Annotated in this window: 58 protein-coding genes (1 of these 58 running past the window's edge); 31 read left to right on the plus strand and 27 right to left on the minus strand. The window is 59.7% G+C overall.

The genetic code is table 11. The features are described from left to right. The first annotated feature begins 216 nt into the window (after window positions 1-216). Genes ACPF7Z_RS10210 through ACPF7Z_RS10220 form a run of 3 tightly spaced genes read left to right on the plus strand, consistent with a single transcriptional unit; the run spans window position 217 to window position 1,781 of the window. Window positions 217-384, plus strand: a complete 168-nt coding sequence (locus ACPF7Z_RS10210; RefSeq protein ID WP_425193138.1) for a DUF1127 domain-containing protein — start codon at window positions 217-219, stop codon at window positions 382-384. Between the two features lie 30 nt (window positions 385-414). Next, on the plus strand, window positions 415-1,290 hold the full coding sequence (locus ACPF7Z_RS10215; protein WP_425193139.1) for a PhzF family phenazine biosynthesis protein: 876 nt from the start codon (window positions 415-417) through the stop codon (window positions 1,288-1,290). Window positions 1,291-1,343: 53 nt separating this feature from the next. Continuing rightward, window positions 1,344-1,781, plus strand: a complete 438-nt coding sequence (locus ACPF7Z_RS10220; protein WP_425193140.1) for a hypothetical protein — start codon at window positions 1,344-1,346, stop codon at window positions 1,779-1,781. A 19-nt stretch (window positions 1,782-1,800) separates the two neighbouring features. On the opposite strand, the gene ACPF7Z_RS10225 is transcribed toward ACPF7Z_RS10220, so the two are convergent. After that, the gene (locus tag ACPF7Z_RS10225; protein WP_425193141.1) at window positions 1,801-1,956 is read right to left on the minus strand and encodes a hypothetical protein; all 156 of its coding nucleotides are present in this window, start codon (window positions 1,954-1,956) and stop codon (window positions 1,801-1,803) included. Window positions 1,957-2,021: 65 nt separating this feature from the next. After that, a complete protein-coding gene (locus tag ACPF7Z_RS10230) occupies window positions 2,022-3,656 on the minus strand; it encodes a BCCT family transporter (RefSeq protein ID WP_425193142.1) in 1,635 nt (544 codons plus the stop codon). 114 nt (window positions 3,657-3,770) lie between these two features. On the opposite strand from ACPF7Z_RS10230, the gene ACPF7Z_RS10235 reads away from it, so the two are divergent. Further along, window positions 3,771-4,379 (plus strand): YqaA family protein, encoded by a 609-nt coding sequence (locus tag ACPF7Z_RS10235; RefSeq protein ID WP_425193143.1) that lies wholly within the window; start codon window positions 3,771-3,773, stop codon window positions 4,377-4,379. 91 nt (window positions 4,380-4,470) lie between these two features. Further along, window positions 4,471-5,466 (plus strand): LLM class flavin-dependent oxidoreductase, encoded by a 996-nt coding sequence (locus tag ACPF7Z_RS10240; RefSeq protein WP_425193144.1) that lies wholly within the window; start codon window positions 4,471-4,473, stop codon window positions 5,464-5,466. Window positions 5,467-5,479: 13 nt separating this feature from the next. Here the strand turns inward: ACPF7Z_RS10240 and tal are convergent, their stop codons facing one another. The 4 genes from tal to ACPF7Z_RS10260 all read right to left on the minus strand — a co-directional run bounded on the left by tal (window position 5,480) and on the right by ACPF7Z_RS10260 (window position 8,957). Beyond that, window positions 5,480-6,433, minus strand: coding sequence for a transaldolase (tal, locus tag ACPF7Z_RS10245; protein WP_425193145.1), 954 nt, complete (start codon window positions 6,431-6,433; stop codon window positions 5,480-5,482). 70 nt (window positions 6,434-6,503) lie between these two features. Next, the gene (locus ACPF7Z_RS10250) at window positions 6,504-7,922 is read right to left on the minus strand and encodes a sensor histidine kinase (RefSeq protein WP_425193146.1); all 1,419 of its coding nucleotides are present in this window, start codon (window positions 7,920-7,922) and stop codon (window positions 6,504-6,506) included. Then, a complete protein-coding gene (locus ACPF7Z_RS10255) occupies window positions 7,919-8,590 on the minus strand; it encodes a winged helix-turn-helix domain-containing protein (RefSeq protein WP_425193147.1) in 672 nt (223 codons plus the stop codon). The genes ACPF7Z_RS10250 and ACPF7Z_RS10255 overlap by 4 nt, the downstream gene beginning before the upstream one ends. 34 nt (window positions 8,591-8,624) lie before the next feature. Then, window positions 8,625-8,957, minus strand: coding sequence for a PepSY domain-containing protein (locus ACPF7Z_RS10260; RefSeq protein WP_425193148.1), 333 nt, complete (start codon window positions 8,955-8,957; stop codon window positions 8,625-8,627). Between the two features lie 138 nt (window positions 8,958-9,095). On the opposite strand from ACPF7Z_RS10260, the gene ACPF7Z_RS10265 reads away from it, so the two are divergent. Beyond that, window positions 9,096-9,566 (plus strand): PepSY domain-containing protein, encoded by a 471-nt coding sequence (locus ACPF7Z_RS10265; RefSeq protein ID WP_425193149.1) that lies wholly within the window; start codon window positions 9,096-9,098, stop codon window positions 9,564-9,566. Next, the gene (locus tag ACPF7Z_RS10270) at window positions 9,559-9,906 is read left to right on the plus strand and encodes a hypothetical protein (RefSeq protein WP_425193150.1); all 348 of its coding nucleotides are present in this window, start codon (window positions 9,559-9,561) and stop codon (window positions 9,904-9,906) included. Before ACPF7Z_RS10265 ends, ACPF7Z_RS10270 begins: the two co-directional genes overlap by 8 nt. A 22-nt stretch (window positions 9,907-9,928) precedes the next feature. Here ACPF7Z_RS10270 and ACPF7Z_RS10275 read toward each other — a convergent pair whose 3' ends face one another. Next, window positions 9,929-10,750: an ion transporter gene (locus tag ACPF7Z_RS10275; protein WP_425193151.1), complete on the minus strand. Its 822-nt coding sequence runs from the start codon at window positions 10,748-10,750 to the stop codon at window positions 9,929-9,931. Window positions 10,751-10,916: 166 nt separating this feature from the next. On the opposite strand from ACPF7Z_RS10275, the gene ACPF7Z_RS10280 reads away from it, so the two are divergent. Further along, a complete protein-coding gene (locus ACPF7Z_RS10280) occupies window positions 10,917-11,315 on the plus strand; it encodes a hypothetical protein (protein WP_425193152.1) in 399 nt (132 codons plus the stop codon). A 6-nt stretch (window positions 11,316-11,321) separates the two neighbouring features. Here ACPF7Z_RS10280 and ACPF7Z_RS10285 read toward each other — a convergent pair whose 3' ends face one another. The 8 genes from ACPF7Z_RS10285 to ACPF7Z_RS10320 form a co-directional block, all read right to left on the minus strand. Continuing rightward, entirely contained in the window at window positions 11,322-12,134 is an 813-nt protein-coding gene (locus ACPF7Z_RS10285; RefSeq protein ID WP_425193153.1) for an ABC transporter permease, read from the minus strand. After that, window positions 12,131-12,898 carry an ABC transporter ATP-binding protein gene (locus ACPF7Z_RS10290; protein ID WP_425193154.1) on the minus strand — a complete coding sequence of 256 codons (768 nt, stop codon included), beginning with the start codon at window positions 12,896-12,898 and terminating at the stop codon, window positions 12,131-12,133. The genes ACPF7Z_RS10285 and ACPF7Z_RS10290 overlap by 4 nt, the downstream gene beginning before the upstream one ends. Then, window positions 12,895-13,881, minus strand: a complete 987-nt coding sequence (locus ACPF7Z_RS10295) for a PQQ-dependent catabolism-associated beta-propeller protein (RefSeq protein WP_425193155.1) — start codon at window positions 13,879-13,881, stop codon at window positions 12,895-12,897. The genes ACPF7Z_RS10290 and ACPF7Z_RS10295 overlap by 4 nt, the downstream gene beginning before the upstream one ends. Further along, window positions 13,878-15,050, minus strand: coding sequence for an ABC transporter substrate-binding protein (locus ACPF7Z_RS10300; protein ID WP_425193156.1), 1,173 nt, complete (start codon window positions 15,048-15,050; stop codon window positions 13,878-13,880). Before ACPF7Z_RS10300 ends, ACPF7Z_RS10295 begins: the two co-directional genes overlap by 4 nt. A 105-nt stretch (window positions 15,051-15,155) precedes the next feature. Then, window positions 15,156-15,806, minus strand: coding sequence for a hypothetical protein (locus tag ACPF7Z_RS10305; RefSeq protein ID WP_425193157.1), 651 nt, complete (start codon window positions 15,804-15,806; stop codon window positions 15,156-15,158). Then, on the minus strand, window positions 15,799-16,650 hold the full coding sequence (locus tag ACPF7Z_RS10310; protein WP_425193158.1) for a quinoprotein dehydrogenase-associated putative ABC transporter substrate-binding protein: 852 nt from the start codon (window positions 16,648-16,650) through the stop codon (window positions 15,799-15,801). The genes ACPF7Z_RS10305 and ACPF7Z_RS10310 overlap by 8 nt, the downstream gene beginning before the upstream one ends. A 45-nt stretch (window positions 16,651-16,695) precedes the next feature. Continuing rightward, the gene (locus tag ACPF7Z_RS10315; RefSeq protein WP_425193159.1) at window positions 16,696-17,178 is read right to left on the minus strand and encodes a c-type cytochrome; all 483 of its coding nucleotides are present in this window, start codon (window positions 17,176-17,178) and stop codon (window positions 16,696-16,698) included. Window positions 17,179-17,295: 117 nt separating this feature from the next. Continuing rightward, complete coding sequence (locus tag ACPF7Z_RS10320; RefSeq protein WP_425193160.1) at window positions 17,296-19,131, minus strand: PQQ-dependent dehydrogenase, methanol/ethanol family; 1,836 nt, start codon at window positions 19,129-19,131, stop codon at window positions 17,296-17,298. A 375-nt stretch (window positions 19,132-19,506) separates the two neighbouring features. Between ACPF7Z_RS10320 and pqqA the strand changes: the two genes are divergently transcribed. The 7 genes from pqqA (at window position 19,507) to gfa (ending at window position 26,189) form a co-directional block, all read left to right on the plus strand. After that, window positions 19,507-19,578 carry a pyrroloquinoline quinone precursor peptide PqqA gene (pqqA, locus tag ACPF7Z_RS10325; protein WP_082140259.1) on the plus strand — a complete coding sequence of 24 codons (72 nt, stop codon included), beginning with the start codon at window positions 19,507-19,509 and terminating at the stop codon, window positions 19,576-19,578. Between the two features lie 79 nt (window positions 19,579-19,657). Continuing rightward, entirely contained in the window at window positions 19,658-20,587 is a 930-nt protein-coding gene (pqqB, locus tag ACPF7Z_RS10330; protein ID WP_425193161.1) for a pyrroloquinoline quinone biosynthesis protein PqqB, read from the plus strand. Window positions 20,588-20,629: 42 nt separating this feature from the next. Then, window positions 20,630-21,430: a pyrroloquinoline-quinone synthase PqqC gene (gene pqqC / locus ACPF7Z_RS10335; RefSeq protein WP_425193162.1), complete on the plus strand. Its 801-nt coding sequence runs from the start codon at window positions 20,630-20,632 to the stop codon at window positions 21,428-21,430. Further along, window positions 21,427-21,702, plus strand: a complete 276-nt coding sequence (gene pqqD / locus ACPF7Z_RS10340) for a pyrroloquinoline quinone biosynthesis peptide chaperone PqqD (RefSeq protein ID WP_425193163.1) — start codon at window positions 21,427-21,429, stop codon at window positions 21,700-21,702. The genes pqqC and pqqD overlap by 4 nt, the downstream gene beginning before the upstream one ends. Further along, on the plus strand, window positions 21,695-22,843 hold the full coding sequence (gene pqqE, locus ACPF7Z_RS10345) for a pyrroloquinoline quinone biosynthesis protein PqqE (protein WP_425193164.1): 1,149 nt from the start codon (window positions 21,695-21,697) through the stop codon (window positions 22,841-22,843). The genes pqqD and pqqE overlap by 8 nt, the downstream gene beginning before the upstream one ends. 11 nt (window positions 22,844-22,854) lie before the next feature. Then, window positions 22,855-25,395 carry an insulinase family protein gene (locus ACPF7Z_RS10350; RefSeq protein WP_425193165.1) on the plus strand — a complete coding sequence of 847 codons (2,541 nt, stop codon included), beginning with the start codon at window positions 22,855-22,857 and terminating at the stop codon, window positions 25,393-25,395. 224 nt (window positions 25,396-25,619) lie between these two features. Continuing rightward, window positions 25,620-26,189: an S-(hydroxymethyl)glutathione synthase gene (gene gfa / locus ACPF7Z_RS10355; protein WP_425193166.1), complete on the plus strand. Its 570-nt coding sequence runs from the start codon at window positions 25,620-25,622 to the stop codon at window positions 26,187-26,189. A 65-nt stretch (window positions 26,190-26,254) separates the two neighbouring features. Here gfa and ACPF7Z_RS10360 read toward each other — a convergent pair whose 3' ends face one another. The 4 genes from ACPF7Z_RS10360 to ACPF7Z_RS10375 all read right to left on the minus strand — a co-directional run bounded on the left by ACPF7Z_RS10360 (window position 26,255) and on the right by ACPF7Z_RS10375 (window position 32,465). After that, window positions 26,255-27,037: a hypothetical protein gene (locus ACPF7Z_RS10360; RefSeq protein WP_425193167.1), complete on the minus strand. Its 783-nt coding sequence runs from the start codon at window positions 27,035-27,037 to the stop codon at window positions 26,255-26,257. Window positions 27,038-27,940: 903 nt separating this feature from the next. Then, on the minus strand, window positions 27,941-28,864 hold the full coding sequence (locus ACPF7Z_RS10365) for a branched-chain amino acid transaminase (protein WP_425193168.1): 924 nt from the start codon (window positions 28,862-28,864) through the stop codon (window positions 27,941-27,943). 82 nt (window positions 28,865-28,946) lie between these two features. Next, window positions 28,947-31,973 (minus strand): bifunctional [glutamate--ammonia ligase]-adenylyl-L-tyrosine phosphorylase/[glutamate--ammonia-ligase] adenylyltransferase, encoded by a 3,027-nt coding sequence (gene glnE, locus ACPF7Z_RS10370; RefSeq protein ID WP_425193169.1) that lies wholly within the window; start codon window positions 31,971-31,973, stop codon window positions 28,947-28,949. A gap of 120 nt (window positions 31,974-32,093) precedes the next feature. Next, a complete protein-coding gene (locus ACPF7Z_RS10375) occupies window positions 32,094-32,465 on the minus strand; it encodes a diacylglycerol kinase (protein WP_425193170.1) in 372 nt (123 codons plus the stop codon). Window positions 32,466-32,610: 145 nt separating this feature from the next. Here ACPF7Z_RS10375 and ACPF7Z_RS10380 point away from each other — a divergent pair, with 145 nt between their 5' ends. From ACPF7Z_RS10380 to ACPF7Z_RS10390, 3 genes are all read left to right on the plus strand, one after another. Beyond that, window positions 32,611-33,588, plus strand: coding sequence for an MDR family oxidoreductase (locus tag ACPF7Z_RS10380; protein ID WP_425193171.1), 978 nt, complete (start codon window positions 32,611-32,613; stop codon window positions 33,586-33,588). Window positions 33,589-33,666: 78 nt separating this feature from the next. Then, complete coding sequence (locus tag ACPF7Z_RS10385; RefSeq protein ID WP_425193172.1) at window positions 33,667-34,686, plus strand: type I glyceraldehyde-3-phosphate dehydrogenase; 1,020 nt, start codon at window positions 33,667-33,669, stop codon at window positions 34,684-34,686. Between the two features lie 64 nt (window positions 34,687-34,750). Continuing rightward, entirely contained in the window at window positions 34,751-35,917 is a 1,167-nt protein-coding gene (locus tag ACPF7Z_RS10390; protein ID WP_425193173.1) for a phosphoglycerate kinase, read from the plus strand. Window positions 35,918-36,023: 106 nt separating this feature from the next. Here the strand turns inward: ACPF7Z_RS10390 and ACPF7Z_RS10395 are convergent, their stop codons facing one another. The 3 genes from ACPF7Z_RS10395 to ACPF7Z_RS10405 form a co-directional block, all read right to left on the minus strand. Further along, entirely contained in the window at window positions 36,024-36,407 is a 384-nt protein-coding gene (locus ACPF7Z_RS10395) for a type II toxin-antitoxin system VapC family toxin (protein WP_425193174.1), read from the minus strand. 414 nt (window positions 36,408-36,821) lie between these two features. Further along, window positions 36,822-37,244 carry a YkvA family protein gene (locus tag ACPF7Z_RS10400; protein ID WP_425193175.1) on the minus strand — a complete coding sequence of 141 codons (423 nt, stop codon included), beginning with the start codon at window positions 37,242-37,244 and terminating at the stop codon, window positions 36,822-36,824. Between the two features lie 166 nt (window positions 37,245-37,410). Continuing rightward, window positions 37,411-37,689, minus strand: a complete 279-nt coding sequence (locus ACPF7Z_RS10405) for a DUF4235 domain-containing protein (RefSeq protein WP_425193176.1) — start codon at window positions 37,687-37,689, stop codon at window positions 37,411-37,413. Window positions 37,690-37,999: 310 nt separating this feature from the next. Between ACPF7Z_RS10405 and ACPF7Z_RS10410 the strand changes: the two genes are divergently transcribed. From ACPF7Z_RS10410 to ACPF7Z_RS10430, 5 genes are all read left to right on the plus strand, one after another. Beyond that, entirely contained in the window at window positions 38,000-38,353 is a 354-nt protein-coding gene (locus tag ACPF7Z_RS10410) for a hypothetical protein (protein WP_425193177.1), read from the plus strand. A 288-nt stretch (window positions 38,354-38,641) separates the two neighbouring features. After that, window positions 38,642-39,319 carry an HAD family hydrolase gene (locus tag ACPF7Z_RS10415; RefSeq protein ID WP_425193178.1) on the plus strand — a complete coding sequence of 226 codons (678 nt, stop codon included), beginning with the start codon at window positions 38,642-38,644 and terminating at the stop codon, window positions 39,317-39,319. 79 nt (window positions 39,320-39,398) lie between these two features. Further along, window positions 39,399-39,773, plus strand: a complete 375-nt coding sequence (locus tag ACPF7Z_RS10420) for a translation initiation factor Sui1 (protein WP_425193179.1) — start codon at window positions 39,399-39,401, stop codon at window positions 39,771-39,773. A gap of 32 nt (window positions 39,774-39,805) precedes the next feature. After that, window positions 39,806-40,216, plus strand: coding sequence for a YbaY family lipoprotein (locus tag ACPF7Z_RS10425; protein ID WP_425193180.1), 411 nt, complete (start codon window positions 39,806-39,808; stop codon window positions 40,214-40,216). Window positions 40,217-40,311: 95 nt separating this feature from the next. Beyond that, entirely contained in the window at window positions 40,312-41,307 is a 996-nt protein-coding gene (locus ACPF7Z_RS10430) for an aldo/keto reductase (RefSeq protein ID WP_425193181.1), read from the plus strand. Window positions 41,308-41,393: 86 nt separating this feature from the next. Here ACPF7Z_RS10430 and ACPF7Z_RS10435 read toward each other — a convergent pair whose 3' ends face one another. Together ACPF7Z_RS10435 and ACPF7Z_RS10440 are read right to left on the minus strand one after the other, a co-directional pair. Then, window positions 41,394-42,062, minus strand: coding sequence for a hypothetical protein (locus ACPF7Z_RS10435; protein ID WP_425193182.1), 669 nt, complete (start codon window positions 42,060-42,062; stop codon window positions 41,394-41,396). Between the two features lie 143 nt (window positions 42,063-42,205). Further along, entirely contained in the window at window positions 42,206-43,090 is an 885-nt protein-coding gene (locus ACPF7Z_RS10440; protein WP_425193183.1) for an NAD-dependent protein deacetylase, read from the minus strand. A gap of 202 nt (window positions 43,091-43,292) precedes the next feature. On the opposite strand from ACPF7Z_RS10440, the gene ACPF7Z_RS10445 reads away from it, so the two are divergent. Continuing rightward, window positions 43,293-44,204: a nuclease-related domain-containing protein gene (locus ACPF7Z_RS10445; RefSeq protein ID WP_425193184.1), complete on the plus strand. Its 912-nt coding sequence runs from the start codon at window positions 43,293-43,295 to the stop codon at window positions 44,202-44,204. A 1-nt stretch (window position 44,205) separates the two neighbouring features. On the opposite strand, the gene ACPF7Z_RS10450 is transcribed toward ACPF7Z_RS10445, so the two are convergent. Then, entirely contained in the window at window positions 44,206-44,985 is a 780-nt protein-coding gene (locus ACPF7Z_RS10450; protein ID WP_425193185.1) for a ribonuclease T2 family protein, read from the minus strand. Between the two features lie 503 nt (window positions 44,986-45,488). Here ACPF7Z_RS10450 and ACPF7Z_RS10455 point away from each other — a divergent pair. From ACPF7Z_RS10455 to ACPF7Z_RS10480, 6 genes are read left to right on the plus strand one after another with little or no spacing between them, the layout of a single operon-like run. Then, entirely contained in the window at window positions 45,489-46,463 is a 975-nt protein-coding gene (locus tag ACPF7Z_RS10455) for a DctP family TRAP transporter solute-binding subunit (RefSeq protein ID WP_425193186.1), read from the plus strand. A 5-nt stretch (window positions 46,464-46,468) separates the two neighbouring features. Next, window positions 46,469-46,942: a TRAP transporter small permease gene (locus ACPF7Z_RS10460; protein ID WP_425193187.1), complete on the plus strand. Its 474-nt coding sequence runs from the start codon at window positions 46,469-46,471 to the stop codon at window positions 46,940-46,942. Continuing rightward, the gene (locus ACPF7Z_RS10465) at window positions 46,939-48,225 is read left to right on the plus strand and encodes a TRAP transporter large permease (protein ID WP_425193188.1); all 1,287 of its coding nucleotides are present in this window, start codon (window positions 46,939-46,941) and stop codon (window positions 48,223-48,225) included. The genes ACPF7Z_RS10460 and ACPF7Z_RS10465 overlap by 4 nt, the downstream gene beginning before the upstream one ends. Before the next feature lie 3 nt (window positions 48,226-48,228). Beyond that, the gene (locus ACPF7Z_RS10470; RefSeq protein WP_425193189.1) at window positions 48,229-48,966 is read left to right on the plus strand and encodes an HpcH/HpaI aldolase/citrate lyase family protein; all 738 of its coding nucleotides are present in this window, start codon (window positions 48,229-48,231) and stop codon (window positions 48,964-48,966) included. 27 nt (window positions 48,967-48,993) lie between these two features. Continuing rightward, the gene (locus tag ACPF7Z_RS10475; RefSeq protein ID WP_425193190.1) at window positions 48,994-50,721 is read left to right on the plus strand and encodes a thiamine pyrophosphate-binding protein; all 1,728 of its coding nucleotides are present in this window, start codon (window positions 48,994-48,996) and stop codon (window positions 50,719-50,721) included. Further along, window positions 50,718-51,974, plus strand: coding sequence for a Zn-dependent hydrolase (locus tag ACPF7Z_RS10480; RefSeq protein ID WP_425193191.1), 1,257 nt, complete (start codon window positions 50,718-50,720; stop codon window positions 51,972-51,974). Before ACPF7Z_RS10475 ends, ACPF7Z_RS10480 begins: the two co-directional genes overlap by 4 nt. A 28-nt stretch (window positions 51,975-52,002) precedes the next feature. Here ACPF7Z_RS10480 and ACPF7Z_RS10485 read toward each other — a convergent pair whose 3' ends face one another. Next, on the minus strand, window positions 52,003-52,974 hold the full coding sequence (locus ACPF7Z_RS10485; protein ID WP_425193192.1) for a LysR family transcriptional regulator: 972 nt from the start codon (window positions 52,972-52,974) through the stop codon (window positions 52,003-52,005). Between the two features lie 110 nt (window positions 52,975-53,084). On the opposite strand from ACPF7Z_RS10485, the gene ACPF7Z_RS10490 reads away from it, so the two are divergent. Then, the gene (locus ACPF7Z_RS10490) at window positions 53,085-54,509 is read left to right on the plus strand and encodes a sodium:solute symporter family protein (RefSeq protein WP_425193193.1); all 1,425 of its coding nucleotides are present in this window, start codon (window positions 53,085-53,087) and stop codon (window positions 54,507-54,509) included. Between the two features lie 56 nt (window positions 54,510-54,565). On the opposite strand, the gene ACPF7Z_RS10495 is transcribed toward ACPF7Z_RS10490, so the two are convergent. Next, a protein-coding gene (locus tag ACPF7Z_RS10495; protein WP_425193194.1) for an ArgE/DapE family deacylase crosses the window boundary here: on the minus strand, window positions 54,566-55,031 show its final stretch. Its footprint extends 809 nt past the window's final position; only the last 466 of its 1,275 coding nucleotides appear in the window; the start codon falls outside the window, past its right edge — the gene reads right to left on this strand; the stop codon is at window positions 54,566-54,568.

The raw sequence follows: 55,031 nt of genomic DNA on the forward strand, positions 1-55,031 counted from the left end.
AGCGTCGCCATGGTTGGTCCTCCCCGGTATGCGTTCAGCGGGTGAGACGGAATCGGCGGTCAGAAAATGCTCGCTGGCGGTGATAGGGGAAGTGTCGACGCCGGCATCACGGATTCAGGTTCAACTGTACCCTTGTTATTTAATATTTCTGAATCTGTATTGCAAACGATACCAGACGTAGCCTGTGAGTGGACATACACCAGCAGGAGAAACCCCATGATGCTCATTCGCCTCAACCGGCTATTCGCCAGGCTCCGCGACCACCAGCAGAATCACTGCTCGCGGCAACGGCTACTCGAACTCGATACCCATCAGCTCAAGGACATCGGTCTGTCTCGGGCCGATGCCGTTCGTGAGGGGTGCAAACCCTTCTGGAAAGCGTGATTTATTCTCCAAACCCAGGACAGGAACATAATGGATAACGCCGACTACTATCTGCTGGACGTGTTTACCGATTACGCCTTCGCGGGCAACCCGCTGGCGGTCTTCCCCTATGCGGATGATCTGAGTGCCGAGCGTATGCAGGCTATCGCCAACGAATTGAATCTGTCCGAGATGGTGTTCGTCGGCGCGACAATGGACCCCCATCGCTATCCGGTTCGCATCTTTACGCCGACGATGGAACTGCCCTTCGCCGGGCATCCTACCGTGGGTACGGCGCATCTGCTGGCGGAGCTTGGATGGGTTAAGCGTGATCGGGGATTGATTCTGGAAGCCGGTGTGGGTCCGCTGGGGGTATGTTTCAATGAAGGACTGGCATACTTCACTACGGCGCAGCCCCTCGAGATCGGTGGCAGCGCGCTCGATCGAGCCGCTGCTGCTTCGCTGCTTGGCCTGAACGAGACCCAGATCGTCGGCGAACCGATACTTGCTTCCTGTGGCGTGCCCTACCATCTGATCGAACTCGATTCAGTCGAGGCGCTGGACAGCGTGATTCCCGCGCCAGCCCATTGGGCACGCTGGGTAGCACCCAGCGGCCATGACGCCATTTATCTTTATGTGAAGGGCCCGCCAGGCGAGCAGGCGAATCATCTACGCTGCCGGATGTTCACCATGGGCGCTAGTCTCTATGAAGACCCGGCGACCGGCAGCGCGGCCGCAGCCTTGGTGGGCACGTTGGCCATGGCTGAAAAAGGCTCAGGTCGCTGGCAGTGGCAGATCGATCAAGGAATAGAGATGGGTCGCCCCAGCCGGATAATCGCGGAGGTGGAGCAAGACGGCGACGTCATGACGATTCACATCGGCGGTCAGGCGGTGATTGTCGGCCACGGCACCATGCAGATTCGTTGATCTTGCCCCATACTGAGGCTCCGAACCCACGACATCCTATTTACGGAGTTTTTATGGCGCGCTTCGTCATCCTTGCCTTCATCGCCGGTTTTCTTGCAGTGATCTGCTTCCATCAGGCTGCTGCCGGACTGCTGCACGCCTTTGGCATCATTCCTTCGGCGCCTTACAACGCCTCCCCGACGGCGCCTTTTGGTGTGCCTGCCTGGTTCTCGGCGAGTTTCTGGGGCGGGCTCTGGGGCATTCTCATGCTGTGGCTGTTTAACCACTTCAACATTACCCAAGGCCAATGGTGGAAGGCGCTGCTGTTCGGCGGCATCGCTTTGACCCTGGTCGCCATGGTGATTGTCTTTCCGCTCAAGGGCCGGGGTTTCAGCCTCGCGGTCTTTCCGATCGGCTTCATCGTCAATGCCGCCTGGGGGGTAGGCACCCTGGTATTCGCCCGGGTGTTTCATTTGAGCCTTGGAAAGACCGGCAAGCCCACCACCGTGTAGTCAGCACAGATGACGCTGACTAGAGCTGGCTGATCAATAGTGCCGCACTCCCGACAACCAATGCAGACGCCACCGCAATGTCGAGCAGACGATTGAGCCAGCGATCGCGAGAAGGCGCGGAGCGTCGAGTCGCCCCGCGGCGGGAAGATGTCGAGGATCTCCTGGATGAAGACATGGCAATGTTCGAATTGGCCCTGGTTACGTTAGCTTGATCTTAGCACTATCGCTTGACCATCGCTCTTACCGGTTTCCTCGCGGGTTGATCCGCCGATTGACCACATCCGGCGCCCGCCGATAACGATCCTCTTCCGCGATGAGTTCCGCCTCGAAGGCGTCGGCGCCCACCGGCGTCTCACCGTGTCGACGATAGAGCGCCGTGAGCATGGCCCTGCGATCGGCACGCAGCTCCTTGATCAACACGAAGATCATGCCATAGATGATGAAGGTGAATGGCAACGCCGAAAGAACCGCTGCCGACTGCAAGCCTTTCAAGCCACCGGCGATGATCAAGGTCAAACAGATGGCAGCGATGAGCACACCCCAGGCAACACGCTTATAGAGCGGCGGATTGATCGAGCCGCCATCGGTCATCTGCGCCACGATATAGGTGGCGGAGTCCGCGGAGGTCACCAGGAAGATGAAGATCAACAATAGGGCAACGATCGACAACACCTCGGTGAAGGGCATCAACTCGAACATCTGAAACAATGCCACGGTGATGTTCTCGTCGGTGGCCGCCGCCAGGCCTACGTCGCCGGACATTTCCAGGTTGATCGCTGCGCCACCGAAGATACCGATCCACAGGCAGGCCAGCAGCGGCGGGACGATCAACACGCCAAACACGTACTCCTTGATCGTGCGTCCACGGGAGACCCGCGCCACGAAGGTGCCGACGAAGGGTGACCAGGCAATGACCCAGGCCCAATAGAAAATCGTCCACTCATTGGCCCAGGTCTCGCCACTGAACGGCGTGGTACGCAGGCTCATGACCACGAAATTCTGCAGATAATCGCCGATACCCAAGGTAATGGTCTCGAGAATGGCCAGGGTGGGGCCGGTGAACAACACGTAGAACATGAGGATGAAGCACAGGGTCAGGTTGAGATTGGAAAGGCGCTTGATGCCTTTATCCAACCCCGACCAGGTCGAGATCATGTAGCAGACGAACATCGCGCCCATGATGATGAACTTCCACAATGCGCTCTCCTCGACACCGAAGACGGCGCTCAGTCCGCCATTGATCTGCAACACCGCCAGGCCGATCGAAGTGGCGACCCCCATGACCGTCGCCACTACCGCAAATATATCCAGCGCTGGTGCCAACTTACGCGCCTTGGGGCGCTTGGCCGTGACGGACGAGAGCACCGAGGAGACGAGCCCTGCCTGCCCTTTACGAAACTGGAAATAGGCAATGATCAACCCGACGATGGAGAACGCTGCCCACTGATGAATGCCCCAGTTGAAGAAGCTGTATTGGATGGCGTAGCGTGCCGATGCTGCGGTTTCTGGCGCTACATCATCATAGGGCGGATGCAGATAGTGAGTCATGGGCTCGGCCATGCCATAAAATACCAGCCCCACGCCGAACCCGGCGGCCAGCAACATACTGACCCAGGAAAAGAAACTATAGGTGGGGGTACTGTCCTGGGGGCCCAGGCGAATCTTGCCGTACTTGCTGAAGGCAAGCGCGAACAGGAACAGCACAAAGCCGAACACCGAGAACAGATAGAACCAGCCGAAATAGCGCCCGATGACCCCTAGCGCCGAATTGGCAATATTGCCGAACTGGCCGGGAAAAGCAGCACCGATCGCAACAAGGGCGATGATGATCAAAGCGGAAATGGTAAAGACGCGTTGCCGTCCAGAATTGGCCATGTTTCTTCCTTGTGCAAAATATCGCGTAGACTACTATTGCGTCAGCTTATAATTCACGGCCTCCTAATTCACCCGGCCGAAAACCTTTAAATCATATACTTACACAGTCCGCGCATGCCTTTACCTTCCTTTACCTCCCTTGCCTCGTCCACCGCCTGGCTCAACCGGCTGGCCGAGTCGAATCATGCGTACTGGCTGCTGTTTCTGGCCTCGGTGCTCGAGACCCTGCTGATCCCCATTCCCATCGAGATCATCATCATCCCCTGGATGCTGTCGCATCCGGACAGGAAGTGGCGTATCGCCGCGGTTGCACTGGCAGGCAATCTGACCGCGGCCACGGTGGGTTTCTGGCTGGGTAGCCTGGCAATGGAGCAGTGGGGAGATACGCTGATCTCCTTCTTTGGTGGACAGCAAGCCTACGACAGTTTCCAGGCGCGCTTCGATAGTCAGGGGTTCATGGCCATTCTGGCCATCGGCATCACGCCGGTGCCCTTCCAGATCGCCATGCTGGTCGCCGGGGCCAGCAACTACCCCTTCCTGCTGTTTCTGGCGGCGGCCTGTATGGCGCGCGGTATACGCTACTTCGGCCTGGCACTGCTGGTACGGATATTCGGCGACGCTGCCACGCGAATCTGGCAGCGACACTCGCGCAAGGTGGGAGTACTTCTGCTAGTGATTCTTGTGGCATGGCTCGGCTGGCAGTTGAAGGGCTACTTCACCTGAGTCAACGCCTTGCAATTCAGCGTCGGAGGCCCCAAAAAAGACACTAATAAGGGCGCTAACAAACCGGCGTCCCCGTCTTCAAGGAGGCTACATGAGCCGACTCTCCGATACCCCGCTCTCCGTTCTCGATCTGGCGCCCATTCGCCAAGGGGGCAGCGTCGCCGAAACCTTCGCCAATAGCGTTGATCTCTCTCGGCAGGTCGAAGCGCTTGGGTTCAACCGCTATTGGCTGGCCGAGCACCACAATATAGACGGCATCGCCAGTGCCGCCACCTCAGTACTGATCGGTCATATCGCCGGTTCCACCCAACACATCCGGGTGGGTGCAGGTGGCATCATGCTGCCTAACCACCCGCCGCTGGTGATCGCGGAGCAGTTCGGCACTCTGGAAACGCTCTATCCCGGGCGCATCGATCTAGGCCTGGGGCGCGCACCCGGCTCCGACGGTGTGACCATGGCAGCCATGCGCCGCGATCCGCGTTCCGGCGTGAACGACTTCCCCGATCAGCTCGATGAGTTGCGGCGCTATCTGGGCGATGCCCTGCCCGACCAGCGCGTACGCGCCATGCCCGGTCAGAGCACTCATGTGCCGATCTGGCTACTGGGTTCGAGCGGCTACAGCGCTCAGTTGGCTGCGCGCCTCGGCCTGCCCTTTGCCTTTGCCGCCCAGTTCGCGCCGGGTTATCTGTTCGAGGCACTACGCCTGTACCGCGAGCAGTTCCGGCCCTCTACCGTGCTCGATGAGCCCTATGCCATGGTGGGCATGCCGGTGATCGCGGCGGAAAGCGACGAGCAGGCCGCCTTTCTGGCGACTACCGCCCAGCAGAAATTCCTCAACCTGATTCGAGGGCGCAGTACCCGCTCTCTACCGCCTCAAGAGCAACTCGATTGGTCGCCCCAGGAACAGGCCATGGTGGGTCAGAATCTGGGGGCTGCGGTGATTGGTGGGCCAAAGACCGCACGCGAAGGATTGGAGCGCTTCCTGGAAGAGACCCAGGCCGACGAGTTGATGATCGCCACGGATGTCTATCATCAAGAAGACCGGAAACGCTCCTTCGAGATCCTTGCCGAGGTGTGGAAAAGCTAGGGGTCGAGAATTTTTAACCCATGCGGGCCTTGAGCCGCTGTTCGAGTTCATTCTGATCCGCGGCAAAACGGCGGATGCCTTCGGCCAGCTTGTCGTTGGCCATGGCATCCTGATTGTGACCCCAACGGAATTCGGCTTCGCCCAGGGGTGCCAGACGCTCGGAGCCCTCGCCGACATCGCTTATCTTGCGCTGGACATCCCCATCGCTACCGGCCAACTCTTCGAGCAGCGCTGGTGAAATGGTCAAGCGATTGCAACCCGCCAAGGCCAGAATCTGGCCGGTGGTACGGAAACTCGCCCCCATCACCACGGTGTCGTAGCGGTAGTCGCTGGCAACCCGGCAGACATTGCGCACGAATTGCACACCGGGATCGTCCTCTGGGGCGTACTCCTTACCCGTTTCTTTCTTGTACCAGTCGGTGACCCGACCGACGAAGGGCGAGATCAAATGCACACCGGCATCGAAGCAGGCGCGCGCCTGAGCATCGCTGAACAACAGGGTCAGGTTGCACTGGATGCCTTCACGCTCCAGCGTTTCGGCGGCACGGATGCCCTCCCAGGTAGAGGCTAGCTTGATCAACACCCGTTCGCGGCCGATGCCGCGCCGGTCGTAAAGATCGATCAATTGATGTGCCTTGGCGATGCTGGCTTCGCGATCGAAGGAGAGCTTGGCGGCCACCTCGGTGGAGACACGCCCCGGAATCACCCCGGCGATTTCACTGCCAATAGCCACGGATAAGCGGTCCACGGCCTGGTCGATACGTGCCTGGGAATCGCTTGTCTCGTTTGCGACCTCGGCTAGAGTCTCGTCGATCAATGCCTGGTGGCCAGGCAGATCGAAGGCCTTGAGAATCAACGAAGGGTTGGTCGTAGCATCGTGCGGTTCATAACGACGCATGGCGTCCAGGTCACCGGTGTCGGCAACCACCATCGAATATTGCTTGAGGGCGTCCAATTGGCTGGGCATGTCGATCTCCTCTAAAATCGTGTCTGAAGATATTTCGAGCGCATGGTAACGCAAGTTGAGCCTGCCCGGGTCATGTCGATGTAAGAGCGGGCAGCCAGACACGAGCACACAGCCCACCAAGCACAGAATCTTCCAGTTGCAGCTGGCCCCCGTAGAGCGTCATTAGATCTTCGACGATGGCGAGCCCTAGACCCGAACCAGAATCCGGGCTCGGGTCTAAGCCAGTGTCGAAGCCAGGACCAGAACCGGGATTGAAGTCAGAGCTTTTTTCATCGAGACGAGCGCCCCGCTTCAAAGCCCTCTCGCGCTGCTCCTCGTTCATGCCCGGCCCATCGTCATCGATGCTTAGCCACAGGCCGCTATCTACAACGACAGCACTTAGCCCCACCCGTGCTTTGGCCCAGCGCAGGGCGTTGTCCAACAGATTGCCAACCAATTCCTGCAGGTCCTGAGGGTCCATGCGCACATTGAGTGCCTCGTCGAGATGATACTCGAAAAGGATGCCGCGACGCTCGGCCAGGCGCGCAAGCCCTTCGACCACAGGCATGATAGTTCCCTTCAGCGACACTCGTCCGCTCAACGATGCACTTCCCGCGGCGGAAGCGCGCGCCAGATGATGACGTACGGCCGTATCGATGCGGGTGACTTCTTCGCGTATCTGATGACAGGGCTGCTCGGGAAGACGATCCGCCAGGGTCTTGAGCACGCTGACCGGGGTTTTCAATGCATGGGCCAGGTTGCCCGCCGCATCGCGGCTCCGCGTGATCATGCGCTCGTCGCGCTCGATCACCTCGTTCATGGCCTGGGCCAGTTCCCGAAGCTCACCGGGTAGATGCGTATCCAGCCGTTTTTGCTCGCCGCTCTCGATGGCACGCAGATTGGTGTGCAACCGGCGCAGCGGGGCCAGTCCCCAGTGAATCTGCAGAGCCAGTCCCGTGAGTAACACTACACCCAGGGTCAGCAGCGACAGCCCCAACAACCACTCGAACCGGGCGACCTCCGCATCGAGCCCTTCTCGGGACGCCGCGACACTTACATGCAGTGAGTGTGGTTGACCGGGCAGACGAATATCGCGTTCGGCGATACGTAACGGTTCACCACGGGGACCGGTGGCATTACGCAGCGTTTCACCTCCGGACTGGACCACCGGCAGGCGTTGATCCCACAACGAGCGGGAAACAAGTGTCGTGTCACGGGTGTCGGTCACCTGCCAGTACCAGCCGGAGAATACTCGGGAAAAACGTGGATCCCCCAGAGAAAGCGTGGCGTCGAGCCGGCGGCTGACGGGATCCTGCTCGAGCCGGGCCAGTATCACTCGCAAGAGCGACGTCAACCGCTGATCGAAGGAGGTCGTCACCGCCTCGCGAAAATTATAGGCCAGCCCCACTCCCGCCAAAGGCAGCACCAGCAGCACCAGCACTAGCGCCGCCGCCAAGAGACGTTTCCCCAGCGTCCAGTGCGCTACAGAACCGAGTCTGGCTCCCTTCATGCCGGAGTCTCGACGGCCACCACGCGATAGCCCTGACCTCGCAGGGTTTCGATGCGATCACTACCGAGCTTGCGGCGCAAGCGGCTGATCTGTACGTCGATGACATTGGAATCGGGCTCGTGGTCACGATCGTAGACGTGCTCCACGAGTTCGCTGCGGCTGACGATACGCGGCGCGGCGTGCATCAGATAGGCCAGTAGCCTTACCTCCTGGGCGGTCAGGCTGATGGGTCGTCCAGCCAGGGTGACGCTACCGCTATGGGTATCGAAAGTCAGCGCGCCGCTATTCAGTATCGGATGAGCGTGGCCATGGCTGCGACGCACCAGCGCACGCAGGCGAAACAACACCTCACCGGTCTCGAAGGGTTTGGTGACATAGTCATCCGCGCCAGCGGAGAAGCCCGCCGCCTTGTCCGACCAGCGCTCTCGGGCAGTCAGAATGAGCACCGGCAGATCGAGGCCGTCCTCGCGCCACTGGGCCAGCCAGCGGGTACCATCACCGTCCGGCAATCCCAGATCGAGCACTACCGCATCATAGCGCTCGGTGCGCACCAGAAAGTCACCCTCGCTGCCATTCGGCGCCATTTCGACAATCAAACCGGCATCGCGAAGGGCGTCGCCAAGCGCCTGGGCCAGGGCATGGTCATCTTCCACCAGCAATATCTTCATGACTGCACCTTCGTAGCTGCTTCATGGCCGCACTTTATGGTCGCTGCATGGCGTCGATATTGACCCCTTCGATGCCGATCAGCTCGCCATTGGTGGCATCAAACTCAAACTCCACTAATTGTCCCTGGGGGCCGATCATTTCCACTTCGTAAAGGGTCTTGCCATCGTCTCGTTCCAACTCGACCTCCACCACCTCGCCGATATAGTGCGCCTCCAGCCAGTCGAGCACCGGGGATAACGCAACCAAACGTCCACTCTGCACTTCGTCGTGCAGCCCACGCCAGTCGTCATCGGCCCATATCAGTGACGTTCCGCCAAACAAGATCAGCGCCACTGAAAGAGTCATCATGAAGTATAGGGTTCGCATGTGGTAAGCCTGCCAAAGTCAACATGAATGAAAGATGAATCATCCCGTCAGCCCCCTGCAAGGTGGGTCGTCCTAGAGTGGGCTCATCCGGGACACGCCCGGTGGACGATCAAGATCGAATGACATGGAGAATACGATATGAAGACGTTACCGCTACTTATGATCCCCGTCGCCCTGGTGGGTTTTATCTCGCCGGTATGGGCCGACGACGGCCAGTTGGAACGCGCGCAGCTCGAGTCGCTGCTCGATAAAGCGGATGAGTATGGCTTCACTCATTACGAAGAGATTTCCATGGACGATGGCGATCGACTCGAACTCGAAGGCTGGGGCAAGGATGGCTGGCAACTCGAGGTGGAGATGGCCGTGAACGATGGCAGCCTGATCGAGGAAAAGCGCCACAAGGATCAGGTGCCGAAATGGGCGCTGAGCGGTGAGGAGGTTCGCCAGGCATTGAACAATGCTTTTGATTCGGATTTGCAACGATTCGAAAAGATCGAGGTCGATAGGAATGGCAGTATCGAGATCGAGGGTTACGACACACAGAACCAGGAAATCGAATTACACTTAGATGGTAACGATTTCTCTGTCACCGGAGTAGAGAATGACTGAATCAAGCAACAACCGTTCAAACAATGCTGCATGGCAGGCAGCACGTCAGTGGCAGAACCGGGCGCGCCAGGCGCGCCCCTCTTCTCAAGCCAGTGGCCTCAAGCTGGCGATTACCTGGTTGCTGTTCGGGGTGATGATGATCGTCGGCACCCTGCTTGGCCTATTCTTCCTTCTGGTAGGCTGGCTCATGCTGCCCCTGGTGCGTCATCGCATGAAAAAGCGCTTGGAGCAGATGCGTGCCAACCAGGCTCAGGATGTGGGGTCGGGTCATGCTCAGCCGCGGCATTCTCGACAAGGCAGTCGGCATGTCCTGGAAGGCGATTATCAGGTCAAGCAATGAAGCAGAACCGGTCCGGTAAAAGCTAGGCGTCGGTGTCTCTTGAAGGCGCCGACGCTTTAGCGGATTGACCGGCATCATGAACCGAGTTCACGCCACGCAATGCCCTGATCTCCTCACGCAGCGCAATCATCTCCACGTGAAGCTCACCTATTTCCTTATACATATGACGCATCATGCGTCGGCTGGCCTCATGCTGACGCTCATCTTCATCGCTCTGATCGTCGATGAACAGCGATCCTATATAGGCCGCGAAACTGCCAAACAGCCCCACCCCACAGATCATCAGCAGCACCGCGACGATACGTCCTAGAGTCGTGATGGGATAATAGTCACCATAACCCACCGTCGTGACGGTCACGAAAGCCCACCAAAGCGCCTCTTCCGCCGTGTCGATAGGACTCTCCGGGTTGGGGCTTTCAACCAACAGGATGGTCATGGAACCGAAGGCCACCAATAGCAGTGTGGCGGTTGCAGCGGAGGCAAAAATCCCCTTGGCGCGATTACGAAACATTATTCGCCACAGCATGCGTACCGATCTGAGTGCCCGCAGCAAGCGCAGGATCTGAATGACGCGCACCAGGCGCCCCGCCATGAACAATCCTGCCGGAATACTCGCCAGCAGGTCGATCCAGCCCCACCGCATGAAACGCCACTTGTTCGGCGCCGCGTGAAAGCGAATGCTGAAATCGAGAAAGAAGAACACGCAGACAACGATATCAAGATAGTTGAAAAGCTGTGACATCTCCGGGGTCAGGGTGAAAAACAGATCAGCGATCAGCGCACCCAGCACATAGAAAGAGAGCACCAGAATCACGAGCTGGAAGGGTGTAATATGATCTTTCATGAAAACGGCGGGCTTTATTGGATGCCAGCCAAGACCTTACGTCATGACCACGAGCAAGAAAAGGCACATATTTCCTTCTTGGACCGTGGAAAACCCCGAGAAAGTGCCATAACTTGGAATTGATGAATAAGGTTTTGTCTTACGTCGACAACCACCGAGGTGGCGTATGCACAATCACAGGACCAGCGCTTTTCTTCAAAACCCCCGACTCTTTTCAAGCCTGATTCTATTGGGTTTGTGCAACTCTACTGCGCTACTGACCCACGCCGCCGAAGCCACGAGCAGTCATCTCGAGGAATACCCCACCGAGGAGCGAGTCGATTATGTGCTCGGCTGCATGGCCGCCAACGGCCAGGACTACCTGACCATGCAGAAATGCTCCTGCAGCATCGACACCATCGCTGACTTGATCCCCTACGTCGACTACGAGGCCGTCAAGACCGTACTCAGCATGCAGGATCAGCGTGGGGAAATCGGCGTGCTGTTTCGCACCGAGCGAAGCATGAAGGATCGGGTGCAGGCTTTTCGAAGTGCGCAGGTGGAAGCCGATCTGCGCTGTTTCTAAAAAACCTCAATCACCACCCGGTCCGCCCTTGCGCGCCATCATGCCCTTGGCCGGGTTATAGGCCAGAATCGCCAACGCCAGCAGTATCGCGGTGGTCGCCAGCACGATCAGCGTCGCCTGCGTATTGAATTGCTCGTACAACGCGAAGCGGATCATCTCCACGGCATGGGTGAAAGGATTGAGCGCCGCGATCTGATAGACCAGTTGGCTGCCTTCGCGCAAGCGCCATAGCGGATAGAGCGCCGAGGAGAGGAAGAACATCGGGAAGATCACGAAATTCATGATGCCGGCGAAGTTCTCCAACTGGCGCACGAAGCTCGACAGCAGCATGCCCAATGCCCCGACCAGAACGCCGGTGACAATCAACGCCGGCAGTATCAGCAGATAGCCCATTGCCGGCGCCTGCACCCCGTACAGGTAGGCAATCGTCAGGAATACGTAGACCTGCACGATAGACACCAGGGTACCGGCCAGCAGCTTGCAGATCAGCAGGTACCAGCGCGGAAAAGGGCTGACCAACAGCACACGCATGCTGCCCATTTCCCGGTCATAGACCATGGACAGTGAACTCTGCATGCCATTGAAAAGCTGGATCATGCCCATCAGCCCCGGGACGATATAGACCTCATAGAGAATGTAGGTCTGGTAAGGCTCGGTCATGGCCACCCCCAGCGCCATGCGAAAGCCCGCAGCGAACACGAACAACCACACCAAGGGTCTGACCAGCGCCGCCACGAAGCGGCTGCGCTGATGCACGAAGCGCAGCAATTCGCGGCCGACGACGCCGCGCAGGCAATGGCCATAGGCCGCCAGGCTCATGACGTCGGTCCTGGCGTGAGTCGATCGAAGGCCGCATCGAGGGTCGTGGTGTCGGTCTGCACCAGCAGCTCACTGATGCCACCTTGGACGCGTACCCGGCCGCGATGCAGCACGATCACCCTGTCCTCGGGATACACCTCGTCGATCAGATGGGTGGCCCACAGCACCGCCACGCCCTGTTCTCGACACAGCCGATGAACGTGCTCGACCAGGGCACGGCGCGAGGCGATATCGAGCCCCACCGTGGGCTCATCCAGCAACAATAGGCGCGGTTCGTGGAGCAGCCCGCGGGCGATCTCTACCCGCCGCCGCTGGCCCCCGGATAGATGGCGTACCCGCAGCCCGAGGCTATCCTGCATGCCGAGTCGAGCGAGCTGCCGCGCGGCACGCTGACGCGCCATACCGGGCGTCATGCCGTGCAGGGCGCCGTGGTAGGCCAGGTTCTGCCGGACCGTGAGATCCAGGTCCAGGGTGGGTTGCTGAAACACAACGCCCATCTGCGCGTGAGCCTGAACCGAATGGCGATGCAGATCGAAATTCCCAACCCGAATTGCCCCCTGGCGATGGTCGTAGAGTCGCGTGATCAAGGAAAAAAGGGTCGTCTTGCCGGCGCCATTGGGGCCCAGCAGCACCACGAACTCCCCTGCCTTCAATGCAAAGGAAACATCGTCGAGGACTGGCTTGCCGCTATAGCTGAAACTCAGATCTCGCACGTCCAGGGCCACCGATTCCGAGGCTCCCCTGCCATCATCAACATGATTCACGGTTCGACAACTACTCCCCAGGGGAAGCGGCCCACGGGAATCGAGCGAATCGCCTCGAAGTCATCGACCTCACCCTCGACCTGAATGACAGTCACATCGCCACTGACCCCATTGGTGGTGAACAGGCGACTCTCGTCGCCATTGAGGGCCAGGTGCCAGACTCGCTGTCCTACCAGAAGGTAATCGAGTACCTCATAGCTTTGTTGATCCACCACCGCGACTCGATTGGAAGGCCCCAGGGCGACAAAGGCGTAGCGCCCATCCGAGGTCAATACCATGCCCACCGCCTGCACGGTCTCGCGGGGTACCCCGGGCACCTCGAAATCGATGGTGTGAATGACCTCGAAGGTCTCTTGCATGTCGATGATCGCCACCGTCCCGGCAATTTCCGCCGATACCCAGGCCTGGGAGCCATCCTCGGTGAACTCCACATGCCGCGGGCGGGCGCCCACCAGGCGGTGGTAGGTCGCCTCCATCGTCTCGAGGTCGATGATGTGCGCCATATTCGAGGTCTCAGAAGTGGCGATCAGCCATTGGCCGTCTGGACTGACGCCCAGCCCTTCTGGCTCGACACCCACAGGGATCTGGCTGACCCGGGTGCGCTTCTCATAGTCCAGTACCGAGACGATGTTGTCGTCCTCGTTGGAGACATAGACATAGGGTCGATGTGGATCGACGCGGATTACTTCCGGATCTTCCCCGGACGCCAGGCTGCGCACCACTTTCAAGGTCTCGAGATCGATCATATCGATGGCCTCGTCGTCGCCCACCGCCACAAACAGTTCGCTCCCCTCGGAACTGAACGCCATGGCCCGCGGACGGCGTCCGACGGGGACGGTGTCGATCACTTCCAGCGTGTCGCCATCGATCACCGAGACGGTATTGTCCTTCTCGTTGGAAACGAAGATGCGCTCGGCCTGAGCCGACATCGGCAACAGCACCAGCACGACCAAAACGAGACACAGGGTATTTTGCTTGATCATTGTTTTTGCTCTAGCTGGCATTGTGATTCCCCTTCATCAACACCCAGCGTATCCAGCGGCGTGCGTGGATGCAGATAGCCCTCTTGGGGCGAGACGGACGCCACCATACGCGGCCCGGTGATCAGGATGGGCTGGCGCAGCTGATGATTCCAAGGTCGATAGCTCACCGGCAGCCCCAGATAGCCGGCCAGCTCGAAGGCCTCGCCGGTCATATACTCGCGCAGTTCGTCGCGACCCACGGAGCCGGTGCGCGCCGCGGCCTCGCCCAACGAGCGCACCGCCAGCCAGGCGGCGAAATCCTGCTCCGTCATCCAGCGATCGGCCTGGGCCTCGAAACGCCGTTGTAGTTGTACCGCGCCCCAGGATTCGTGGGCGCGATGCCAGGCCGTCGGCGTCAACCCCTGGGTGCCGGCCACCGGGCGCGGCAGCCGAGTCTGGTAAGGAAAGTACTCGCCGAAATAGTCGTTCTCGTCGGCGACGACCAGCACATCGTGCTCGGCGAATTCCTGCACGAACACCGGGATTTCCCGCTGAATGGCATGAAAACCACCTTCGGCCCGCCTGGCCATGGGATCGTAGGGCCACATCGCCTCGTCAACGATGCGATGGCCGAAGCGCCTGGCCGCCGCACGTTGCGCTTCGACGCGAAGGCGATCTTCCTCGGTATTGCCATACACCAGCGCCCAGCGATTCCACTGCTTGTAACCGAGAAACTGGGCCAGGGCATCGGCCAGCATGCGCCGGCTGGGCGTCGTGTGAAAGAGATTTGCCCGACAGGCTGCGTCGCGCAAGGCATCGTCAGGAGCAGCTGCATTGAACACCAGCCGCTCGTCCAGGGCCGGATCATCCATGAGCGTTTCCAGGGCCTCGCGGGGCAGTCCGCTGACGATCCAGTCGGCGCCTTGCTCGACAAGCTGCCGCAGGCCACTCGCCACCTCGTCTTCGGACGCCACGACCGCCTCGACGAGCACGAATTCCTGACCCAGAAACTGCCCGGCCGTGTTGTTATCAGCGATCGCCAGACGCGCGCCCTGCACGCCTTCATCGTTCAGCACCGGGTCGAGCACCGACAGGGGCTCGAGGGCAGCGGGGCGTTCGATACCCAGATAGCCCAGGGTGACGGTCGCCTTGTCCTGCACCGTGCCCTGCGCCGCGACCACGCTCGGCATGCTTAGAAACGCCAACAACAGTAAGCTCGCCACTCCCTGCAACGCTCGCCTGCGAAGGAGACTTAGATGCTCGCATGCGGCTATGTTCCTCTCGCACATCATTATTCACATCTCCGCACTGATCGTTCTTACCATCCGGCTCAGCAATTCTTCGAGCAAGTAAGGCTTCTCGCAGAGCGCCGGCAAGGCCTGCTGACGCATCTGAAAGGTCTGCCGCTGCCAGTAGAGTTCTTTCTGCAAGCGCTGGATCGCCTCGTCACTGGCGGTCTCGGAGGCACGCAGCTGCTCCAGCCTGTCGACCATGACCGATAATTCATCCAGCCTGGCGACCTGCGCCCGGGCGACGTTACGTATGAGGGTGATGATCTGGCTGCGCTCACTGTTGATACGCTCGAACAGTCCGGCAAACAGCAGAGTCAGGCGCTGCTCGGCTATCGTCGGTTGCTCGCTCGCCACGCGCTCGACGAACTCGCTGACACGCTCGAGGGCAGCGTCGCGGGGCGTCTCCCGAGCGGTGGCGAAACGCACCAGAGTGCCGACTTTCTCATCATCCCACCACGCTTGATCGAGTGCTTCGGGAGAAGGGCCTGCCCAGAGAGTGCCCCAGGCCAGCTCGGGGATCAGACGCTGCTCACAGGGCCAGTCTTCCGGCTCCGCCCCGGGATACTGGGCATTGGCATCGGGAGCCATCGCAAGCATCGTGATCAGAGCCAGGGCTGATGTCAGGCCCGATTTTGGATTAGATGGATCAGTCACGCTTGGCCTCCCCCGAACTCGCGGTGGGATGGAGGAGTTGGCCGTGCTCGTCCAACAAGGGGACATGGTAGTCGACCAGAATGGCATCGATGTCCGCCTGACGGCGTTCGATGAAGTCATTGAGCCAGTCACGCCATTGCGACTCGCCATGACGTACCCCCATGGTGATGCGATACGTCAGGCGCGCATCCGCAGAGCCATAAATTAACGGTATAACCTTGAGCGGTGGATTCTGACGTGCTGCGTAATAGCCCGCCAGAGGCCCCCAGACCACGGCACCATCGGTGACGCCCTTGGCGACATCTTCCACCGCGTCCCTGACCGGTGTTCTGACCCGGGTATCGGTTTGCAGCGCATAGCTTTGTAGATGAGCGCCGGCGCGTCTAAGCGGAACCGTTGGCGGCGTCTCGAAGATCACGCCGATCCGCTTGCCCTTGAATGCCGCTGCATCGATGCTGGCCACATCGAGCTTGGAATCCTCGGGCACGACCAGGGTATAGACGGAGCGATAATAAGGGATGGTGTTCTGCACGAACCCATAGCCTGCGGCGACCCCCATGACCAGGTCACAGAGTCGCGCATCCAGGGTAGTGCGTATGAAGCCCATGATCTGCGGGGCGTAGACATAGCTCAGCGGCACGTCCAGCTCTTCGGCGATCATCGTTGCGACGCGATTCTCGAATCCCTCGCCTTGTCGGTTGGTGAATGGCAGATTATTGCCATCGGCGCAGACCCTAAGATGCTCACGCGACTCCCGTTCGGGTAGATCGGCAACGGCCACACCCGCGAACATCCACAGCGTGCCGACAACGAGCGACGTCAGCAAACGGCCAATTTTCCGCATGGCATCCTCCCGAGAAGCGATGTTCCAGCCAAGCTCACTGTCCCATCACTTCGACTCTTTATCGTTATTGTTTTCAGCGGCTTCTTTGGCTTGTTCGATCACTCGGGGTCGTCCACGGCCCACTTCGCCCGCCGCACGAGCCTGCATGTAGCTGTAGATATTCTCGATATTGCTCAAGACGTATTCATCGTCGGCAAAGGATGGCATGACCTTGCCCGGTTGAATTTGTAGTCCACCGGCGATGACCCTGGCAAATTCGTCAAAGCTGCGCTGTTGCGAGCGTTTCATCAGGCTTGGTGCGAAGGAAGAACCCAACCCATCTGGCCCGTGACAGGCCATGCAGGAACGAGTGTAGGCGATATAGCCGTCATAAGTGCCTTGATCGACCTTGCCGTCGATGACGGTATAGTCGCCTGGGCCAGAACTGTCTTTTTCGGCTGCTGCGGCTGACACATTCGTCATACCGACGAACAGCACAGCGCCAATGGCACTGGTGATGAGGGGAAGACGTAGTGTCATCAAAGCCATGTAACGAGCCTCTTTCGGCCTGCCGATCTCTTTTGCAAACAACCATCGAGTGCCAGGACCGGCATCAAACTTGCTCAGGGCCCAGCATCTTGCTGGGCCCTGAGTGATTTACATGTACTAGGCGTCTGGAGCATCCGGCAAGGCGAACACCGTCAGCACGCCACCAAGCTCGGTGTAGTCCTTGAGGGCAGCAAAGGCGCTGACCGCACCCAATCCCTCCTCGGGATCTTCGAGCCCCGCTGCCAGACCGATACCCGCCCAGCCACCGACCCCGGACAACACCCCCAGATACTGCTTGCCCTGGTGCTGGAAGGTATTGATGTTGCCGATGACCCCCGAGGGCGTCTTGAAGCTCCAGAGTTCCTCGCCGGTGTCGATGTTCACCGCCTTCACATGGCCCTCCAGAGTGCCATAGAACGCCAGGCCGCCCGCCGTGGCCAGAGCGCCGCTCCACACCGCGAAGCGCTCGTCGGTTTTCCAGACGACTTTCCCCTTGACCGGGTCCCAGGCAATGAAGCTGCCCATGCGCCCTTCCTTGTCCCCTTCCTGTACCGGGGCGGGCATCATGGTCAGGGTGGCGCCGACATAGGGCTGACCCGCGACATACTCGGTCTCGTAGGGCTCGTAGTTCATGCAGATGCGATTGATACCGGCATAGAGCAGGCCCGTCTCCGGCGAGTAGGCACTGGGCTGCATGTTCTTGGCGCCCATGGCGGTAGGACAGATGTCCGTGGTATTGACGTTGACCCCTTGGCGGAAGGTGCTGAACTCATCGTTGACCACTGGACGGCCGGTCTCCATGTCGTAGTGGCTCGCCCAGTTGGTTTCCGGGGCGAATTTCTCGGCTACCAGGAGTTCGCCGGTTTCCCGATCGAGCAGAAAACCGAAGCCGGTACGGTCGATGATCGCCAGGCCTTTGCGCTGTTTACCGTCGATCTCCACATCGATCAGTTGGTTCTCATTGACACCGTCATAGTCCCATTCATCGAAGGGCACCTTTTGGTAGACCCATTTCACTTCGCCGGAGTTGGGGTCCCGGGCAAAGACTGTGATGGCCCATTTGTTATCCGCAGGCTCGCCGTCCACGGTGCGCTGCTGTGGATTCCAGCTACCCGGATTACCGGATCCGTAGTAGATCAGATCGAGCTCCGGATCGTAGGTGACCCAACCCCAGGGGGCGCCCCCGCCGTGTTTCCATTCGCCTTCCGGCCAAGTGCTTACACCCAGGTCCGCCTCGCCGATGGGTTTGCCCATCATCAGGGTCTTTTGCGGATCGAGCAGCACATCGCTATCGGGCCCGTTGGAATAGCCACGCCAGACCATTTCACCGCTTTCGACGTTGTAGGCGGTCATGTGACCGCGTACCCCGAACTCGCCACCGCTAATGCCCATCACGACCTTGTCGTGCACCACCAGCGGCGACATGGTATTGCTCTCGCCCTTGGTGTGATCGCCGTTGCTGGCTTCCCACAATAGCTCGCCGGACTCTGAATCCAGCGCGATCAGGGTGTTGTTGGCAAGCCCCAGGAACAGGCGTCCGTCGGCATAAGCCAGACCGCGATTGACGGTGTCACAGCACATCACCGGAATGACGCGGGGATCCTGATCCGGTTCGTAGGTCCAGACGATACGGCCCTGATCTTCCAGGTCGAGGGCAAAGACTTTATTGGGGAAGGGTGTATGGATATACAAACGGCCGTCGCCGACATATAGCGGGCCACCTTCATGACCGCGCAGGACGCCCGTCGAGAATTGCCATAGAGGGCGCAAATTATTGATGGTGTCGCGGTTGATCTGATCAAGCTTGCTGTAGCGATTGCCTTGATAGTTGCCGAGCTGGGTGGCCCAGAGTTCGGGGTTGTTCTGTAATTCAAGCTGATTTTCATTGGCTTGAAGCGTGGTGGCGGCCAAGAGCCCTATGGTCGCAATGACATATTTCATCTCCTGTAACATGACGTCGTCTCCGAGGTAGGTATCTCACCACGGGCTATTCCCTGCTCGTGGCGAGCCTGTCGTTGTTATTACTTTCCAGCAGCATCTTACAAGGTCTAGCACAAGACGAGAGATTGCATAGGAAGAAAGGCACTCAATTTCAGTCGGCCTCAACTGAGCAAAGAAATTCATCTTTGAAACAATGTCGCGCAACGATTCGGCAACCTATTGCTTCATAACTGCTTTGGGACGCAACAAAGGAAAGCGCCATTGCTTTCAGCGTACCGTATTGCTGGAGTTAGACTTAGGTCGCAATGCAACTATCGGCTAGAGTGCTTTACTAAAGAGGTAAAAGCAGCTTCCTGCATGCCTCATCCTGATTACTGGAGAACAACTATGTGGACCAAGCCTTCCTATATCGATCTACGTCTTGGCTTCGAGGTCACTCTTTATATCGCTAATCGCTGATCGCGCAGTGTCGTAGGCGCTCCGATAACCGGGGCGTCCTGCGTTGGCGGTGACACTAGCCTCCACCAAGAGTCGGCGTATGCACGTTCTTGTCCTGGGTTCGGCAGCGGGCGGTGGCTTTCCGCAATGGAACTGCAACTGTCGCAACTGTCTCGGCTTGCGTGATGGCAGCTTGAAGGCCCAGGTGCGCACCCAGTCGTCCATCGCCATCAGCGGTGACGGTGAGCGCTGGTTACTGTGCAATGCCTCGCCGGATATCCGCGCTCAGATCGCTGCCAATCGCGAACTGTATCCCAAGCGCCAGCCCCGCGATAGCGGTATCGCCGGCGTGCTATTGATGGACGGCCAGATCGATCATACGACCGGCCTGTTGTCGCTGCGTGAAGGATGTCCACTGGATGTCTGGTGTACCCCCAATGTGCATCGGGATCTCAGCACCGGCTTTCCGCTTTTCCCCATGCTGAAGCACTGGCAGGATGGGCTACGTTGGCAGTCTATCGAAGTGGATTCCAATCACGGCACGGCTATCTTCTCGGTTCCAATCTGCCCGGGGCTGAGGTTTACCGCCATCGCCTTGCACAGCAATGCCCCGCCTTATTCACCGCGACGTGGCTCGCCCACGCCGGGGGACAATATCGGCTTGTATATAGAAGACACCCGCCGTGATCGCTCGCTGTTCTATGCCCCGGGCCTGGGCAAGCTCGATGATGAGCTACGCGGATGGCTTCAGCGCGCCGATTGCGTGCTGGTGGACGGCACCCTATGGCAGGACAATGAGCTGCAGCAGGCCGGTGTCGGCCAGGCGACCGGCCAAGACATGGGCCACATGGCACTGGCGGGCGAGAACGGACTGCTGAGCGAACTCGCTACCCTCCCGGCTGCCACAAGGCGTATTCTGATTCATATCAACAACACCAATCCGATTCTCGACGAGGCTTCGAATGAGCGGGCCGAGCTCGATACACGGGGCATCGAGGTCGCTTTCGACGGAATGCGCTTTGAACCCTGACCATCGTTGATCGATTGGCCATTTTTTCGGGAGAAGTCTCGCATGTCACCGTTCGGATCACCATTGGCGACATCCCAAGGATCGGATGATGGGCCACAGGATCAAGCACTCGACCGCGACGCCTTTCATGCCGCACTGATGGCCAAGGGCGACTACTACCACATCCATCATCCCTACCAGGTCGACATGGCCGAGGGCCGTGCCAGCCCCGAGCAGATTCGCGGCTGGGTCGCCAATCGCTTCTATTATCAAATCAATATCCCGCTCAAGGACGCCGCCCTGATGGCCAATTGCCCAGATGCTGCGACACGCCGGCGCTGGATTCAACGTCTGCTGGATCACGATGGCCACGCCGATGACGGCGGCGGCATCGAGGCCTGGCTGGCTCTCGGCGAGGCGGTGGGCCTGACGCGTGATGAGCTGTGGTCCCAGGAGCACGTCCTGCCCGGGGTGCGCTTCGCGGTGGACGCCTATGTCAATTTCGTGCGCCGTGCCGACTGGCGCGAGGGGGCGATCTCCTCGCTTACCGAACTCTTCGCGCCCCAGGCGCATCGCAGCCGGCTCGACACCTGGCCGACGCACTATCCATGGATCGATCAGACCGGCTATGCCTACTTTCGCAAACGTCTCAATGAAGCCCGTCGTGATGTCGATCATGGCCTGGAACTGGCCCTCGACCTGTGCACCGCCCAGGCCGCCCAGCAACGCGCCCTGGAGATTCTGCAGTTCAAGCTCGATGTGCTGTGGAGCATGCTCGACGCCATGACCCTGGCCTACCAGCTCGACCGACCGCCTTATCACAGCGTTACCGATCGGCGCGTCTATCATCGGGGGCTTCAATGAACATGGCGAACGTTTATCGATTACGTCCTGGCTGGCGGCTGCAATGGGAAGAGACGCAGCAGCGCCATGTGCTGCTCTACCCCGAGGGCATGGTGCAGCTCAACGACAGCGCCGGCGCCGTGCTGACGCTACTCGACGGCGAGCGCGATGTCGCCGCGCTGATTACCGAGTTGCAGCGGCGCTATCCCCAGGCACCCGCCGAGGAACTGGCCCAGGACGTGGAGGAGTTCCTGCAGGACGCCGCCAACCAGGGGTGGATTCGCCATGACTGAGCCCTTGTCTACCCGATCCCATGCCGGTCAGGGCGCCCCGCTGTGGCTGCTGGCCGAGCTCACCTACCGCTGCCCGCTGCAATGCGCCTACTGCTCCAACCCGCTGGACTTCGCCGCCAGCCAGGATGAACTGAGTACCGAGGAGTGGTTCGACGTGATGCGCCAGGCCCGCGCCCTGGGCGCCGTGCAGCTGGGATTTTCCGGTGGTGAACCCCTGGTACGCCAGGACCTCGAGGTGCTGGTGAGCGAAGCCCGCCGACTGGGCTTTTACACCAACCTGATCACCTCTGGGCTGGGTCTCAACGAGACACGCATCGAGGCGCTGCGCGAAGCCGGTCTGGATCACATTCAGATCAGCCTGCAGGCCGCCGACGAGGATGTCGCCGCCGCGGTGGCCGGCTCGCGCAAGGCCCATGCCAGGAAGCTGGCCATGGCCAAGGCGGTCAAGGCCGCCGGCTATCCGATGGTGCTCAACGTGGTCCTGCACCGGCATAACATCGATCAAATCGATGACATCATTGCCCTGTGCGCCGACCTCGACGCGGACGCGGTGGAGCTGGCCAACTGCCAGCTCTACGGCTGGGCACATCTCAATCGCGCCGGGCTACTGCCCAGTCGCGAACAGCTCGAGGCCGCCGAGGCTACCACCGAGCGCTGGCGCAAGCGATTGGCCGCCAAGGGCCAGGACATGCGTCTGCTGTTCGTGGTGCCCGACTACTATGCCGAGCGGCCCAAGGCGTGCATGGGCGGCTGGGGCGCGATCTTCATGACCGTCGCTCCGGACGGCGCGGTGCTGCCCTGCCACAGCGCACGCCTGCTGCCGATGAGCTTTCCCACGGTACGCGAGCAGCCCCTCGAGGCGATCTGGTACGCCAGCGATGCGTTCAATCGCTATCGCGGCGAAGACTGGATGCCCCTGCCCTGTCGCGACTGCGACGAGCGCCACAGGGATTTCGGTGGCTGCCGTTGCCAGGCTTACCTCTTGACCGGCGACGCCGGCGCCACCGATCCGGTCTGCGACCTGTCGCCGAATCATCACCTCATCGAGGCCGCCCGCCAGGAAGCCGCCGCCGATAGCCGCACGATCCATGAACTGACGTTGCGTAACACCCGCGAGTCGAAGGTGTTCTGTCGCGAATGAGCGAGGCGGCCATGCATGACGTGCCAGGGCTCCCCCCGGGCAGCCGTCTCGCGGAACACCGCCTTGGCAATGGCGTACGCACCTTGGCCATCGAGGTGCCCACGGCCCGCCAGGTGCGCCTGGTCGCCGCCGTCGGGGTCGGCTATCTCGACGAGCCCATGGATTTTCCCGGGCTGGCCCATCTGCTCGAACACGCCCTGTTCCTGGGCTCGCCCCGCCACCCGACGCCAGGAGATTTCGCCGCCTGGATCGGCGAACAGGGCGGACGCTACAACGCCCATACCGACGAATACGTCACCGACGTGCATCTGACCCTGCCTTCCGACGCGGTTCAAGCAGGACTCGAGCGTCTGCTCGATCTCATTCTGCGCCCTTATCTGATCGAGCCGCTCATCGCCCGGGAAGTCGAGGTGATCGAGGCCGAGTTCCGGGCGCGCCTGGCCGATCCTGCCCTGCACCGCCAGCGCGCCCTGTCGCGACTATTTCAGCCATCGCATCCAGCCTTCGACTGCCATCATGGCAATCGGCAAAGCCTGGGAACGGGTGTCACGGCCCTGCAGGCCGCACTCGAAAGCTTTCATGCCCGTCATTATCGTGCCGAGCGCATGAGTCTCGTCATGCTGGGCCCAGAACCGTTGGAGCGCCAACGCGATCTGCTAGCGACGGCCGCGAACGAGATCCCTGCTGGCGCCACGGACTTGCCCGCCAGAACCTGGCGCTGGGCAGCACCGACCCGAGTGCAGTGGTGCCTGCCCGGTGGATCGCCGCCTGCGACACCGGCACTGGAATTGCTGTGGCCACTGCCCGACCCGCCGACACCCGGACAGCGACGGGTCGTGGAGCATCTGGCACACATCCTCGGCGATGGCGAACTGGCCGCCATGCTGCAGCGGCACAACCCCATTCGCGATCTCGATATCCGTCTCGCGGCGGACGGTGGTGCCGCCTTTCTATCGCTGGCGCTGCCCTTGAGCGAGTCGGGGCACCGGCATATCGACGCGCTTCTCGCTACCTGTCAGGCGTGGGTCGAGCGCTCAGCCGTCCGGCTCACCACCGCTGACGCTGTGCCGGTACCGACCTCGCCGATCCGCGATCTCGATGCCTGGCCCAAGACATTGGCGCGTCGCCTGGTCGTCGATGCATCGGCACTCTCGCTAGAGGCAAGCGAAGCACTGGACCCTCAGGCCCTCGAGACGTTGGCGCCGCTGCTCAACGCCGGGTGCTGTCGAACCCTGGAACCCCTATCGGGGACAGCACCGCCAAGGGACGCGATGGCGGCAACGGGGACCCGCTTCCGCTATCGTCCGCAAGCACCCCTCCCCGCGGCCTGGATCGCTCGACCGGCACCCGCCATTGCTCGCCGCGACTTGTTAACCGACGACACTGCCCCCACCCCAGGCCTGATCGTCGATAGCGATGAGCTCACCCTGTGGTGGGGCGATGGGCCACCACTGGCCGAGGCCTTCTGGTGTCTGGCCTGGGCGGCGCCAACGCCAATGCCCACGGCAGACCCGGCGACGCGACTGATACAGTGGCGCCAGCACACGCTGGCGCTGCGCCAGGCTGCTGCCGCTCAGAATGTGCGCCTGACGCTGGGTATCGATGACCGGGGCGGCTGGGTGATCGGGCGAGGCGACGCGGCTCTGCTCGAGTCCTGCGTCGCCCAATTGCTGACCTCATTTCCTACCCAGCCTCTTGATCCGGTCCCCGACCCGGCTTCGCATTCTGCGAACGGGCTACTGGCCCAGCGCCTGCTGGCCCGGCTGGAAACCCGGCCGACACCTCCGCGCGTCGATACAGCGCGGATACTGGCCTGGGCCGGCGGCACACTGAGCGCCGCCGAAGCCCAGGCCGGTTGCCGACGGCTGATGGCTTCTCATCTGGGGTCATGCATCAGCCCATCGCCCCAAGCCAACACCTCCTCTACGACGCCCTTGACGACACCCTCCCTCTCGACATCCCCAGCGGGCGGCATGGATTGGCCCGTCCACTGGCTGCCCCCACAGGGCGATGACCAGGCGGTCATGCTGCAGATCGATGCCGTGGACGCAAGCCCGACGAGCCAGGCGCTCTTTCAGCTGCTCGGCCAGTGTCACGACGCGGCCTTTCATCATGAGCTGCGCCAGCGCCGCAGGCTGGGATACGTGGCGGCGGTGCGCTATCGCGAGGCCGCCGATGGCTGGCCACGCCTGGGTTACGTGGTGCAATCCCCTCGGGCAACCGTCACGACCCTCCGCCAGGCAGTGAGCGACTTCCTCGAGGCCCAAGGCGTTGCTCTGGCGACGCTGGATACCACGACCTTCACCCGGCGACGCACGGCGCTGAGAGCCCAGTGGGGCACTCCCGAGACCCACGATGAGGCCCTCGCCCGGACTTGGCGCGCCCTGCGACGTCAGCAGAGAACCTTGACACCCTGGCAGGCGCAACAGGCGGCCCTGGACGCCTTGACTGCCGGGATGTTGAAGGCGCAGGCAGACGCGCTCGTGAATGGACGCATGCCGAGGCAGTGGTGGGCCCACACGCCGACCGGTGACGGCGGGCATCGACTATAGTGAAATCACGCCCCACCACTGTTCCAACCTTCGGCCTGGGGCGCGCCTGGAGGAGGACAACAACAATGAGCCTGAACGATCTGGTAAGTCGTGCCCGGCAGTGGCTGACGGGCACCAAGACCTCTGCATCATCACAAGCCTCGGCGTCACAACCCTCAACCTCACAAGCGACGCATGACGGGAAGGACACAACAACCACAGCAGCGCACAACGAGGAAACGACGATGAGTACGATCAACATTCACCCGGCGGTGGACAATGGCATCGAGCCGGGTAGCGACGGGTTCAGTGGCGGCAAGCTTCACTGTCATTGCAGTGATCGACAGATCGAAGTGACGATCGCGACGCAATGTTTACACAATCACGTGTGTGGCTGCACCAAGTGCTGGAAACCTAGCGGGGCCTTGTTCTCGATGGTCGCCGTGGTGCCCCGGGAGAGCCTCAGCGTCACCGCCAACGAGGACAAGCTGGAAGTCGTCGACTCCTCGGCGGCCATTCAGCGCCACGCCTGCAAGGAGTGCGGGGTGCACATGTTTGGACGCATCGAGAATAGCGACCATCCCTTCCATGGCCTGGACTTCGTTCATGCCGAGCTGTCGGATGAAAAGGGCTGGGCCGCGCCGGAGTTCGCGGCATTCACCTCCTCGATCATCGAGTCGGGCACCCGACCGGATGACATGGATGCCATACGAGGACGGCTTCAGGAACTAGGTCTCACGCCCTACGACTGCCTGTCGCCACCGCTGATGGATGCCATCGCCACCCACACCGCCAAGGCCAAGGGCGTGCTCTAGCGGGCAGCGCCCACGACTGGCCCGGACCGTCATCGAGGGTCCGAGGCTCGGTGAGCAGGCATATCTCACTCCTGCCTGCTCTCCTCCTTGCTGGCCTTGGCCGCAGCCTCTCGGGTTGCTTCTTGCTCTCCTTGGTCGCTCTCTTCATCGGCAACGTGACGAAAGTTCGACGAGGAGGAGAAATTTCGTTCGTTGAGACTCTGCATTTTCTTTTTAAGCTTGCGCCGCTGACGAATCGACGACAGGCGTTTGGTATCCCAGCTGGCCGGTGTCAGCGCACAGAAGTTGTCGTTGTCGAACAGATCGAAGCTGCGTTCGGCACCAATGGGCATATCCTCGGGACCATAGACTCCAATCAGACGAATGGTCAGGCGTTGAAAGTGCAGATCACCCTTGGGACGATGCCCTTTCATTTCGATGCCTTCGTCTCGAGCCAGACGCTTGATCAACTCGGAAAAGCTACCGATATGCAGGAAATTTCCCGACTCGAGCGGGCCCTGGCGCGTATTTTCCCTCACCGATCCCAAGGAATAGGGATTGTCTTGTTTCTCTTCGTCACCCTCTTCATACTCCTGGTCAAAATCGGTGACATCCATGGTAATGGTGCCTTCCGAGGTCTTCAGTTCCGCGATGATGTACTCGATGAAGATCGCCTCGGCGCTCATGTTGCTGATGATGCACAGCGCATCGATATCTTTTCTCTTGCCGCGGTTGATGATCAAGCGCGGCCGACGCTGGCGACGAAAGCCCATGTACAGCAATTGAGCGTAGGCAAGCCAGATGATCAACATTCCAAAGTTGGTGAAGAAGGTGAGCACCTTCGAGTTCTGTGATATCCAATCAAACATGCGACTACGTTCCTTGTTCTCTCAAAGTCGACCGACGGGGCTTCTCTAACTGCCATTGGGAAACAATAGCAACGAGGATAGCGTAGTTACATCAGAGTGTCTTTATCCTGAAGCAACGAGACAGGCTATAAGCGACTGGTGAAGCGTTTGGGATTGGAAACCTCAGCTCAGTCAGTATGTATCTATATTACGACACATTAAGTCATTGTTTTTATTAATTTAATAATATAACGCCACATAATAGTCTCCAAAAAGAGACATATAGCCGGTTGTTTTGGTGCTTCCTGCGGTGGGTATCGGCACGCCAGTTTTTGCGACTACTTTAAGTCACTGTTTTTTAATCAATTAAAAAAACATGGCATTGCATTCGCAACGTAGGACTCAGATAGCGAGCATATCTCGCTCCAAGTTTCAGATTGATCTAGTGTCCCAATAGATGAGCTAGGCCAATCACCCGGATTTTCAATTCCCTGCGTACCTTGGGCTGCTCATGCAGCCCATTTTTTTGTGCGCCATTCACTGAACAAGCACCGTGCATGTTATGGCCCGCCCCTGCTGACCCAGTGCTCCTGTGCTAAGCCAAGCTCATGTTCCGATACTAAAAAGCCAGCAGGGTCACCCTGCCAGCTCCTTTAAACTCACTTTTGGTGATCACAAAGAGTGATTTTTGCGCCTTCTTAACCCAGATAAAGTTATCGGGCACGAAGTCCCCTTAAGCTTTTAAATGCGGTGGCAAGCAGGGTGACAGCGTCATTGCACCCAACGGACATCCGCCGAGCAATGCTTCTGCAGGGACCACGCAGAGAACGCAGACTAGGAGCGTCCCGCCCTTTGCCACCGCAACCATGTACGCTCATGTAAGAAGCACCCTGAGACGGGTGCTTTTGCGCGTGGAGCCACGTTTTAGGCCACCGGCGTCAACCATTCGGGATCGAGCGTCTGCTTACCACTGACCAGATCGAAGTACATCGACTGGATTTGCTCGGTGATCGGCCCACGATGCCCTTCTCCAATGGTCCGGCCATCGAGTTCGCGAATCGGCAGGACTTCCGCGGCGGTGCCGGTGAAAAAGGCTTCATCACAGATGTAGACCTCATCCCGGGTAATCAGCTTCTCGCGCAGTTCATAGCCCAGTTTCTCGGCCATATGCAGCACGGTGTTGCGGGTGATGCCGTTCAAACAAGAGGTCAGCATCGGGGTATAGATGATGCCGTCCTTGACCACGAACAGGTTTTCGCCGGAGCCTTCGGCGACATAGCCCTGTGGGTCGAGCAGCAGCGCTTCGTCGTAACCGCCACGCTGCGCCTCCGCCAGCGCCATCATGGAATTGATGTATTGACCGTTGGCCTTGGCTCGAGTCACCGAAACATTGACGTGATGACGGGTGAAGGATGAGGTCTGTACCTTGATTCCCATTTCCCGCGCTTCCGGCGCCATGTAGGAGGGCCATTCCCAAGCTGCGACGATGACGTGAGACTTGAGGTTGTCAGCACGAAGGCCCATGCCTTCGGAACCGAAGAAGACCATCGGTCGCAGATAGGCTTCCTTGAGGCCGTTTTCGCGTACCACCGCACGGCTTGCGTCATTGATCTGCGCCTTTTCGAACGGCATTGGCATGCCCAGAATCTTGGCGGAATCGAACAACCGGTTGGTGTGCTCCTTGAGACGAAAGATCGCCGTCCCCCGCTCGGTGTCATAGGCACGCACACCTTCAAAGCACCCCATGCCGTAATGCAGGGTATGGGTGAGCACATGCACCTTGGCATCGCGCCAGGGCACCATTTCGCCATCGAACCAGATCAGACCGTCGCGGTCAGCCATCGACATAGTACATTTCCTTCGTTTTTCAACGTGTCGCGAGATGCTATGCAATCATTTTAGAGTTTGCAGACATCCTGGGTAAAAATCATCAGGTAGTGTCGGGTTCGAGCCAGCGCTGCCAAAGCGACGTCACCACCTGGCGGTACGCCTGGTAATCCGCCACCTCGACGCGAGTACCGCTTTTGGTCAGCGCATTGCGGTGGCCGATATGCCGATAACCCAGATACGCCTCGCGCAGCTGGCGAGCATCCTCCACCGGCATACAGCCGCTCGACTCCAGTGTTTCCAGAATACGAACATTGTCGCTCCAGGCCAAGAGATCGGGGATTTGAAATCCTTGCGAGAGCACCGCGTACTGACTCAAGAATTCGATGTCGATCATACCACCGGCATCGTGCTTGAAATCGAACCTTCCTTGCTCCTGCTCCTTGGCGCTACTACCAAGATGCTCACGCATCTTGTGACGCATCTTGACGACCTCCTGGCGCAAGGTCTCCGGGTCGCGCTCGCGACCCAGCACTTCGTGGCGAACCGCATTGAAGCGTTCGGCCAATTCAGCACTGCCCGCCACGACTCGTGCGCGTACCAGCGCCTGATGCTCCCAGGTCCAGGCGTGATTACGCTGATAATCCGCAAACGATTCAAGACTGGTCACCAACAGCCCCGAATTGCCCGAGGGACGCAGGCGCATATCGACGTCATAGAGGGCGCCGGCGGGTGTAATAGCGGTCAACAAGTGGATGATGCGTTGCCCCAGGCGGGTGAAGAACACCCCATTGTCGATGGTGCGCTTGCCATCGGTGGTGCCTTGAGGCGCTGCATCGTGAATGAACACCAGATCGAGATCCGAGCCGTAGCCGAGTTCGATCCCCCCCAGCTTGCCGTAACCGACGATCAGGAAATTCGGCTCAGGATGCCGACTGCCATCCCGATGCTGGGGCAGGCCATGCTTGCGAGTCAGGTGGCGCCAGGCCATCGCCAGCACCTGCTCCAACACCACCTCGGCGATGAAGGTCAGGTAATCGCTGACATTCATCAGCGTGCGCGCACCCGCGATGTCCGAGGCGGCCACATGCAGCACCTGAGCATGCTTGAAGATACGTAGCGCCTCAAGCTGCGCTTCTTCGTCTTCCTCGGGCACCCGCCCCAGGGCCTGTCGCAGATCGTCGGTCAGGCGCGCCTTGTCGGCGGGAGAATAAAGCGTTGCCGGGGTCAGCAATTCATCGAGCAGCACCGGGTGACGCGCCAGTTGTTCGGCAATCCAGGGGCTGGCCGCACACAGCGCCACCAGGTGATCCAACGCGTCCGGGTTCTCGCGCAATAGGGCCAGATAGGCGGTGCGACGCAATACTGCCTCAACCAACGGCAGGGTTCGCTCGAGAGCGGTGTCCGGGGCGTCGCTTTCAGTCATGGCGGCAAGCAACAAGGGCATAAGCGCATCCAGACGCTCCTGGCCGATGCGCTGCATGCCCTGCACGGCACGAGATTGACCTAGCGTTCTCAGTCGTCGCGCTGCTTCTTTCGGTGCAGTGAACCCTGCCCCCTCGAGTAGCCGGAGACACTCGTCTTCGGTGAGTTCCTCGCGCCAGGCAGCGCGCCATTCGTCCAGGGGAACCTCATCGTCACTGCCGCTGTTGCTGGCATTGATGGGGGCCTCGGCTTCCTCTTCCGGATCGGCGATCACCGCATCGAAATGGTGACGAATACGTTCGCGCACTTCTTTTAGCTGTGCCGCCAGGGCGGTCCAATCATCATAGGATTGCTCCGTGTGACTCATGGCCAGAGCCAGACGCTCACGATCCAATGAGTCCTCGGGCAACGTCTGAGTCTGACGATCCTCCTGAGCCTGCAGGGCATGTTCGAGATCGCGCAAGAAGACATAATCGGGACCGAGTTCATCGACCACCGCTTGCGGCAATAGATCCAGCGCCGGCAGTCGCTGCAGCGCGGTGTTCAATGAAGTTACTTGCAATTCGGTATCGCGACCACCGCGAATCAACTGGAAAACCTGGACCACAAACTCCACCTCGCGAATACCGCCAGGCCCCAGTTTGATATTGTCGGTACTGTCCTTACGACGCACCTCGCGGTTGATCAGCGCCTTCATCTCACGCAGCGATTCGATGGCGCCGAAATCCAGATAGCGGCGATAAACGAAGGGGCGTAACCGGGCCAGTAGTTCGACACCCGCATCGCGATCACCGGCAACCGGCCGCGCCTTGAGCATGGCATAACGCTCCCACTCCCGGCCCTGATCCTGGTAGTAGCTGGTCAACATATTGAAACTGCCCACCAGCGGCCCACCCTCGCCGAGCGGGCGCAAGCGCATATCGACCCGAAAGACGAAGCCATCCGCGGTGATCGTGTCCAGCGCGGCAATCAATTTCTGACCGAGTCGCGTGAAGTATTCCTGATGATCGTATTCACGCTTGCCGCCTTGAGTAGTGCCCTTCTCCGGAAAGGCGAAAATCAGATCGATATCCGACGAGAGATTGAGCTCCCCCGCCCCTAGTTTCCCCATGCCTAGCACCACTAGACGCTGCTGTGAACCATCCTCCCGTGATGCCGGCCCCCCCCAGCGCTGGGCGAAATGGGACTCCAGCCAGCCCAGCGCGCCTTCGAGACAGACTTCGGCCAACCGCGAGACACTGGCGGCGGTATCCCACATGGTATAGCCACTTGACCGATTGAGATCGCGCCAGATGATGCCCAGCATGCGGGCTCGCCGAAAGCGCCGCAGCAATGCGTGCATTTGTGTTTCGTCATCCGTGCTATCGAGCGCATCGGCGAGCACTTGAGACAGCGTCGCCTCGTCCAGGGGTGCGTCGAGTTCACCCTCTGCATCCAGAGACGCCAGCCAGCCGGGATAGCGCGTCAGCGTCTCGGCCGCGAACTTCGAGGTCGCCAGCACCAAGGCCAGTTGCTCGCGGCGGGTTTGTGACAAGGCCCGCCAGGCATCGCTGGGGCGTTCTGCCTGCTGACGCTCGACCCGCTTGTCGACCAGGCTATCCGCCTGGGACAGAGCTTCCGCTAGTCGCTCCAGGCGCTTGCCAAGCGCTGCCTGCAAGGCATCGGGAATATCATTCAGCGGTAAGAAGTCGTCGGGTAACGCCATGGAAGTCCTGTCGTGGTAGCGAGAAGTCAGGTCTGGCATACCCTCAGCATAGCGAAAGGTGCACCACGGCAGAAGGGAACCTGGTATACATCGCGACGGCACCATCCTGCTGGTGCTAGATTAGCCGGCAATTCTCTGCCACAACAGCAATCCCCAGGTCACCCCAGCCATGATCAGAGACAGCATGACCGCCGCCGAGCCGATGTCCTTGGCCCGCCCAGAGAGTACGTGGTGCTCCGGGCCAATCCGATCGATGGCGGTCTCCACGGCACTGTTGAGCAGCTCGACGATCAGCACCAGAAAACAGCTGCTGATCAGCAGTATCCATTCGATCGGGGTTTGCCCGATCCAAAAGACAAAGGGCAACAGCACCAGGCACAGCACCAACTCCTGACGAAAGGCCGTTTCGTGCAGGGCGGCGGCCTTGAGGCCCTTGAGGGAATAACGGGTCGAGTTCACCAAATGGCGCCAGCCAGTCTCGCTCGATTTCATCTTGCAGATCCATGCAACCAATCGTGGCCGCCCAGTCTATCTAATTCGGCCGGATAATTCGGCCCTAAGCTTTGTTTGAAAAATGTCGTTATCGGCATTGCCGGACTAGCCTGTAAGGATACTTGCCCTATTGCAGGAGAACATTATGGCCCGCGTAGTGATGCTCAGAGATCAAGAACCCCGCTGCCAGATCGAGGACATCGATACCGACGACCTTCCGGAGCGCGCAGTCAGTGTCGATATCGACTACTCCGATTTGAACTACAAGGATGCGCTGGCCGTCACCGGCAAGGGCAAGATCGTGCGCGACTACCCCTTCGTACCAGGCATCGATTTTGCCGGCACCGTGCGCGAATCCCATAGCGATCGCTACAGTGCCGGCGACAAGGTGATCCTTACCGGCTGGGGCGTGGGCGAGCGCCATTGGGGCGGCTTTGCCGAGACCATGAACGTCGATGCGGACTGGCTGGTACCCTGTCCCGATGAACTATCGACCCGCGACGCCATGTTATTGGGTACTGCAGGCCTGACCGCCATGCTCAGCGTGATCCAGCTCGAGCAGGCCGGACTCACGCCGGGCGGCAAGGTGCTGGTTACCGGTGCCACCGGCGGCGTGGGTAGCTGGGCGGTGCAGATGCTGGCCCATCTGGGCTATAACGTGGAGGCGGTAACCGGCAAGGCGGAGCAGCAGCATTGGCTGGAAGAACTTGGCGCTACCCAGATCGTGCCCCGCAGCGAACTCGACGACAATACCCGTCCTTTGGAAAAAGGCCGTTGGGATGGCGCCGTGGATACCGTCGGGGGCAAGGTGCTGGCTAGCGTGCTGGCGCGCATGGCTTACCAGGGCCGGGTCGCTGCGGTGGGGTTGGCCGGCGGTACCGACCTGCCGACTACGGTGATGCCGTTCATCCTGCGCGGGGTGTCACTACTCGGAGTGGATAGCGTGATGGCACCCTTCGACCAGCGCGAGGCGGCCTGGCAACGATTGGCGTCACTGCCTCGGGATATGTTCACCCGGATGCAGGTCGAGGAGATCGGCCTGGATCAGGTTGCCGAGCAGGCCGAGGCCATGCTGACAGGCAAGACCCGCGGTCGAATACTGATCAACCCGCATCAGAGGTGATGATTGCGCTTGGTAACATTGCCCTGCGTTGCGCTAAGATGGTGGCCCGTTCATTCATGATTCGTCGAGCCACCGCTCATGCCACTTCGCATCGCCATCAACGGTTATGGCCGTATCGGTCAGTGTGTGCTGCGTGCCCTGGTCGAACGCGCTAACGCCGATCTGCAGGTCGTGGCGATCAACGAGCTGTCCGATCTCGAGACCATCGCCTATCTGACGCGCTACGACACTACCCATGGCCGCTTTCCAGGCTATGTGGATACCCGTGATGGGCAATTGCTCATCAACGGCCAGTCCATCCACGTCGTGTCCGAGCCGGCCCCCCAACGTCTGCCCTGGCGGGAGATGGAAATCGACCTGGTGATTGAATGCTCCGGCAGTTTCAGGGATCGAGCCACAGCGCAGCAACACCTCGATGCCGGGGCACAGCGCTTGCTGTTTTCCCAGCCCGCCGAGGCCGATGTCGATCTCACCGTGGTCAGCGGTATCAACGAGCGCGAGCTGCAACCCGAGATGCGCATCATCTCGGCCGCCTCCTGCACCACCAACTGCCTGATCCCGATTCTCACGGTGCTCGACGAGGCATTGGGCATCGAACATGGCGTGACCACGACCATCCATTCGGCGATGAACGACCAGCCGGTGATCGACGCCTACAACAAGACCAGTCTGCGACTGACCCGCTCCGCCATGCATTCGATCATTCCTGTCGATACCGGTCTGGCCCGAGGTATCGAGCGCTTGATGCCAGCGCTTGCGGGACGCTTCGAATGCTTGCATGTGCGGGTGCCGACCATCAACGTCTCGGCCATGGACATGGCTATCTGCGTACGCAGCGAAACCACGGCAACGGCGGTTAACGCCTTGCTGCGTGAAGCCAGCGAGAACCGTTTGAAGGGTCTTCTAGGCTACACCGAGGAGCCCATGGCCTCGATCGACTTCAACCACGATCCACGCTCGGGTATCGTGGATGCCACTCAGACTCGGGTGGCCGGCGGCCATTTGATCAAGATGCTGAGCTGGTTTGACAACGAATGGGGCTTCGCCAACCGCATGCTCGATGTCGCCGAGCGTATCGCCGCTCTGAAGTCATGCTGAAGTCGCGCTGATTCACGCACTCTCCATTCATCACGACGAGCAACCACGACGAGGAACCTGCCACATGAACGTGCGCAAGATGACCGACCTGACACTCGCCGGAAAGCGGGTGCTGATCCGAGAAGACCTTAACGTTCCGGTCAAGCAAGGACGGGTGACCAGCGATGCCCGTATTCGCGCCAGCCTGCCGACCATCCAGGCGGCCCTCGACGCCGGCGCCAAGGTGCTATTGATGAGTCATCTGGGGCGCCCCACCGAAGGCGAGCCTGCCGACGAATTTTCCCTGGCCCCAGTGGCCGAGCACTTGAGTGAATTATTGGGCAAGACGGTGCGTCTCGAAAAGGACTATCTGGATGGCAACGTCGAAGTTGGCGACGGTGAGGTGGTATTGCTCGAGAACGTGCGCTTCAACACCGGTGAGAAGAAAGACGATGTGGCGCTGGCCCAGGCCTATGCCAAGCTGTGCGATGTCTATGTGATGGATGCCTTCGGCACGGCTCATCGTGCTCAGGCCTCGACTCACGGCGTGGCCCGCTTCGCCCCGGAAGCCTGTGCCGGCCCACTGCTGGCTAAAGAACTCGAGGCATTGGAAAAGGCTCTCGCCACCCCAAAACGGCCGATGATTGCCATCGTCGGCGGTTCCAAGGTCTCCACCAAGCTCGAGGTACTCAACGCGCTTTCCGAGAAGTGCGATCAGTTGATTGTCGGGGGCGGCATCGCCAATACCTTCATCGCCGCTGCCGGCTATAAGGTCGGTAAGTCGCTTTACGAGGCAGACCTGGTCGATCAGGCGTTGACGCTGATGGAGCGGGTCGACATTCCTTTGCCTACCGACGTCGTGGTCGCCACCGAGTTCTCCGAAGCTGCAGACGCCACGGTCAAGGGTGTGCAGCATATCGCCGATGATGAGATGATTTTGGATATCGGTCCGGTGACCGCCGAACGCTTCGCTGCCCTGCTCAAGGATGCCGGCACCATTCTGTGGAACGGCCCCGTCGGCGTATTCGAGATCGACCAGTTCGGTCAAGGCACCGAAACCCTCTCCAAAGCCATTGCCGAAAGCAGCGCTTTTTCCATCGCCGGCGGCGGCGACACCCTGGCTGCCATCGACAAATACGGAATCGAAGACCAGGTGTCCTACATTTCCACCGGCGGGGGCGCTTTCCTCGAATACGTCGAAGGCAAGCCGCTACCCGCCGTCACCGCGCTGGAACAAGCGGCCAAGAAGTAACATCGCCGGCCGGGCTCAGCGGCCCGGCATTTACTTCCATCCTATTAAATACAGCGCCTTGTCAGAGCGGTTCTACACTTGGATGGACATTGGTGTATCTGAAGACTCAATGGGCGAGTATCACGCGAATACCGTATGCCACGAAAGCGGTGTCGGAGGACATCAGCGCCAGCCCCTCCGCCTGCCCTTGCGCGATCAGCATGCGATCGAAAGGATCACGATGGTGCAGGGGCAAATTGCCCGCCTGCTCGCCATGAAAGAGTGTGATAGGCAACGCGGTGAAGCCTTCATCTTCTATGATGCGGTCGAGATCATTCAGGGCATCAAGCTTGCCGAACTGCCTTTTTATACTGATCTCCCAAATACTGGCAGCGCTGACGAAGATCGTATTACGAGACTCTGCAATCGCCTCTCTTGCATTTGCCCCCAACTGCGGATCATCAGCCAGCCACCAGAGAAACACATGCGTATCGAGCAATATCCGCCGCATGGTCACTTCCCCTCGAAGGCCGCGACAAGGTCTTCCGGGGTCTTGTTAAAATCCGGAGCTATATGGATTTTCCCTTTATAACGCCCTGGCTTGCGCTGTGAAGGTTGGATACCAACTCAACCCAAGGTTCTCCGGCTCGGGCGATTATCATCCGCTCACCACGGCGAGCTTTTTCAGCCAGTGCAGAGAGTTGGCTTTTGGCCTCATGCATGTTGATTTGCATCTTGACACCTCGCTTAGCCAAGTTAGCTAAGCTTATGCTCGATCTTACATCTGTTCAATTGGTCAAACGTGTGCTTGCTCCTCTCTCGTGCGAAAGCCAGGGCGTTTTCACATCCAATACCGCGACTGGCATCTGCCAGGAGTATGGATGCCATCAGCGATCCGTCAGCGAGCACTGTGCATACCTGAATTCTATTCCCCAAACCAGCGTTTCAAGACAGCGCGGGCCTTGCGGGTGTGCTCTTTCTTGATATGCGCAGCCACCACGGCGAGGGCGCCGACCAGCACCGAGACATCATCCGTATATCCGACGAAAGGGGTTACGTCTGGAATGGTATCCAACGGAAAGATGAAGTAGCCCAGCGCGCCGTAGATCGTGGTTTTCGCCCATACCGGTGTGTCCGGGTCCTGGGCCGAGTAATAGAGCTTCAAACCGGGCTCGAGGGTGGTCTTTCCCGCCTTCTTGGCATAGCGCGACACCTTGTTCCAGAAGGCTTCGTCGGAATAACGCGTCTCGTTTTCCAGGCTATCGTGATGCACGCCTTCTTCATCGACGAGCATCGAAAGAGCGTACTTGCCAGACTCGACATCATGCGTCAGTAATTTCTGTTCCATGAACTCCTCTCGCTGCACTGTTGAAATCAGTCCTGCTTGTTCCAGCCTTCATTGAACCGATTCTTCCTGAGCCAGTTCCCTATAATATACCTATCAGGATAGTTCCCAACGAATAGGAGCATGGACAGTGTACTCAGCCCGCCAGTGGCTTTGACTGGATAAGCGATCAGCGTTCCAGCATCTTGCGCGTGCGGCGATAACCGCGAGCGCGGCGTATGGCTTCGCTGCCGGCCCGGCGACCCACGATACGTGCCACACCCACCATCACACCGGTGGTGGCGCCCCACAGCAAGGCATGGCGCCATTTCACATCCGGATCGTAAGGATCCATCGGCGGCTTGCCGATCTTGTGCTCATAGGCCTTGCGCGCGCTATTGCGCGCGGCAACCCCAGCGGCAATCGCCACCCCGGTGCTGATCAGCGACCATACTGTTTCACTTTTCATACGCACTTCTATCCTTGAGTCAACCTAGGATCGTTTTATCATGCTAGTTCAAGCCAAACAAAATCCACTGCCCTTGAAACAAATGAATTGCATCGCCGCGGTCATAAGGTAACTTCTTGAATGTTTGCACCGTCTACACTGCCGAAATGATCCTCAGCCAACCCACGCACCTGGAAGCCCACGGTCAGTGCCGCGGGCTTCTTTCGTGGATCGCATGCTGGCAAGTATGTTATGTTGCGCTGCAACAAGACACAGGCAACCCCTGCAGTCGTTGCCAAGCTGATCACCCCCTCTCCCAAAAGGTATTTCCATGACACGCACCAATGACATCACCTCTCTTGTTCCTTTTACCCCCGCCGCCATGTTCGACGTCTGGAAGGTCGGCGTAATGGCGTTTGAACTGTGGACCACCTCGCTTTCCACCATCGCCATGCGTAACAACCTGTGGTACACCCAGATTCCCACCAGCCCGAGGATGATGAAAGAAAACCAGCGCATGGTGAACGAGAAGCTCGATGCCAGCATGGAAGTGGCCACCGAAATGAACAAGGCCGTGCTTAACATGTTCTCGGGCCAGTACACTCCCTGGTGGGTGACAAGCCGCCGTGCGTTGATGCCTCTGCATCGTCGCACTACCGCCAATTCGCGTCGACTTTCTCGCTAGTTGCAACTAGAGAATCGTTTCTCCAAGGCTGCACTTCTTGAGTGCAGCTTTTTTGTGACTTTGCCTTTCCTCTTTATTTGTTGAGCCCTCTCTTCTATCTTTCGCCCCCCTGTCAGCAGGTCTGAACGCTAATCACCTTTTTGCATGAGCAGACAAACTCAATCTATTCCGCTACACTGTTCGGAAACACTGTTCAAAAAGTATGAAAATTATGTTCAACCCTGTGCGTTACCGGCCGATAACAGTAACAATGGCTTAGCAAGCTCAACGAACCTGAGAGACCCGCGTATGTCACGGCCCCTTTGTCTGCTCTTCGACTGCGATGGAACGCTTGTAGATAGTGAACCCTTATTGGCCGACGAGATGGCGACCAGTCTTACCGCCATTGGCCTGCCATTCACGCCTGAGGACTACATTGGTGAGTTCCGCGGCGCGCGCTTTCGCAATATTGTCGCCGAGTTGCAAAAGCGTCATGGCCGCATTGACGCAACGTCGCTGAAGGAAACGGAAGCCGGCATGCGGGCTCGTCTCGCCGAACGTCTCGTTCACGAACTCACGCGGTTGCCCGGCGTACTCGAAGCCCTCACCTTGCTCTCGGACTATCCCCGCGCGGTGGTGTCCAACGGTCCCGAAGCCAAGATCCGTTCTTGCCTTGCCTCTACGGGCTTGAGCGATTACTTCGGCGACCATTTATTCAGTGCCTACACGGCCAACTGCTGGAAACCCGATCCTGGCCTTTATCTGCATGCCGCCAACAGCATGGGATTCAAGGCTCGCGACTGTCTGGTCATCGACGACTCCATCGTCGGTGTTCAATCGGCACTTGCAGCAGGCATTCCAGTGATCCACTTGAATCGCTTCCCGGATGTCGAGACGACGCCCCAAGGCGCCATCATGATCAGCAACATGCACCAGTTACCGACCGTCATCAGCCGGTTGTCTCATCAGGAAGCCCTGGCCCTGTAAAAGCGTATAGAGGTCAGGCGGTACCCGCGTCAAATCCCTTCGGTTATCATGGACCGGTGTTCACTCGCCGGGAGACAGCATGGCGTCCCTTCAGGATCAACTGCGCGGCTTGGTTTATTCCACGGAGCACGGTGATACCTGCCCCGACTGTCGCAAACCCCTCGCTGAATGCGAATGTGACGATCGCGCCGAGTCCGAACGCCTGGCTCAGTTGGACGGTGTGGTGCGAATACGCAGAGAGACCAGCGGCCGAAAAGGCAAGGGCGTCACCACCATCAGTGGCGTGCCTCTCCCCCGTACCGAGCTCAAGACCCTGGCCAAGGACCTCAAGAAACGTTGCGGTACCGGCGGCGCGGTCAAGGACGACATTATCGAGATTCAGGGCGACCATCGTCAGACGCTCAAGGAAGCTTTGGAGGCCCGCGGCTATACCGTCAAACTGGCCGGTGGCTGACTCACCTCTCAATCGATAACAAGGAATTTCACATGGGCTTGAATGCTCGTTTGACGCTGCGTTTATCTTTCATGACTGCCTGCCTGCTGGCCTTGAGCGCCTGCGTCACCGGCCCGCGCTTTGCCAATCTCGACGCCGTCATCGTGCCTACCGAACCGCTGGACCTGCCATCCAACGCCGAACTCACGGTGCGCCTGGAAGACGTGTCCCGAGGCTCCGACGTGATCGCCGTCAGCACTTACACACGCCTGGGCCGTGGGCCGATTCCGGTGATGCTGCGTTACGACGCCAAGGCCATCGACGAGGATCGACCCTATGTTCTGCGCGCCGATATTCGCAGCAACAAGACGCTGACCCATCGCAATGTGGAAGAAGTCCCGGTTCTGACCGGGGAGGCTCCGCGGAACGACGTGCGGGTCCCCATCGAATCCATTGATCGCTAACACGCTAAACTTCATGACCATTCCTTGTCAGAACGTCTCGTGGCTACCACGCTGTGTACGTTTACCTGACCGTTCATCTGACAATGGAGTGAAAGATGCAAACTTTGAAGATTCCGGGCACCGATATCACCGCCTCACGCATCGGCCTGGGCACTTGGGCCATTGGCGGCTGGATGTGGGGCGGCACTGACGACGAGCAGGCCGTACGCACCATTCACGCAGCCCTGGACCGGGGCGTGACGCTGATCGACACCGCGCCGGTTTATGGCTTCGGCCATTCCGAGGAGGTCGTCGGTCGCGCCGTGGCCGAGTATGGTCAGCGCGACAAGCTGGTGCTGGCGACCAAGGTAGCGATGGAGTGGAAAGACGACGAAAGCGTGGTGCGTAATGCCAGCGCAGCACGCATCGAGAAGGAGATCGAGGATTCCTTGCGCCGTCTACGCACCGACGCCATCGATATTTATCAGATTCACTGGCCCGATCCGGTGGTGCCGATGGAAGAAACCGCTATGGCCATGGAACGTCTCTATCGAGATGGCAAGATCCGTGCCATCGGCGTCAGCAACTTCTCCACCGAGCAATGCGACGCCTTTCGCGAAGTCGCGCCCTTGCACAGCGTGCAACCTCCACTGAACCTGTTCGAGCGCGAGGCCGAACGCGACATCATTCCCTACGCCGAACGCGAAGGCCTGGCCATGCTGACCTACGGCGCGCTCTGTCGCGGCCTACTGACCGGCAAGGTGCAGAGCGATTCGACGTTCGGTGGCGACGATCTGCGTAACAACGATCCCAAGTTTCAGTCACCGCGCTTTTCCCAATACCTGAATGCCGTCGATGCCCTGGACCGCTTCGCCCAGGAGCGTCATGGCAAGCGGGTACTGGAATTGGCAGTGCGTGCTCTGCTGGACCGTCACGACAACGGTATCGCGCTATGGGGCGCGCGGCGTCCGGATCAGGTGGAACCCATCGAGCGTATCGACGGCTGGCAACTCAGCAGCGATGATCTGAACGAGATCGAGCGCATCGTCGATGAGCACGTCAAGGATCCGGTAGGACCCGAATTCATGGCTCCCCCGAGCCGTAACGACTGACCTCGAACGCCTGAAGTAGAAAACCCCCGGCACCGGTCACAATCATCGCTCGATGTCGGGGGCAAGAAGTGTGAATCCAGCATGCGCTAGAACGTGTACTCCAGACCCACTACCGCCACGGGATAGACGCCAAACTCATCCACGTCGTCCTGCAGATCGTCCTCTTCCTGCTGAATATCCTGGCGTAGCTGCGGATCGTTGGTTGGATTGCTGGCGTCGAGATTCACCTCGGCGTCTGTCAGGAAGGCGCCGAGCTTGGCGAACACACCCAACCCGCTCTTGTGGCTGCCGCGCCATCCCAGACCAAGATAAGGCTGGATGGAGTCGCCCAACGTCACATCGCCTCGCAAGGTGCCAACGTCTTGCGCACTGTAGGTGGTACCATTGAATTCGTAAGATTGGCCGTCCTTGGGACGCCCCACCACCAGCATGGCGATATCGGGCTTTACGGCACCGGCGGAGAGGAAGAAACGACCACCGAAGGGGAAGTAGTCGAACGTGATGCCGTAGACATCCATATCGAAGTCACCCTCGTAATCGGCCTCATCGGTCTCATACTCGAGGCCGTCATAAGTGAATCCGGTGTAGCCGGCAGTCAACGCCAGGTTGTCGTGGAAGCGGTAGCTGATACTGCCGCCATAGCCGGTGGTGCCGACCTCGGCGCCTACCGACCAGTTGTTCATCGATGCCGCCGACGCGGGCAACGCCATGGCCGTCAAGGCACTGGCCAGCAAGATGGTGTGTAAGATGCGCATGAAACTCCCTGCTTATGTCGTTATGGTCGTAACCGATTCAGAACAATCGGATAAAAGCCATAACGACCATGCTCGGGAAATCTTTAATCATGCATTTGTCATGCGCTCATGCTGGCTCGTTTGGGCTCGTGCAACAGGCCTCATCAAAGCCCCCGAACAAGCGTTTCCAGCACCTCCCCCACCGGCGCCTCTATCTTGAGCGAATAGAGATCGTCAGCTCGGGTACGACCAAGATTGAGACAGGCAATGGGCTTGCCTGCCAACGCGGCTCGCCGGGCAAAACGATACCCTGAGTAGACCATCAATGATGAACCGACCACCAGCAGCGCACTCGCCTTTTCCAATGCCAAAAGGCTGGCGTCGACGCGTTCCGGCGGGACACTGTCTCCGAAAAACACCACATCTGGCTTGAGAACACCGCCGCAGCGCGTGCAGTCGAGTACCTTGAAGGTGGAAAAATCCAGCCCTTCGAGATCGGCGTCGCCATCCGGGCCTACCGGCGCTTCAAGTGACGTCCAGCCAGGATTGTGTGCCGCCAGCTCATCGTGCAGGTGATACCGCATCCGGCGAGCGCCGCAGCCCATGCAGCGCACGATTTCGGCACGCCCGTGTAAGTCGATGACTCGTCGTGAACCCGCGTGCTGGTGCAAGCCATCGACATTCTGGGTGACTAACGTCGCTATATGACCCTGTGCCTCGAGTCGCGCAAGGGCTCGATGAGAAGGGCCGGGGCGGGCATTCTCGATGGCCCGAAACCCGAGCAGACTGCGCGCCCAATAGCGCTGCCGCGTGGCCAGGCTGTTCATGAAGGCATGATGCTGTACCGGCGGCGAACGCTTCCATTCACCGCGGGCATCGCGGTAGTCGGGGATACCGCAATCGGTGCTCACGCCGGCACCGGTCAACACCATTAGTCCGGGGTGGCGCTGGATAAACTCACCCAACGCCTGACTGTTCGTCTGACTATTCGATGTGAGCGCATCCGGCCACGGCGCTGAAAGAGAGTTTGTTTCCAAGGTCGAGTGCACGGGTGATCGCGTATCCTGAATTGATTCACGAAGCGTCATACGAATACCTGTCGAGTATGATGCCTTGCCATACCGATGACGATAACATGACTCGGCACGGATGATGTTCATAATAGGCGCTGCTTACCCTGGGCATGGCTCTCAACGTCGCGCTTGGCTAAAGTGGGCATTCCATGAACTTTCTAGCACAAGGACGCCAGCAATGGCCTGGTTGGAATATCTGTTACCGCTGATTTTTCTGACACCGCTCGGGGCCACAGCAGTGGTCGTGCTGGCATTACGCAATCTGCACGACGCGCAGGTTCGCTCGCCCTTCGATGCCCAGCCCATGCACGAACCCGGCCAGGCACTGCGCGATCGTCTGGATCGTGCTTTCTCGAGCCTATTCCTCAATGGTGCCCTGGGGCCCATCGTGGTGCTTGCGCCCCTGGTCTACGGCATGGGACGCATGCTGTTCGCCCCCCATCAGAACTGGGTGGAATGGGCGATTTATGGTCTGCTCTCCACACTGTTGGTGCTGCTGTTCTGTTTTTTGTTGATGCTCGATTACCAGCGCATTCGCCGTATCAAGTTCGGACTGGCCTGTGAACTGGCGGTAGGTCAGGAACTGGAACGCCTGATTCGTCCCGAGACCCACCCCTATTTCGTGTTCCATGACATTCCCAGTGATACCTTCACCATCGACCATGTCGCGGTCACACCGCATGGCCTCTTTGTCGTTGAAACTCGTGCCCGCACGCATCCTCTGGACGCGACCGGAGAGCCCAAGCGCACGGTCGCGGTCGAGCGTGAGCGCCTGCGCTTCCCGGGCTGGATCGAGCGGCAGCCACTACGCAAGACGCGTCAGGCCACGACCTGGCTACGCCAATGGCTGAGCCGCGAACATGCGATCGAGGTGCCGGTGCGGGGTGTGCTGGTATTGCCGGACTGGGACATCGACAGAGAACAGTCCTTCGAGGATCCGATCGTGGTCAATGGCGAAGGTCTGGCGCAACTGCTCATCGACACGTCCTTGGGCAAGCTTGACCAGACCACCCACGATAAAGTTGCCCACGCGCTGACCGAGCGGGCGGCGCTGCAGAACGACCGGCGTTTACAGCGGCCTTCCGTCTGACTCAGGGTGTCGTCACAAGTCTGATAAGAGGCGCACAGCGTCCTCGGCGTAGCGGCACGAGACTCTTTGCAGCGGGGAACTCTTCAAGGTGCTCTGCGGCGATACCGATGCGCACCTCGGTGAGTATCCGCTTGCCCCTTCCGTCACATTTCAAGCTCAAGGCACGGCCAGTCCCTTGACCAAAAGCCGCCTCGAAGACATCGATCAACGCATTGCGGCTAATCTCACCGCCGCTATTGATCATCATGAAATCGACGAAGGTGCTGGCATTGAGCTTCTCCATCAAATCCACCGCCGTAGCGAAATAGTCCTCTGCCGGCAGGGCCAGGCACGCGGCGTGCTTGGCGTATTGATAACGATCCAGGCAACTGGCACGCCCGGGCATGGCGTCATCCAACTCACTGGCGAAAGGCTCGGCGAAGGCGAAAGGCGCATGGGCCCGACAGAAGCTGCCATTGGCCCGCGGCTGCTCGAGAAAACAGCCCTCCTCGCGCCAACGCCTGGGGCTGATGCCATCATCGGCGAGGCGCTGCGGTAGCGATGGCCACAAACCATGCAGCACGAAGCCTTGAGCGACGGTTTCCCGGGCCTTGGTTCGCTGCTCACTTATGCGGCATTCCTCCCGTGGCCGCTCAACCGTCTGACAGAACCCCGGATGCCAGGTCAGCGCCAGCACGTAATGATCGAAACCATCCACCTCAAGTAAAGAGCGTGCCGGTGCCGGCCCGCTCAATACGAGCAACACCATGACCGCAAGGCTACCGACGACTCGTTTTATCAACTTCGACGACTCTATACCGGGCCTCGTCCGATACCGCTTCAAGCGGCTAGAGACACGACGGATAATTCCAAGGACCATCTTACGAAGATTCCTCAAGGTCGGATGATCGCGACGACGCATTTCACGGGCGGCAGTCAAGCGGTCACCGTTATAGGGCGGCGGTATAACTCTTGATGAAAGCTGCCAGGTTGGAGCCTAGATATTCGGTAGGATACCCTCCTCTTGTATAATCACTGCGGGGAAACCGATCTGTCTCAAGCTTCAATAGCGTTGCACTTGGAACTTGGGACCACCAAAAGAGAAGGAGGTATTGATCCTCTGCAAGAAATTAAAGTAGACATCAATTCCTTTCCACTGCAAGAAAACACCATGAATAAATTTAGTAAATATTAAAAATAAAAAATCAAAAATTGCGCAATACAAAGCCTTCGCCGAGCCTGATTGTCAGCGTCATTTCACCGGACGCCTTCCACAATGACAATGATGAAAGCAAAGGTATCGATATGAAGACGACGATTTCGTTCTCGGCCCTGGCCGGGCTGGCGGTTTTTGCGGGCAACGCCCACGCCCTTGATATCAAGCTCGGTCACGTATTAGCGCCCACTCACAATTGGCATGTCGCAGCGGAGGGCTTCGCCGAGGACGTCAGCGAAACCACCGAGGGTCGCGTCAACTTCAAGATCTTTCCCAGCGGCCAACTGGGCAACGAGAAGACCATGGTCGAAGGCATGCAGATCGGCAGCGTGCCGGCGGGCATCATCGGCTGCGGTTCCTTCCAGCCCTTGGACCCCAAGTTCGGTATCGTCGAGCTGCCCTACTCCTGGGCCGATCGTCAAAACGCCTACGCCGCCTACGACGGCGAGCTGGGTGATCGCCTGGAATCCCTGGCCGCGCAGTACAACATGAAGATCCTCGCCTGGTGGGAGAACGGCTTTCGCCACGTGACCAACAACCGCGGTCCCATCGAAGCGCCCGAGGATCTTGAGGGGCTCAAGATTCGCGTCACCCCGGACAAGATGCGCCTCGACACCTTCAACGCACTGGGCGCCAGCCCCGCCCCGCTCTCCTTCGGCGAACTCTACTCCGCGCTGCAGCAAGGGGTCTTCGATGCCCAGGAAAACCCACTGTCGATCATCTACGCCTCGTCCTTCTACGAGGTACAGGACTATGTTTCCCTCACCGGCCACGTCTGGGCGCCGGCCTGCTTGACCGTGTCGAGCAGCACTTGGAACCGCCTCTCGGAAGACGACCAGGCCAAGGTACAGGAGCTGGCCAATACCTGGCGCGACAAGCAGCGCGAGATGACCCAGCAGGACGATCAGAACATGATCGAGAAGCTCGAAGCCGAAGGCATGCAGGTCAACGAGGTCGACACCGCGCCCTTCAACGAGAAGGTGCAGAGCGTGTGGGAAGAGTATGAGCCGGTCTTCGGTAGCGAGCTTATGGGGCTGGTCAAGCGTTATCGCCAGGGCGAGTAATCGCCATGCCGTTGTCCTCTTTCACCCGTGCCATCGCGCGGATCAGCCTGACGTTGGCGGCTACCGGGGCCGCCAGCCTCGCGGCGCTCGTGGCCTATAGCGTGTTCATGCGCTGGGCGCTAGGCAAGCCGCCACACTGGGCCGAGGAGCTGCCCCAGCTGATCCTGGTCTGGACCACCCTGCTGGCGGCGATCGTCTGCACGCGTCATCGTTCCCACCTCAACGCCGGGCTGTTGCCGCTGCTGGTGCGCTCCAACCGGGTGCGCCACCTGGTGGGCCGCGTGACCGACCTGCTGCTGCTGCTCATGCTGCTGTTGCTGGCCAAGGCCGGCTGGGACCTGGCGATGGTGACCATGTCACAGACCACCACCGCCTTACAGATTCCCGCCGGTATCGTCTACCTGGCGGTACCGGTCAGTTGCGTCGGCATGGCATTGATGCAACTGGAGCACCTGTTCACCCGTGGAGAAACGCCATGACCCTGGGCGCACTGACCCTGATTGGCGTATTCGCGCTCGCTATTCTCGTCGATATTCCCATCGCTTTCGGCCTGATCCTGTCCGCACTGGCCTACCTGCTTTTTTTCGGGGCTGCGCCGATGATGGTGTCGGCCCAGCAGTTCGTGGCTGGCATGGAGAGCTTTACCTTGTTAGCCATCCCGCTGTTCGTGATGGCCGCCCAGTTGATGAATCGCGCCGGCTTGACTCAGCGCCTGGTGCGCCTATGCATGGCGCTGGTCGGCGATATTCGCGGCGGCCTGGCGGTGGTGGCGGTGCTCGCATGTATGCTGTTCGGCGCACTCTCGGGCTCTGGGGTGGCCGATGTCATCGCCATCGGCAGCATGCTGTTGCCGGCGATGCACAACAACGGCTACCACAAGGGCTTCAGCAGTGCCCTGGTCGGCACCGCCAGCTCGATCGGCACAGTGATTCCCCCCAGCATCGTGATGATCGTCTACGGCACCACCTCCAATACCTCGGTGGGCAAGCTATTCATGGGCGGCATCGTTCCGGGGCTTTTGCTGACCACAGCCCTGGTCGGCGTTGCGCTCTACGTCTCGCGCAAGCATGGTTGGGCCGGTGGCAAGGCCGTCGAACCCGGCGAGCGACGGCGTGCCTTCATCGGCGCCCTGCCCGCGCTTCTGGTGCCGGTGCTGATCATCGGCGGCATCCGATTTGGTGTGTTCACCCCCACCGAAGCCGCCGCCTCGGCGATTCTCTATGCGCTGCTGGTCGGCACCCTGGTGTATCGCAGCCTGGGTCTGCGCGAAATCGTCGACAGCCTGGTCGCCACCGCCGAGACCAGCGGCGCCATCCTGTTGATCATTGGGGCCGCCGGGCTTTTCGCCTGGGGACTGACCTACGAGCAGGTGCCTCAGGCGATCGCCGCGCTGATCGGCGAGTTCACCGACAGCCGTTACAGCGTCCTGTTGCTGCTGACGGCAGTGCTGCTGGTGCTCGGCTCCTTCATGGAAAGCATCGCCATCATCATCATCGTCACGCCGATCGTCATGCCGCTGCTCAGCCAGTATGGCATCGACCCGGTGCATTTCGGCGTGCTGCTGACCGTCAACCTGGCCATCGGCGCCAACACCCCGCCGCTGGGGGTGGACCTGATGGCGGCCTGCCGCATCGCCGGTATCAGCGTCATGGAGTCGTTACGCCCACTCATGTTGATGATCGGCGCCATGTTCGCCGTGCTGATGCTGATCACCTTTGTGCCCGAACTGGTGCTTTTCCTGCCCAACCTGATGGACGGCTAAGCCATGTCACCTCACGAACAAGCGATCCCGAGAAGTTGGCTATTCGTCCCCGGTCACGATCCGGCACGTCTCGATGCGGCACTGGCGTCGGGGGCCGAGGCCATCGTCGTCGACCTGGAAGAGTTTACCCCTGCGGCGGAGCGGGATAGCGCCTGTCAGGCCTTTCCTGCCTTCGCCGAGCGCTGCAGGCAGCAGAACTGCCGGCCCATGGCGCGTATCAATCGTCTGGACCGAAGTGGAGCAGCAGAACTCGAGGCCCTCATTAAAGGCGCTCCGAGCGCGATCTTTCTGCCTCAGGTGGAAAATCCCCAAGCACTAATCGATCTGTCCCAAACCCTGGACGATGTCGAACGTCGCTACGGTCTGTCGCCCGAGCAGGTGGGCATCGTACCGACACTGGAAAGTCGACTGGCAATCGATAACGCCAACGCACTTCTTCAGGTACCGCGCCTCGCCGCCGCGCTGATCGGCACCGGCGATCTTGCCCAAGACCTTGCTCAAAGTCTCGGTCTGTCGACGGCTGAAGCCGTATCCAGATTGCGCCCCTATCGCCAGCGGTTTCTTGAAGCTTGTCATTGCGCTGGGTTGCTCGCCATCGATGGTCCCTGGCCAATGTCCGAGGGCTTCATCGACGACCAGGCCTGGGCCATCAGGCAGGGCTTTCGCGCGCGTTGCGTGACCGATCCCGCTCAGATTCCATTTCTGCATGATGCCTTGTCGGCGCAGCTCCAAACCGAATAAGTCATGCTTCATCAAGAGATAACCACTATGTCTCACGCCACGCTTCCACTTCGTAATGGTGGTCAGATACTGGTCGACCAGCTGCGCCGTCACGGCACCCGCCGCGTCTTCCTGGTGCCCGGAGAGAGCTATCTACCCTGCATCGACGCCCTAAACGAGCATCGCGATGCCATCGAACCCATCGTCTGTCGCCAGGAGAGTGGCGCCGGCTATATGGCCGAAGCCTACGGCAAGCTGACCAACGAGCCCGGAGTATGCTTCGTCACCCGTGGGCCCGGGGCCACCAATGCCTCGATCGCCGTACACACCGCCTATCAGGATTCGACGCCGATGATCCTGTTCATCGGCCAGGTGGGGAACGATTTCATCGAGCGCGAAGCCTTCCAGGAGATCGATTACCGGCGCATGTTCGGCCAGATGGCCAAGTGGGTCGCCCAGATCGACGACACCGCTCGCATCCCCGAATACATTGCCCGAGCCTATGCCGTGGCCAGGAACGGCCGGCCCGGTCCGGTGGTGCTGGCCCTGCCGGAAGATACCCTGTGGGGCGAGGCGCGGGTCGCCGATGTCGAACCACGCCCGCGGGTGCACGCCTACCCCAGTCAATCGCAACTGGCAGCGCTGCAAGAGCGTCTGGAAGCCGCCGAACGCCCCTTCCTGCTGGTCGGCGGCAGCGGTTGGACCCAGGAGGCGCAGCAGGCAATTGCGGAGTTCGCCGAGCGCTTCGCGCTGCCCGTGGGCGTGGCCTGGCGTCGCCTGGAATGCGTCGACCCTCGCCGGGAGCAATACGTTGGCCATGTGGGGAATGGTATGCACGCCGCCCTGCGCGAGCAGCTCGAAGCCTGCGATCTCGTGATTGCCGTCGGCACGCGCATCGGCGAGGCCACCAGCGAGGGGTATAGTTGGATCGCCTCGCCGGTGCCCCGCCAGGCGCTGATTCACGTCTATCCTGATCCCGAGGAACTCGGTCGGGTCTATCAACCGAGCCTGGCCATCAATGCCGACGTGGTCGGCTTCGCGACGAGCCTGGAGACTCTGGTGCCACGTCAACCGCCGCGCTGGACGGCCACCACCCAGGCCGCCCGTCGCGCCTACTTCGACACCCTGGAACCGCAACCGGCCCCAGGCAAACTTAGCCTCGACTGGGTCAGCCACACCGTGGATCACGTTCTCGATGGTCAGGGGTGCATCAGCGTGGGGGCCGGCAACTATGCGCTCTATCCTCATCGCTATGTGCGCTTCGGGGGGCTCGGCACGTCGCTGGCCCCCACCGTCGGGTCGATGGGCTACGGCCTGCCGGCGGCGATCTCGAGCAAGCTCGAACACCCCGAGCGACCGGCGATCTGCTTTGCCGGCGACGGCTGCTTCCAGATGAATATGCAGGAGCTGGGCGTGGCGCTGCAGTATCGTCTCGGCATCGTGGTGTTGGTATTCAACAACGGCATGTGGGGCACCATTCGCGCCCATCAGGAGCACGACTTTCCCGGGCGCGAGATCGCCCTGACCTTCACCAACCCGGAATTCGCCACGCTCATTCAAGCCTACGGCGGTCACGGCGAGGTCGTCGATGACGATACCGCCTTCGAGGATGCCTTCCGCCGGGCCCTGACCTTCACCGAGCAGGAGCGCCTGCCGGCGCTTATCGAACTACGCTATGACAGTGACGGCATCGCCCCGGGCCAGCGTCTCAGCGCGATTCGAGAGACGGCACTCGACCGCCACCGCACCCAACCGACAACGGGAGCCACACCATGACCGATTCCCCGACATCAGTGCTGCGCATCGATGGCCAGCGTCTCTGGCAATCATTGATGGACCTGGCCAAGCTCGGCGCCACTCCCAAGGGTGGCAACTGCCGACTCGCCTTGACCGAAGAAGACCGCCAAGGCCGGGAACTGGTGACCGGCTGGCTGCAGGACGCCGGCCTGACGCTCCAGGTCGACCAGATCGGCAACATCTTCGCCCGTCGCGAGGGTCGTCGGAACGATCTGTTACCGGTGGTCACCGGCAGCCATCTCGATACTCAACCCACCGGTGGTCGTTTCGATGGCTGCTATGGCGTCCTCGCTGGCCTCGAGGTGATGCGCGTGCTCAACGATTGCCAGATCACGACCGAGGCCCCTCTGGAGGTGGTGATCTGGACCAACGAAGAGGGTTGCCGCTTCGTCCCGGTAATGATGGGTTCCGGTGTGCATACCGGTGTCATTCCCCTCGAGGATGCCCTGGCCGCCAAGGATCGTCAGGGCGACACGGTGGCCGCGTCTCTCGAACGCATCGGCTATGCCGGTGATCTGCCGGTCGGTGAACAGACATTCGGCGCCTATTTCGAGGCACATATCGAACAAGGGCCGGTGCTCGAGGCCGAGGGGCTTCAAGTTGGCGCCGTGACGGGCTCATTAGGGCTGCGCTGGTTCGATGTGATCGTGACCGGTCAAGAGGCTCATGCCGGCCCCACGCCCATGCCCTATCGGCGCGATGCCCTGAAGCGTAGCGCAGCATTGCTGGGAGAGATCCTCGAACTGGCCGACCCTTACCAGCCGAATGGGCGGGTGACCTGTGGCGAATTCGATCTCTATCCCAATTCACGCAACGTCATTCCCGGTCAGGTCCGCTTCAGCGTGGATATTCGTCACCTGGAACCCAAGGTGCTCGACCGGATGGAACAGGCGCTGCGCGATGCCTGTGCGCGCCACGACGAACCCGGCAAGGTGACCGTCGAGCTACGTGATGTACAGCGCATAGCCCCCCTCCCTTTCGATCAGGAGTTGGTGGATCTGGTGCGACAGAGCAGCCAAGCGCTGGGGATCCCTTATCGCGATATAGAAACCGGCGCGGGGCACGACGCCGTGTTCGTCAGCAAAATAGCGCCTACAGCGATGATCTTCGTACCCTGCGAGGATGGCATCAGTCACAACGAAAGCGAGTACGCCAAGCCCGAGGACCTGGAAGCCGGGACCAATGTATTGCTGCACGCATTGCTTGGCAGAGCAGGCATTGCCGATGTTTAAAACGAAATCTGGTGCACGAAACGTCTCATTATGGAGCGGCGTCATCCAGCGACTTGAGGCCAGACGTCAGCCGCTCTTCCATCGGTACCTTGGCCATGGCATTGAGGAAGAACTCGAGGAAGGTCGACTCGGCCGCACTGAAGCGCGCGTCGCTGTGCCACATCAGGTTCAAATCGATATCCGCCACACCGTCGTAGGGCGGCAGCGGCCACAGCAGCCCTTCGGCGATATCTCTTGCAACCAAGTGTTCCGGCAGACAACCGATACCCCAGCCGGCGAGCACCATGCGCCGTATTTCCTGAAGGCTGCTCGACTGCCCAACCACCGGCCCCTGAAGACCGTGTTGGGCACGGAACACCGCTAATGGCGACAGGACACCGTCGAGTTGCTCACTGCCAAAGGAGACATAGGCTTCATGCAGCAGACTTTCCATCGGCAGGTTATGTCGTCCGAAGAGCGAATGACTGTGTCCGCAATAAAGACGATAGCGCTGCCGCGCGAGGACCTGACTGGTCAGATTCTCCGGGCACTGACGCGCAAGGGAGATACCAATCGCCCCCTGACGCTGCAACAAACCGTGCTGGACTTCCTGGCTGGACATGCCTTCGATGCCAAAGGTGATCTGGGGAAACTGGTGGTGGAAGCGCTCGAAGACGCTATCCAGGAAACGGCATTGAATGCCGGTAATGAACAAAAGCGAGACGTGTCCTGCCACTTCCGGGTCCGCTTCGCTCACCGAGGCGGCCAGACGCGCCACATTGGCGTAGATATCGATGGCCTCTTGATACACCAAATGTCCCGCCTGGGTCACTCGGAAGCGGTGGCTATCGCGCTCGATGAGTCGTTGCCCCAAGCGCTCCTCCAAACGCTTCAGCGACAGGCTGACGGCGGGTTGGGACAAATAAAGCCGCACCGCCGCACGACTGACGCTCTCCTCCTGAACAATGACGATGAAGGTGCGAAGCAGGTTCCAGTCGAGCGTATCGTGAATGGGCCGCATGAGCGATTCCTTGCAAGAGTGACACAGCACCAACCACAGTAAAGACAAGATCGTAACGACCAAGCCTTAGGACGTCACGTACTCGATAACCACGACACCAGGAGCTAGATATGTTCAACGAACGGGAAACTCTATATTTATCGGTCGTCGTCATACTTAGTGCGCTCTTCTTGATCGGCCTGGCCTACTATTTCTATCGACGTATCAAGACCTATGATGACTACAACGTGGCCGGCCGTTCGACGGGAACCTTTCCGCTGATATGCACGCTAGTGGGCACCGCCGTAGGCGGCTCGACCATGCTAGGTTTCTTGTCTAAAGGCTATCAGGAAGGGGTCGGCCAGATCTGGTTGCCCGGCGCCATCACCATCGCCGGCATATTACTGCTGGTATTCTTCGTTCAACGCATTCGCGACTACGGCGAGCGCTACAGTATGATCACCATAGCGGATTTCATGGTGAAGAAGTACGGCGACAACGCCCGCCTGCCAACCTTACTCAGCATGATTTGCGCCTACTCGGCGATTACCGGTATGCAGTTCGTGGCCATCGCTACGGTCCTGAAGCTCGTATTCGGTCTTGAACTGGCTTACGGCATCGTGGTGACCTGGCTATTTCTGACCATCAAGACCTACCTGGGCGGCCTCAAGGCGGTCATCTGGTCGGATGCGATCCTGGGCACGTTGCAAACTCTGGGCGTGTTCTTCCTGCTTGCGATGGTTTATCACGTGGCCGGAGGCTGGGAAAACATTACCAACAGCGACAAGCTAACGGATCAACCGGGCTTTCTTGAGGTGAGCGGCATTGCCCCAAGCGATCTGTTTGTCTACCTGTTAACCATCGGTGGCTACCAATTCGTGCGCCAGGATCTATGGCAACGCTTCTGGGCGGCCAAAAGCGCCAGGGCGGCCTACTCCAGCTACACCGTGGCGGTGGTGTTTACCATGCTGATCGGCGGTGCTGCGGTGCTGATCGGCGTGTTCGCCTCCCTCGGCCTGAACATTCAGCTCGATAATCCCGACCTGACTTTCTATGCCGTGCTCGAGGCCACGCTGCCGTTACCACTGATTGCACTGATGATCGTCGTGCTGCTTTCCACGGTGGTGTCCTGTGCTGACTCCTTTTTCATTGCGGGGGCATCCTCGATTGCCAATGATGTCATCAAGCCACGGCTCAAGAACCAGGATGACCGTTTCCTACTGCGCATGAGTCGTTATTCGGTAATCGCCATGTCGCTGATCGCACTAGGCTTGGCGCTGTATGCTCCGCGTCTGGTCACGATCTGGATCCTGGGCAGTGCCATGCTGGTCTGCGGCGTGCTTATCCCTGCCCTTGTGGGTCTACTGTTCGATAATCTCAATCACCAGGCCGGTGTCGCCATCATGTGGGCGGGGCTAGTGTCGGCGGTAGTGTGGCAGGTACTCGGCCAGCCCTTCGGTGTGCATCCCGTCTTTATCGGCCTGCCGATCTCGCTGCTGATGCTGCCGTTACTGTTTCGTGGCCGCAATCTCGAACCTGCGACCCAAAAGCGATGACTCAGGAAAGCCGCCCCCGAAACATTGCCGGGAACATTAAGTGACAGAGGCAGCGCTCAGTTCGAGCGCTGCCTCTGTTGGTCAGGCCAGCGACATAGAAAGAGCGCATAAGCCTTGAGTGTATGGCGGATCGACTCGATATTGACGCACTCATCGATACCATGAATACGCTCGGCGACGGGACCATAGCAGGTGCCTGCAACCCCGGCGCCGACATGAAAGGCGCGCAGGTCAGTCGTGCAGGTCGCTAGAAAGGCTTCAGGCCGATCGCCATGCAAGGCCTCGTGGCACTCGGAGAGTAAGTGTATGCCGGGATGTTCGAGATCGACGAGGTGCCCCTCGGAGCGAAAACCGTGAAACTCGACAACCAGGTTCTCTTCAGCCTCGCCCAGTTGGCGGTGGGCATCCTTCACCGTGCGTCTGACCCTCTCCATGATAGTGTCGGGCGACATGCCTGGGGGGAAGCCGATGCGCCCTTCGAGAACACCGTGGGCAGGCACGCTCGATGGCCAGTTACCACCC

Origin of the sequence: Halomonas sp. GXIMD04776 (assembly GCF_049808615.1) — a bacterium.
Taxonomy (GTDB): domain Bacteria; phylum Pseudomonadota; class Gammaproteobacteria; order Pseudomonadales; family Halomonadaceae; genus Modicisalibacter.

Bases quoted from the DNA above. Each gene is read 5' to 3' on its own strand.
- ACPF7Z_RS10375 (WP_425193170.1), bottom strand. From the start codon at position 32,465: ATGAAATCGAGCGAGACTGGCTGGCGCCATTTGGTGAACTCGACCCGT.
- ACPF7Z_RS10210 (WP_425193138.1), top strand. From the start codon at position 217: ATGATGCTCATTCGCCTCAACCGGCTATTCGCCAGGCTCCGCGACCAC.
- ACPF7Z_RS10485 (WP_425193192.1), bottom strand. From the start codon at position 52,974: ATGCGGCCCATTCACGATACGCTCGACTGGAACCTGCTTCGCACCTTC.
- ACPF7Z_RS10425 (WP_425193180.1), top strand. From the start codon at position 39,806: ATGGGCTTGAATGCTCGTTTGACGCTGCGTTTATCTTTCATGACTGCC.
- ACPF7Z_RS10415 (WP_425193178.1), top strand. From the start codon at position 38,642: ATGTCACGGCCCCTTTGTCTGCTCTTCGACTGCGATGGAACGCTTGTA.
- ACPF7Z_RS10320 (WP_425193160.1), bottom strand. From the start codon at position 19,131: ATGTTACAGGAGATGAAATATGTCATTGCGACCATAGGGCTCTTGGCC.
- ACPF7Z_RS10460 (WP_425193187.1), top strand. From the start codon at position 46,469: ATGCCGTTGTCCTCTTTCACCCGTGCCATCGCGCGGATCAGCCTGACG.
- ACPF7Z_RS10435 (WP_425193182.1), bottom strand. From the start codon at position 42,062: ATGCGCATCTTACACACCATCTTGCTGGCCAGTGCCTTGACGGCCATG.
- ACPF7Z_RS10225 (WP_425193141.1), bottom strand. From the start codon at position 1,956: ATGTCTTCATCCAGGAGATCCTCGACATCTTCCCGCCGCGGGGCGACT.
- ACPF7Z_RS10310 (WP_425193158.1), bottom strand. From the start codon at position 16,650: ATGCGGAAAATTGGCCGTTTGCTGACGTCGCTCGTTGTCGGCACGCTG.
- ACPF7Z_RS10405 (WP_425193176.1), bottom strand. From the start codon at position 37,689: ATGAAAAGTGAAACAGTATGGTCGCTGATCAGCACCGGGGTGGCGATT.
- ACPF7Z_RS10465 (WP_425193188.1), top strand. From the start codon at position 46,939: ATGACCCTGGGCGCACTGACCCTGATTGGCGTATTCGCGCTCGCTATT.
- pqqC (WP_425193162.1), top strand. From the start codon at position 20,630: ATGTCACCGTTCGGATCACCATTGGCGACATCCCAAGGATCGGATGAT.
- ACPF7Z_RS10445 (WP_425193184.1), top strand. From the start codon at position 43,293: ATGGCCTGGTTGGAATATCTGTTACCGCTGATTTTTCTGACACCGCTC.
- ACPF7Z_RS10230 (WP_425193142.1), bottom strand. From the start codon at position 3,656: ATGGCCAATTCTGGACGGCAACGCGTCTTTACCATTTCCGCTTTGATC.
- ACPF7Z_RS10420 (WP_425193179.1), top strand. From the start codon at position 39,399: ATGGCGTCCCTTCAGGATCAACTGCGCGGCTTGGTTTATTCCACGGAG.
- ACPF7Z_RS10255 (WP_425193147.1), bottom strand. From the start codon at position 8,590: ATGAAGATATTGCTGGTGGAAGATGACCATGCCCTGGCCCAGGCGCTT.
- ACPF7Z_RS10480 (WP_425193191.1), top strand. From the start codon at position 50,718: ATGACCGATTCCCCGACATCAGTGCTGCGCATCGATGGCCAGCGTCTC.
- ACPF7Z_RS10220 (WP_425193140.1), top strand. From the start codon at position 1,344: ATGGCGCGCTTCGTCATCCTTGCCTTCATCGCCGGTTTTCTTGCAGTG.
- gfa (WP_425193166.1), top strand. From the start codon at position 25,620: ATGAGTACGATCAACATTCACCCGGCGGTGGACAATGGCATCGAGCCG.
- ACPF7Z_RS10490 (WP_425193193.1), top strand. From the start codon at position 53,085: ATGTTCAACGAACGGGAAACTCTATATTTATCGGTCGTCGTCATACTT.
- ACPF7Z_RS10270 (WP_425193150.1), top strand. From the start codon at position 9,559: ATGACTGAATCAAGCAACAACCGTTCAAACAATGCTGCATGGCAGGCA.
- ACPF7Z_RS10300 (WP_425193156.1), bottom strand. From the start codon at position 15,050: ATGCCGAGCGTGGTCGCGGCGCAGGGCACGGTGCAGGACAAGGCGACC.
- ACPF7Z_RS10265 (WP_425193149.1), top strand. From the start codon at position 9,096: ATGAAGACGTTACCGCTACTTATGATCCCCGTCGCCCTGGTGGGTTTT.
- ACPF7Z_RS10350 (WP_425193165.1), top strand. From the start codon at position 22,855: ATGCATGACGTGCCAGGGCTCCCCCCGGGCAGCCGTCTCGCGGAACAC.
- ACPF7Z_RS10295 (WP_425193155.1), bottom strand. From the start codon at position 13,881: ATGATCAAGCAAAATACCCTGTGTCTCGTTTTGGTCGTGCTGGTGCTG.
- ACPF7Z_RS10410 (WP_425193177.1), top strand. From the start codon at position 38,000: ATGACACGCACCAATGACATCACCTCTCTTGTTCCTTTTACCCCCGCC.
- tal (WP_425193145.1), bottom strand. From the start codon at position 6,433: ATGCCCAGCCAATTGGACGCCCTCAAGCAATATTCGATGGTGGTTGCC.
- ACPF7Z_RS10475 (WP_425193190.1), top strand. From the start codon at position 48,994: ATGTCTCACGCCACGCTTCCACTTCGTAATGGTGGTCAGATACTGGTC.
- ACPF7Z_RS10390 (WP_425193173.1), top strand. From the start codon at position 34,751: ATGAACGTGCGCAAGATGACCGACCTGACACTCGCCGGAAAGCGGGTG.
- pqqE (WP_425193164.1), top strand. From the start codon at position 21,695: ATGACTGAGCCCTTGTCTACCCGATCCCATGCCGGTCAGGGCGCCCCG.
- glnE (WP_425193169.1), bottom strand. From the start codon at position 31,973: ATGGCGTTACCCGACGACTTCTTACCGCTGAATGATATTCCCGATGCC.
- pqqD (WP_425193163.1), top strand. From the start codon at position 21,427: ATGAACATGGCGAACGTTTATCGATTACGTCCTGGCTGGCGGCTGCAA.
- ACPF7Z_RS10380 (WP_425193171.1), top strand. From the start codon at position 32,611: ATGGCCCGCGTAGTGATGCTCAGAGATCAAGAACCCCGCTGCCAGATC.
- ACPF7Z_RS10470 (WP_425193189.1), top strand. From the start codon at position 48,229: ATGTCACCTCACGAACAAGCGATCCCGAGAAGTTGGCTATTCGTCCCC.
- ACPF7Z_RS10235 (WP_425193143.1), top strand. From the start codon at position 3,771: ATGCCTTTACCTTCCTTTACCTCCCTTGCCTCGTCCACCGCCTGGCTC.
- ACPF7Z_RS10360 (WP_425193167.1), bottom strand. From the start codon at position 27,037: ATGTTTGATTGGATATCACAGAACTCGAAGGTGCTCACCTTCTTCACC.
- ACPF7Z_RS10455 (WP_425193186.1), top strand. From the start codon at position 45,489: ATGAAGACGACGATTTCGTTCTCGGCCCTGGCCGGGCTGGCGGTTTTT.
- ACPF7Z_RS10385 (WP_425193172.1), top strand. From the start codon at position 33,667: ATGCCACTTCGCATCGCCATCAACGGTTATGGCCGTATCGGTCAGTGT.
- pqqB (WP_425193161.1), top strand. From the start codon at position 19,658: ATGCACGTTCTTGTCCTGGGTTCGGCAGCGGGCGGTGGCTTTCCGCAA.
- ACPF7Z_RS10260 (WP_425193148.1), bottom strand. From the start codon at position 8,957: ATGCGAACCCTATACTTCATGATGACTCTTTCAGTGGCGCTGATCTTG.
- ACPF7Z_RS10250 (WP_425193146.1), bottom strand. From the start codon at position 7,922: ATGAAGGGAGCCAGACTCGGTTCTGTAGCGCACTGGACGCTGGGGAAA.
- ACPF7Z_RS10400 (WP_425193175.1), bottom strand. From the start codon at position 37,244: ATGGAACAGAAATTACTGACGCATGATGTCGAGTCTGGCAAGTACGCT.
- ACPF7Z_RS10315 (WP_425193159.1), bottom strand. From the start codon at position 17,178: ATGGCTTTGATGACACTACGTCTTCCCCTCATCACCAGTGCCATTGGC.
- ACPF7Z_RS10395 (WP_425193174.1), bottom strand. From the start codon at position 36,407: ATGCGGCGGATATTGCTCGATACGCATGTGTTTCTCTGGTGGCTGGCT.
- ACPF7Z_RS10285 (WP_425193153.1), bottom strand. From the start codon at position 12,134: ATGAGCCTGGCGGCCTATGGCCATTGCCTGCGCGGCGTCGTCGGCCGC.
- ACPF7Z_RS10280 (WP_425193152.1), top strand. From the start codon at position 10,917: ATGCACAATCACAGGACCAGCGCTTTTCTTCAAAACCCCCGACTCTTT.
- ACPF7Z_RS10430 (WP_425193181.1), top strand. From the start codon at position 40,312: ATGCAAACTTTGAAGATTCCGGGCACCGATATCACCGCCTCACGCATC.
- ACPF7Z_RS10215 (WP_425193139.1), top strand. From the start codon at position 415: ATGGATAACGCCGACTACTATCTGCTGGACGTGTTTACCGATTACGCC.
- ACPF7Z_RS10275 (WP_425193151.1), bottom strand. From the start codon at position 10,750: ATGAAAGATCATATTACACCCTTCCAGCTCGTGATTCTGGTGCTCTCT.
- ACPF7Z_RS10365 (WP_425193168.1), bottom strand. From the start codon at position 28,864: ATGTCGATGGCTGACCGCGACGGTCTGATCTGGTTCGATGGCGAAATG.
- ACPF7Z_RS10240 (WP_425193144.1), top strand. From the start codon at position 4,471: ATGAGCCGACTCTCCGATACCCCGCTCTCCGTTCTCGATCTGGCGCCC.